The organism is Streptomyces sp. HUAS TT7 (genome assembly GCF_051550175.1).
Lineage (GTDB): Bacteria > Actinomycetota > Actinomycetes > Streptomycetales > Streptomycetaceae > Streptomyces.
The window spans coordinates 5,034,992-5,091,945 of sequence record NZ_CP196175.1; the positions used below are offsets into that span (position 1 = coordinate 5,034,992).

The window sequence follows — 56,954 nt, forward strand, 5'->3', positions numbered from 1 at the left end:
GGAGCCTGTGCTGCTCGGACGCTCCTCACGATCCCCTGCCCCGCGGAAGTCCGCCGGGGCCTGTGGACCGCCGCCCGCCTGTGGACAACTCGCTCACCCGAAAGGGGAGTTCAGGCTCACATCCCGTTCAGCGGCAGACCCGCAGCCCGTTCAGCGGCAGCCCGGGCCCGGCCCGCCCGGCGCCGGGCCGCGTCCGCTTACGGCAGCTCGATCCCCAGGTCCCAGCCGTCATGCGCATGCATGCACAGGCAGTCGCGGTCCTCGGTTGCCGGAAGGGCCGCGACCGCGTCGAAGAGCACCCCGCGCAGGCGCGCCACGTTCTCGCCGAACACCCGCAGGACCTCCGCGTGAGAGACGCCCTCGCCGGTCTCGGCGCCCGCGTCCAGGTCGGTCACCAGGGACAACGAGGTGTAGCAGAGCTCCAGTTCGCGGGCGAGATAGGCCTCGGGGTGTCCGGTCATGCCGACCACCGACCAGCCCATCGACGCATGCCACTTCGATTCGGCGCGGGTCGAGAAGCGGGGGCCCTCGACGACGACCATGGTGCCGCCGTCCACGGCCTGCCAGCCGCGCCCGTCGGCCGCGCCCAGGGCCGCCTTGCGGCCGCTGGGGCAGTACGGGTCGGCGAACGTGGTGTGCACGACGTTTGGAACCGTGCCGTCGGGCAGCGGAAGACCGTCGAAGAAGGTCTGGGTGCGCGCCTTCGTACGGTCCACCAGCTGGTCCGGTACGAGCAGCGTGCCCGGCCCGTACTCCTCGCGCAGGCCGCCCACCGCGCACGGCCCGAGCACCTGGCGTACCCCGAGCGAACGCAGCGCCCACAGGTTGGCGCGGTAGTTGATGCGGTGCGGGGGCAGGTGGTGGCCGCGGCCGTGGCGGGGCAGGAAGGCCACCTTCCGGCCGGCGATCTCGCCGAGGAGGAGGGAGTCGCTGGGGGAGCCGTAGGGAGTGTCCACCTGGACCTCGGTGACGTCCTCCAGGAACGAGTAGAACCCCGAGCCGCCGATGACGCCGATCTCTGCGTTAACCATGCCGGTCACACTAACCGTGGGCGCAAACGACGGAACCCCCGCCGTAGACGGCGGGGGTTCTGTACGAGGCTGGGTCAGGCGGCCGTGCCGGAACTCGACGCGGACGAGCCGGAGCTCGACGTCGACGCGGCCGGCTTGGAGTCCGAGCCGGACGAGCCCGACGACGTCTTCGACGCGGACGCGGGCGAACTGCTCGACGACGCGCCACGGCTGTCGTTGCGGTAGAAGCCGGAGCCCTTGAAGACGATGCCGACCGCCGAGAACACCTTCTTCAGGCGTCCGTCGCAGTTCGGGCACACGGTCAGGGCGTCATCGGTGAACTTCTGCACCGCCTCGAGGCCCTCGCCGCACTCGGTGCACTGGTACTGGTAGGTCGGCACTTGTCTTCCTCCTGGCACTCTCACTCATTGAGTGCTAACGACGGTCCATAGTGACGTATTCCCCGGGATCAGTCCACCGTGACGGGGACACGGTGACCGACGCCACGCGCCACGGTACGTGCCGCCGGGCGCGGGGAGAGCCGGGAGCGGAGCGCGAGCAGCGTGACCAGGGCCAGCGCCGTGCCCCCCATCGGCACCAGGAACCCGGCGGTCGAACCGTGGGCGTCGGTCAGCCGTCCGGCGACCGTGACGGCGGCGGCCTGGCCCAGCGCGACCGCGCCGGTCAGCCAGGTGAACGCCTCGGTGCGCGAGGTCGCCGGGACCAGCGTCTCGACCAGGGTGTAGCCGGTGATCAGGGCCGGCGCGATGCACAGGCCGACGATCAGGCCGAGGCCGCCGAGCAGCAGCGCGGAGTGCGCCGCCCACAGTCCGGAGGCCGCCAGGGTGAGCGCCGCGTAGCCGGCGATCAGCCGGGTGCGGGGCGCGGACTTCCAGGCGATGGCGCCGCAGGCGATGCCCGCCAGCATGTTTCCGGCGGCGAAAATGCCGTAGAGGACGCCGTTGATGCCCGGGTTGCCGATCTCTTCCGCGAATGCGGTCAGCGAAACCTGCATGCCGCCGAAGACCGCGCCGATGCCGAGGAAGGCCATCGCCAGGACGCGTACGCCCGGGATGGACAGCGCGGAGGTGTGCTCGGCCGCCTCGTGCTCGGCGGCGCTGCGTACCGGCGGCTGGGTGCCGCGCCGGGCCGCGAACAGGAGGCCGCCGACGAGGGTCAGCGACGCCTCGGCGATGAGGCCTGCGGCCGGGTGCACGCTGGTGCACAGGGCGGTCGCCAGGACCGGGCCGATGACGAAGGTGAACTCGTCGGTCACCGACTCGAAGGCGGCGGCGGTCGCCATCAGGGGCGAGCCGTCGAGCTTGTTGGCCCAGCGGGCCCGCACCATGGGGCCGACCTGCGGGACCGAGGCGCCGGTGGGCACGGCCGCGATGAACAGCGCCCACAGGGGCGCACCGGCCAGCGCGAGGGCGGTCAGCGCGGACACGGAGGCCGCGTGGACCAGGACGCCGGGCACCAGGACGGCGCGCTGTCCGAAGCGGTCCGCGAGCTTTCCGCTCTGCGGGGCGAACAGCGCCATGGAGACGCCGGTGAAGGCCGCAACCGCGCCCGCGCCCCCGTAGGAGCCGGTGGTGTGCTGGACGAGCAGCAGGATGCCGATGGTGAGCATCGCGAAGGGCTGCCGGGCGGCGAAGCCGGGCAGGAGGAAGGACAGTGCGCCAGGTGTGCGCAGAAGCTGCCCGTAACCGGGCCGCTTGTCAGAAGTGACCGTGGATGCCACGGCCCCTTGCCTTTCTGCCGCCTGGTAGCGCGCCCCATGCACAGATCTGTGGGTGCGGGCGTTGCCGAGAGCTGTCCTCTTGCGCGGAACTGCGGTAGATGCCGGGGGCTACTGCGGGGGCTCCCGACCGCCATACGGTCGCGCCAGCTCTGCGTCAGGCAGAGTTGGTCGATCAGTGGTGTGCCTTCATGATACAGAGCTTTGGCACTCCGTGCCTACGAATCCGCACGGAGTGCCAAGTTTCGGCCTGTGTTTATGCGGCCGACATGCGGCTTAACGGGGCGCCACGCGGCTTAATGAGCCGTTCGCCTGGGCTTCGCCTTCTTGGGAGGCTCGCTCGCTGCGCCTCCGGTGCCCAGCCAGCCGGCGAGCTTGCCGCCCTGGCCGACCGCCCGCAGCCGGTTCTCGGCCGCGTCCCGTACCGGATCGGTGGCGACCACCAGGAGCTCGTCGCCGTGCCGCAGCACGGTGGTCGGCCCCGGCACGAAGCTCTTGCCGTCGCGTACGACCAGGGTGACGGCGGCGCCCGGCGGCAGCCTCAGCTCGTGCACCTCGACGCCGTGCATCTTCGACTTCGGCGGGATCGCCACGGAGAGCAGATGGCCGCGCAGCCGCTCCAGGGGAGCCGACTCCACGCCCAGGTCGGCGGCCTCGTCGGCGTCGGACAGCTGGAGCTTGCGGGCCAGCCACGGCAGCGTCGGACCCTGGATCAGGGTGTAGACGACGACCAGGATGAAGACGATGTTGAAGACCTTCTCGCTGCCGTCGATCCCCGAGACCATGGGGATGGTGGCGAGAATGATGGGCACGGCGCCGCGCAGGCCCGCCCACGACATCAGGGCCTTCTCCTGCCACGGCATCCTGAACGGCAGCAGGCTGAGCAGCACTTCCAGGGGCCGCGCCACCATCGTCAGAACGAGGCCGATGATCACGGCGGGCCAGAAGTCGGCGCCCAGGTTGTGCGGGGTGACCAGCAGGCCGAGCAGGACGAACATGCCGATCTGGGCGATCCAGCCGAGCCCGTCCGCGAAGCCGCGGGTGGCGGGCCAGTGGGGCAGCTTGGCGTTGCCGAGCACCATGGAGGCGAGGTAGACCGCGAGGAAGCCGGAGCCGTGGGCCATGGCGCCGGCCGCGTAGGCGGTCACGGCGATCGCCATCACCGCGATCGGGTAGAGGCCGGAGGCGGGCAGCGCCACATGGCGCAGTCCGTACGATCCGAGCCAGCCCACCGCGAGCCCGATCGAGGCGCCTATCGCGAGCTCCAGGGCTATCTTCCCGACCAGCAGGTACCAGGAGTCGACCGGTCCGGGCGTGGAGAAGGCGACGACCAGGATCACCACGGGGGCGTCGTTGAAGCCGGACTCGGCCTCCAGGACGCCGGTGACGCGCGACGGCAGGGGCACCTTGCGCAGGACCGAGAAGACGGCCGCGGCGTCCGTGGACGACACCACCGCGCCGATGATCAGTGCCTGCCGCCACTCCAGGCCCACCAGGTAGTGCGCACCCGCCGCCGTGACTCCCACGCTCACCGCGACGCCGACGAGCGACAGCACGACGGCCGCCGGCAACGCCGGTCTGATCTCCTTCCACTTGGTGCCCAGACCGCCCTCGGCCAGGATCACCACCAGTGCGGCATAGCCGATCACCTGCGTCAGTTCCGCATCGCTGAACTTGACGTGGAAGATGCCGTCCTGCCCGATCGCGATCCCGATGCCGAGATACAGGAGCAGGCTGGGGAGCCCGCTGCGGGAGGAGATGCGCACCGCAGCGACGGCGATGAGCAGGACGAGCGAGCAGATGAGCAGGAGTTCGTTGAGCTGGTGGACAGTCAGTGGCCGATCCTTCCCCTCAGGCGCCGCCAGGCACCCCATGAAAATCGTGCATCCCCAAGTGACCGGTGCGCATCCGGGGACTCCTGGGGCGCACCTGGTGAAACGTTCCGTCACTCAAGGTACTTCGTTACCTTACCTAATCTTTGACGCTTTCTTTACGCGAGGGCTCCTGTATGTGGCGCCCCGGTGCGTGAACCCAGACACCGCGTCGGGGGCTGTCAGCGGCTGCGCCTATGGTTGCTCCCAGCACTCCTGGACCACCCTGCCCCTCGAAGGACAGCGATGCCCGCCACCACAACCGCCCCTTCCGCCGGTACGACGGCCGGCAAGACGAGCAGGAAGAGGGGACGCCGCCTGAGGCTGTTCGTCCTCGTCCTGGTGCTGGCGCTGGTCGCGGGCGTCGCCTACGGCGCGTACTGGTCGGTGAGTACCGTGCGCGCCTCGTTCCCGCAGACCACCGGCACCATCAAGCTCCCGGGCCTGGCCGGCCAGGTCGAGGTCAAGCGCGACGACTACGGCGTCCCGCAGATCTACGCCGACAGCGACGCCGACCTGTTCATGGCGCAGGGCTACGTCCAGGCGCAGGACCGGTTCTATGAGATGGACGTCCGGCGCCACATGACGTCGGGCCGGCTCTCGGAGATGTTCGGCAGCGGCCAGGTCGACACCGACGCCTTCCTGCGCACCCTGGGCTGGCGCAAGGTCGCGCAGCAGGAGTACGACACCAAGCTGTCGCCCGCCACCAAGCAGTACCTCCAGGCGTACGCGGCCGGGGTGAACGCGTATCTGAAGGGCAAGGACGGCAAGGACATCTCCGTCGAGTACGCGGCCCTCGGCTTCACCAACGACTACACGCCCGAGGCTTGGTCGCCGGTCGACTCGGTGGCCTGGCTCAAGGCGATGGCCTGGGACCTGCGCGGCAACATGCAGGACGAGATCGACCGGTCCCTGATGACCAGCAGGCTCAGCCCGAAGCAGATCAACGACCTGTACCCGGCGTACCCGTCCGCCACCCACCGCCCCATCGTCGACGAGGGCTCGTACAACAAGGCCACCGGGAAGTTCGACCCCCAGCGCCCCGCGACGAGCTCGGACGGGACCTCGGGGACCGCCCAGGACGCGCTCCAGGGCATGCAGAGCCAGCTGTCGTCGCTCTCCGACACCCTGGACAAGATCCCGGCGCTGCTCGGCCCCAACGGCAGCGGCATCGGCTCCAACTCCTGGGTGGTGTCCGGCAAGTACACGACGACCGGCATGCCGCTGCTCGCCAACGACCCGCACCTGGCGCCGATGATGCCCTCGCTCTGGTACCAGATGGGCCTGCACTGCCGGTCCGTCTCCAGCAAGTGCGGCTACGACGTCGCGGGCTACACCTTCTCCGGCATGCCGGGCGTGGTCATCGGCCACAACCAGGACGTCTCCTGGGGCTTCACCAACCTCGGCGCCGATGTGACCGACCTGTACCTGGAGAAGATCAACGGCTCCAGCTACCTCTACGACAACCAGGAGAAGCCGCTCGCCACGCGCGAGGAGGTCATCAAGGTGGCCGGCGGCGCCAGCAAGACCATCACGATCCGCGAGACCAACAACGGCCCCCTGGTCTCCGACCGCGACGACGAGCTGGAGAAGGTCGGCCAGAAGGCGCCCGTCAACTCCGCCGCCCCCGACCGGGGCACCGGCTACGCGGTCTCCCTGAAGTGGACGGCCCTTGAGCCCGGCAAGTCCATGGACGCGGTGTTCGCGCTGAACCGCGCCACCGACTTCAAGTCCTTCCGGGCCGCCGCCAAGGACTTCGAGGTCCCCTCCCAGAACCTGATCTACGCCGACACCAAGGGCCACATCGGCTACCAGGCGCCGGGGAAGATCCCGGTCCGCGCGGCCGGTGTCGACGGCACCGTGCCCGCCGCGGGCTGGGAGTCGAAGACCGCGTGGAAGGGCTACATCCCCTTCGACGCGCTGCCCTACGAGTACGACCCCAAGCGCGGCTTCATCGTCACCGCCAACCAGGCCGTGATCGACGACAAGAAGTACCCGTACCTGATCACCAAGGACTGGGGCTACGGCACCCGCAGCCAGCGGATCAACGACCTCATCGAGTCGAAGACCAAGGGCGGCGGGAAGATCTCCACCGAGGACATGCAGAAGATGCAGATGGACAACAGCAGCGAGATCGCCGCGCTGCTGACGCCCGCCCTGCTGAAGATCAACGTGTCCGACCCGTCCGTCCGCGAGGCGCAGAAGCTCCTCGAAGGCTGGGACTACACCCAGGAGAACGACTCGGCGGCCGCCGCCTACTTCAACTCGGTGTGGCGCAACGTCCTGAAGCTGGCGTTCGGCAACAAGCTGCCCAAGGAGCTGCGCCCCAAGGGCGAGTGCCTGTACGTGACTCCGCCGGCCGGCACCGGTCCGGTCGACGACCCCAACCAGAAGGTCCAGGAGTGCGGCGAGCGCGAGGGCGACTCGACGCAGCCCGACGGCGGCGACCGCTGGTCCGAGGTTGTCCGGAAGATCTTCAACGACCAGAACAACACCTGGTGGCAGTCGCCCGCGACCCGTCTGGACAAAGCCACCACGACCCGCGACCAGCTGCTCGCCCGGGCCATGAAGGACGCCCGCTGGGAGCTGACCGCCAAGCTCGGCAAGGACACCACGACCTGGAGCTGGGGCCGGCTCCACCAGATGATCCTGAAGAACCAGACCCTCGGCAAGGAGGGCCCGGGCTTCCTGCAGTGGGTCCTCAACCGGGGCCCGTGGAACCTGGGCGGCGGCGAGGCCGCGGTCAACGCCACCGGCTGGAACGCGGCGAGCGGCGACTACGGCGTCACCTGGGTCCCCTCGATGCGGATGGTCGTCAACCTCAAGGACTTCGACAAGTCCAAGTGGATCAACCTCACCGGCGCCTCGGGCCACGCCTACAGCGCGCACTACTCGGACCAGACCGAGAAGTGGGCCAAGGGCGAGCTCCTGGACTGGTCGTTCAGCGGCAAGGCGGTCGACGGGTCAACCGTGGACACGCTGAAGCTCACGCCGTAGTACGGGCCTCGCGATACGGGCCTTCAGGCGCTGAAGCGCGTCACCCCGCGAGGGGTGACGACAGCCTGCACGGGGTGGTCGTGCGGTTCCTCCGGGACCCGCGCGACCACCTCGTTCGCGTAGAGGAGCACCACCAGGGCGGGCGCGTGACCGGATGCCTCGATACGGGCGAGGACCCGGTCGTAGGAGCCGCCGCCCCGGCCGAGCCGCATCCCGCGCGCGTCCACGGCGAGGCCGGGCAGCAGCACGGCGTCCGCGGCCGTCACCGCGTTCGGGCCGAGGCGTTCGCCGTCCGGTTCGAGCAGCCCGCGCCCGGCCGGCACGAGGTGCTCGGGCCCGGCGTAGGGCGCCCAGTCCAGGTCGTTGTCCGCGAGCAGCACCGGAAGCAGCACTCGTACGCCGCGGGCGTACAGTGCGTGGACGAGGGCGCGGGTGCCCGGTTCGCGGCCCACCGAGATGTACGCGGCCACCGTGGTGGCCGCCGCGAGTTCGGGCAGGGCCAGGGCCCGGTCGGCCAGCGCCAGGGAGGCGGTGAGCAGTTCGTCGTCGCTCAGCTGCTTCCTGGCATCGAGAAGGCTGCGGCGCAAGAGGGCCTTTTCGGACATGTGATCACTCACGGTGTTTCTGCAATCCCCTCAAATGCGCGGGTAAGAGAGCGAATTCACCGACGGATCATCTTCCGCACATACGCAGCGGATAGGGTGCCCCGCATGACTCAGTCGCCCCCACGGATCACCAAGGCTGTCATCCCCGCGGCCGGGCTCGGTACCCGGTTCCTTCCGGCAACCAAGGCCACCCCGAAGGAAATGCTGCCGGTGGTGGACAAGCCGGCCATTCAGTACGTGGTGGAGGAGGCGGTGGCGGCGGGCCTGTCGGACGTCCTGATGGTGACCGGCCGCAACAAGCGTCCTCTGGAGGACCACTTCGACCGGAACTACGAGCTGGAGTCGGCGCTGACCCGCAAGGGCGACGCGGACCGGCTCGCCAAGGTGCAGGAGTCCAGCGACCTGGCGACCATCCACTACGTACGCCAGGGGGACCCGCGCGGTCTTGGCCACGCGGTGCTGTGCGCGGCCCCGCACGTGGGCAGCCAGCCCTTCGCGGTGCTCCTCGGCGACGACCTGATCGACGCCCGCGACCAGCTGCTTTCGCGGATGGTGGAGATCCAGGAGCACGAGGGCGGCAGCGTGATCGCGCTCATGGAGGTCGATCCCGAACAGATCCACCTCTATGGCTGCGCGGCCGTCGAAACCACCGCCGAGAGCGACGTCGTACGGGTCACCGGGCTCGTCGAGAAGCCCGAGGCGGCCGAGGCGCCGTCCAACCTCGCCGTCATCGGCCGCTACGTCCTGGACCCGGCCGTCTTCGGCGTGCTGCGCCGCACCGGGCCGGGCCGCGGCGGCGAGATCCAGCTCACCGACGCCCTCCAGCAGATGGCCGCCGACGAGTCGATCGGCGGCCCCGTGCACGGCGTCGTCTTCAAGGGCCGTCGCTATGACACCGGCGATCGCGGAGACTATCTGCGAGCCATTGTCAGACTGGCGTGCGAACGTGAAGACCTGGGCCCGGACTTCAAGGCCTGGCTTCGCCGGTACGTCACCGAGGAGATGTAGGCACCCGTGAGCAACACGATCTGGTCGGTGGACGAGCACCTGGACGACATCCTCGCCGCGGTCAGGCCGCTCGAACCGATCGAGCTGCAACTGCCGGACGCCCAGGGCTGCGTCCTGGTCGAGGACGTCACGGTGTCCGTCGCCCTGCCGCCCTTCGACAACAGCTCGATGGACGGGTACGCGGTGCGGGTCGCCGATGTCGAGGGCGCCAGCGAGGAGTTCCCCGCGGTGCTCACCGTCATCGGCGACGTCGCGGCGGGCAGCGGTGAACTGCCCACCGTGGGCCCCGGCCAGGCCGCCCGGATCATGACCGGCGCCCCGCTGCCGCCCGGTGCCGAGGCCGTCGTCCCCGTCGAGTGGACCGACGGCGGCACCGGCCAGGGAGCCGCCACCACCATGCGCCCGGCGGGAGACGCGCCCGAAGGGGCCGGCGGCGAGGTGCGGGTGCACCGGTCGGCCGAGGCCCGCGCCCACGTCCGGGCGCGCGGCAGCGACGTCCAGGTGGGCGACCTCGCCCTGACGGCGGGCACCGTGCTCGGCCCGCCCCAGATCGGCCTGCTCGCCGCCATCGGCCGCGGCACCGTCACCGTACGGCCGCGCCCGCGCGTGGTCGTGCTCTCCACCGGAAGCGAACTGGTCCAGCCCGGCGAGGAGTTGGGTCAGGGCCAGATCTACGACTCCAACAGCTTCGCGCTGGCGGCCGCCGCCCGGGACGCGGGCGCCATCTCCTACCGGGTCGGCGCGGTCACCGACGACGCGGCCGTCCTGCGCGACACCATCGAGGACCAGCTGATCCGCGCCGACCTCCTGGTCACCACCGGCGGGGTCAGCGTCGGCGCGTACGACGTCGTCAAGGAGGCGCTGTCCCCCGTGGGAGACGAGGACGAGCCCGGCAGCGGCATCGACTTCCGCAAGCTGAAGATGCAGCCCGGCAAGCCCCAGGGCTTCGGCTCCATCGGCCCCGACCACACCCCGCTGCTCGCCCTGCCCGGCAACCCGGTGTCGTCGTACGTGTCCTTCGAGCTGTTCGTGCGCCCCGCGATCCGCACCCTGATGGGCCTCGACGACGTGCACCGGCCGACCGCGCGCGCCGTCCTGAAGGCCGACAAGGCGCTGTCCTCGCCCGCGGACCGGCGCCAGTTCCTGCGCGGCGCCTACGACGCCGACGCGGGCACCGTCCGCCCGGTCGGCGGCTCCGGATCGCATCTGATCGCGGCGCTCGCGCAGGCCGACTGCCTGATCGTGCTGCCCGAGGACACCACGTCGGCGGAGCCCGGCAGCGAGGTGGAAGTGGTCCTGCTCGGCTGAGTGCCGGTCGGTGGGGGTACGGTGTCTGCCCACAGAAGCCGTACCGGGAGCGCCACCGAATGAGTACGACGCAAGGCAGGCTCACGCACATCGACGAGGCGGGGGCGGCCCGCATGGTCGACGTCTCGGAGAAGGACGTCACCGCACGCACCGCCCGCGCGAGCGGCCGCGTGCTCGTCTCGCCGCGTGTCGTGGAGCTCCTGCGCGGCGAGGGCGTCCCCAAGGGCGACGCCCTGGCCACCGCCCGCATCGCCGGGATCATGGGCGCCAAGCGCACCCCCGACCTCATCCCGCTGTGCCACCCCCTCGCGGTCTCGGGCGTGAAGCTCGACCTGTCGGTGGCCGACGACGCGGTGGAGATCCTCGCGACGGTGAAGACCACCGACCGCACCGGCGTCGAGATGGAGGCGCTGACCGCCGTGTCGGTGGCAGCCCTCACCGTCGTCGACATGGTCAAGGCGGTCGACAAGGCCGCCGTCATCACCGACATCCGGGTCGAGGAGAAGACCGGCGGCAAGTCCGGCGACTGGAACCGGCCCGGGGCGGCCGGAGCATGACGCCCCCTCAGCCCGCCGCGAGACCCGGCCCGCAGGCCGCGGTGCCCTTCCCCCCGGGCGGCGAAGAGCTCGGGGAGGCGCTTCGGGCTCCGTACGCAGCGCTCGTCGTCACCGCCTCCAACCGGGCGGCCGCCGGGGTGTACGCGGACACCGGCGGCCCGCTGCTCGCCGAGGGCTTGGCCGCGATCGGCTTCGCGGTGGACGGCCCGCTGGTGGTGCCCGACGGCGACCCGGTCGAGCAGGCGCTGCGCGCGGGCGCGGCCGCCGGGTACGACGTGATCGTCACGACCGGCGGCACCGGCGTCTCGCCCACCGACCGCACCCCCGACGCCACCCGCAGGGTCATCGACTACGACGTGCCCGGCATCCCTGAGGCCATCCGCGCCGAGGGCCTGGCCAAGGTCCCCACCGCCGCCCTCTCGCGGGGCCTGGCCGGAGTGGCCGGCGGCCGCACCCTGATCGTCAACCTGCCGGGCTCCACCGGCGGCGTACGCGACGGGCTCGCCGTCCTGGAGCGGATCCTGCGGCACGCCGTGGACCAGATCCGCGGCGGCGACCACCAGAGACCCGCGGGGAGCCCGAGCTGAACGTTCCTTCCTGGCCGGTCGAGCTCGCGGAGGGCGATGTGGTCCTCCGCCCCATAAAGCTGCGCGACCAACGGGCCTGGCGCGAGGTCAACCGGCGCAACCGCGACTGGCTGCGGCCCTGGGAGGCGACGATCCCGCCGCCCGCGGCCGGCGCGCCCTTCGCCCAGCGCCCCACCTACCGTCAGATGGTCCGCCATCTGCGCGCCGAGGCCAACGCGGGCCGCATGCTGCCGTTCGTCATCGAGTACCAGGGCCGCCTGGTGGGCCAGCTGACGGTCGCCGGGATCACCTGGGGCTCGATGTGCTCGGGCCACGTCGGGTACTGGGTGGACCGCGAGGTGGCGGGCCGGGGCGTGATGCCGACAGCCGTCGCCCTCGCCACCGACCACTGCTTCCGCACGGTCGGGCTGCACCGCATGGAGGTGTGCATCCGGCCCGAGAACGCGCCGAGCCGCCGGGTGGTGGAAAAGCTCGGTTTCCGCGAGGAAGGGCTGCGCCCGCGCTATCTCCACATCGACGGCGCATGGCGCGACCACCTGGTGTACGCGCTCACCGCGGAGGAGGTCCCCGACGGGCTCCTCGCCCGGTGGCGGCGGGCCCGCCAGTCGCATCACGGGAACACGGGAAACACCGGGAAATGAAATAAACGTTCGAATTTGATCGCGATCCGATCCCTCTCCCCCGTCGATCGATCCGAGAAATCACAAAAAAAGCCGGTGATATCAGCCAGATCGTGCGACACACCGGCTCAATTGGCGTATCCCCGCGCGCCCGCCCCTCTACGGTGTGGTGTGTGAGCAGCAGCGGCCTCATTTACGCAGTCATCGTCGGGGCCTGGGCCGCCTACTTGGTGCCGATGTGGCTCCGCAGGCAGGACGAGCTCAACGAGGCCCGTCCGACGGAACGCTTCAGCACCGCCATCCGGCTGCTGTCCGGACGGTCGGCCATGGAGCGCCGGTACGCCAAGGGGCTGAGCCAGCGGGCCACCGAGGAGGCAGCGCCCGAGGCGACACCCGGGACCCCTCCGGACGCCCCGACGGAACTCCTCGCCAGCCCGGGGGAGTCCACCGGCGCCCGGGAATTCGCCGTGCCCCCGGCCCGTGCGGCCCACCCCGCGCGGCAGGAGCGGCACGAGCGGCCGGAATCCCCGGAGCCGCGGCGCGAGCGCCCCGCGAACCTCGCCTCGGCGGAGCGGGCCCGGCGCGCCCAGCGCAGCGCGGTGCTCGCCCGGCGTCGTCGTACCACCGTCGTCCTCTTCCTCGCCTTCACGCTGGGCGCGGTCGTCGCGGGTGTCGGCGGACTCGAATTCCTGTGGGCGCCGGCCGTCCCGGCCGCCCTGCTGAGCGCGTACATCGTGCATCTGCGGATCCAGGAGCGGCGGCGCTTCGCCTTCACCATGGACCGGCGCCGCGCCGAGGCCGCGGCCCAGCGGCTGCGCGAGAGCCGGCCGCGCGCCCGGGCCACGGCGCCGGGCACCGAGGCCGACGACGAAGCGGAGTCCCACCACCCGGCCCCCGTGCCCGAGCCCGTGCCCGCCCCGGCCCTCTCCCCGCAGGAGGCCGGCCGGCGCGCCCTGGTCGAGCAGACCGACCACCAGGAGTGGGTCGACCAGCAGCGCGAGCGCGGCCCCGAACGCGGCGCCAGCTGGGAGCCGGTGCCGGTCCCGCTGCCCACGTACGTCACCGCGCCGGTCGCCCCGCGTGCCACCGGCAGCATCGACCTGGGCGCCCCCGACACGTGGTCCTCGGCCCGCTCCTCGACCGCCGACCCCACCCCGGCCCCGCCCGCCGCCGACCCGCCCCCGAGGCAGCGCACCGGCCCAAGTCGCCGCCGCACCCCGCTGTTCGACCAGTACGCGGACGAGGACCGCCCCCGCGCCGCCAACGAATGACCCCGCTCTCGCTGACCAGCGAGGACCGGATTTCCAAGCACTCCCATCCGGGTGCTAAGGTTTCACTCGTTGCAAGGGCCTGTGGCGCAGTCCGGTAGCGCACCTCGTTCGCATCGAGGGGGTCAGGGGTTCGAATCCCCTCAGGTCCACAACACGACTGTTCTTGAGTCCTCTCAAGGATTGTCACGAGATCCCGTTCAGCCGAAAGGCTGGGCGGGATCTCGGCGTTTGTGGGGTGTGTTCGAGGTGATGTCCGAATGCGGTCGGGGCCTCGATCGGCTGTCTGGCGGAGGATCGGCCTGGGTTTCGGGGTGGTTCGGGTGCGTGAGGGGTGCCAGGGCTGCTGTTGGACGTGCCTGAGCCCGGTGTGTGGTGCTGGGGTGTCACCTGCTCGTGTCGGCCGTTACTGGCGGTTGGGGCGGGGGCAGCCCGTTCGCGGTGGTAGAGGCCGGAGCAGTTCCCTCAAGCTCCGTGATCGCGTCGACGATGCCACTGTTGGCCGTGGTGCCGGTGGTCTGGGTCCAGCTGAAGAGCATCTGCAGGTTGGCGCTGCAGATCATCAAGGCGAGAAGCACGGTCTGCGCGACGCGCCCGTGAGCGAGCCGCTTGCTCGGGTCGGCGATGTTGATGCCGTGGCTCTTGAGCCTCCCGTTCGCGCCTTCGATATTCGCTCGTTCGGGCTGGTAGGCGTCCTGCCAGGTGGGGTGGAGGTAGTGCCGGTCCTGGCGGAACTTGTCGAGCTTGCCGAGGTCGCCCGGGCGGACGGTGATCGTGGGTTTCTGGCAGATCCGCGGCAGTTCCTTCGTGGGCAGGGGCCGCAAGCGTTCGACTTGGGGGATCGGGATGGTGGGTTTGGCCGCGGTGTGTGCGGTGGTGGCCCGCCGGTTGGTGAGGTCGACGACGGCCGGCCGTGGTGCGGGGATCTGGTGGACCTGGTTGAAGCGGGGGCAGGCCACGCTGGGCGAGGGTCCGCTGGCGGGGCACTGGAGCCGGATCGCACCCCGTTTGTCCGCGGATTCTTTGAGGCGGAGGAAGTACGGCTCGCGGGCGGCGATCTGTTCGCGGAGCCGGGTGTTGTCGTCGATACCGCGTACGGCTTCGTCATCGAGGCCGAGGGTGGCCTGGGCCAGGGCAGTGGGCATGGCGGGGCAGGCGAGGGAACCATCGACGAGCAGGGCACCTTGGTGGGTGCCCTGGACGCCTCGGTGCACTTTCTTGTAGTCGAGGACGAGTTGGTAGCCCAGGCGGCGGGCGGGCTGGGCGAAGTGCTCGGAGACCTGGTCGGTGTAGGCCCGGTCGGAGGCAAGGATCCCGGCGGGGAACCCGAGAGGGACCAGCTTGGTGAGAGCGTGGACCGTGTTCGGCCCGATCCGTTTGCCGGGGGTGTCCAGGACCAGGCCGAGGACGAGCTGCGGGTGCCGGCTCACGCGCTTCCCGGCCTGGGAGTGGCCGCTTGGGTGCCTGCGGCTCGCGGCAACGAGGAGAGTGGCCGAGTGTCCGAAGACCCCTTCGCTGGAGCCTGCGCAGTAGTGCCAGCCAGCCGTGATCTCGACGGAGGCGAGACCGCGCTGTTTGCAGGGCTCGTGGTGCCAGGCGGGAACCGGGGTGGTGTCGACGCCGATGTCGCCCCGCCAGCCCTTGAACAGGCCACGCCGGTGGGCGAGGTGCACCGTGGTCAGGACCAGGCGGTCGCTGATCTCTTGGAGCACGGCCCGGCGGCGCATGCGTTCGGCATCAGTGTCCTCCCAGGCCGCAACAGCGAGCGCTGCCTCATCGGCGGGCAGCCGACGGCGCCGGTCACAGCGGAACGGGTCCAGGGCAGTGGTCAGCCGGTCGAAGGACCTGTAGATGCGCCGGGTGAACGCGTGCCGTCCGTGATCGTCGAGCGAGCCGGGGTCCGGAACCCCCAGCCAGCCCCGGGCAGGGGCCCGCAGCTCGTCCAGGAGAACGCGGCAGACGTCCGCGAGGCTCGCGCTGCGGTGGTAGTGCAGAGACAGCAGCAGCCCCACCAGCACCGTCCGCACCGGCAGCCCGTCAGGACCGGGGCGGCCCGCCAACTCGGTGTCGATCAGCTCCAGCGCTCCAGAGCCGTGCAGGAGAGCGTCGAGCTGGCCGACCTTCGAGTCCGGGATCTCGAACGGTGCATCCGTGACCGGCCGCGGCCGGCACTTCCTGATCTTCTCCGGACTCCGCCAGGCCCGGGGCCGGCTCACCTGTCCGGTCCGCGCAGGAGTCGTGCGGCAGTGGCGTCATCGATGGGAGGGACCAGGTGTTGCCAGCGGGCCAGGGACGCGGCGGAGGCGAGCCCGGCCGCTTGGGCGATCAGGTGGTGATCGATGTGGGCCCGCATCAGCTCGACGATCCACGTCGCCCGCAGGCGGCCCACCGACAACTCCGGCAGGCCCTGGGGCGGCCGGTGGATCAGGGACCAGGAGCCGATCAGGTTCTTGGAGTACTCGACGGTTCGCCTGGGCCGAAACATGTAGCCGTCACCCGCCAGGTCGGCCAGCTCGCCCAGTACCGCGTCCCAGGCCGCACGGGCCACGAGCGGGACCAGGCGGTCGACCCCTTGGTGCAGCAGCGGCCCGTCCGCGCTCGGGCGCCGCAGATCCGGGCCCCGGCTGGCTGCCACCTCCTTCGGTGTCAGCCCCAGACCGGCGCCCAGACCCAGCAGCGCGAGCGCGTCGGTCTTCTGCTGCCCGGGCAGATGAGTGGCCCAGTGCCGCAGGCCCTCCAACTCGCCTTCGGTATAGGGCTGGTGGGGACTGGCGTCGGCATGCATCCGCGCCGGGGCCGCCTCACCGCGTTCGCTCCAGGCCAGAGCGTCCCGCACCCGCAGCAGCCACGTCCGGTACGTCCGTACCGACGACGCTTCGATGTCCCCGGCCCGCGAGAGAACAAACGCGTCGATCACCTCGTTGCGCAACCACGCGTCCACGGACCGCTCGCTTCCCGCCGCCTCGGCCCACAACGCCAGCCGGCCGGTGACGTGCAACAGCCTCTCCACGTCATAGGGAACCGCTATCACGGTCGCGGCGACCACCGACCTGACCAGCGGCGCGACCTCCTCCCAGGCCGGCTGCGCGGCCCGCGGCCGATACCGGGTGATCTTCGCGGACGTAACGGGATCAAGGACCACAGTCCATGCATACCGGCTGGACAAGCAGCCATTCCACAGCTGATCAACCTCAACAGACAAGGTGGTGCGCGCATGGTCGGCGGACACACCCGCGCACGCTCCCCCAGGGAGCACACCGACGATCCGGAAACCTGGCCCGAACAGCCGAGCCCCGATGTGGCCGCCGAAGCGGTCCGCCATATCGCGCAGACCCTCGCCCAGGCCCTGGCTGACCAGAACCTGAGCTTGCGTGCTGCTGCCGGCTCCGGAGTGAACCGGCAGGCCATTGCCGACCTGCTCGCAGGACGGTCCTGGCCGGACGTGGCCACCGTCGCCCGACTCGCCCGCTTCACCGGCATCAACCTGTGGCCGGACAACACCAACATCGATCGGAAGAGAACGCATTGAGCCTCGATCCCCGCCCGAAGACGCCAAACAGCGACCGGGCATGACGAAGTTCGTGGCTCCACGCGTCGAGCGGAGAAAGTCTCTACTACGCTCGAAAACGCGCGGAGCCACCTGTCAGATGGCGCTCACGCACCGGCACCGCCGAGTCGATTGGTAGTCCCTCGGCGGTGCCGCCTGGAATGCCGCGCTCTCGCGGCCCCGGTTCACTCCCGGGAGTCCTCCTGCCGTTGTTCACCGGCATTGACCGGAACGATCGTGAACCAGGCCGTCGGGCCCTCCGCTACCGAGCCCTCCTTCACCAAGCGCTTCAGCCGGGACCGAGTGGTCTCCACTCGCCGCCCCCTCGACGTATCCGAGACGTCCTCCCCGATCGCGGCGGTGATGTCCTGCACCTTCATCGCCCGCCCGGCCCCCGCCAGCAGCACCAGCATTCGCTCTCGCGCCACTTCCCACTCCAACGGGCCAGCAGACGCGGGCTCGTTGGGAGGTACTTCTGCACCGGAGGGCCCGGAACCGGGGGGAGGGCCGTTCGGAGTCGACTTGTCTGCAGTCTCCTCTGGCGGCTGTTGCACGGCGTCACCCTGCTTGAGGTACCCCTCGCCACCCAGAGACAACAGCGTCTCCCGCGTGATCGTCAGGTGAGCCAGCCGTTCCTCGGCCGCCGTGGTCTTCTCACGCAGTGCGGCCAACTCGCCACGAACGACCGCCTCTTCCTGATCCAGTCGCTCGAACAGTGGCGTCATACGGGCCCCGCCTCCACTTGCCGATCACCGGAGCCCGATGGCACTCAAAGCCCCAGCCAAACGTAGGGCCAGCCACAGCAAGATCGCAGACGGTGAACGCAGATGCCCCCAACCGACCGCATGCGATCGCCTCGCGCCCGCTGCCCTCCGCAGAAAGACCACACGAGTTCGCGACTTAGGGGAGGGGCATCCCAACCGACAGCGTGATCTCCGTGAAGTCAGAGCGTTGCCTGGTCCTGGACGGTATAGCCGAGTGCGCGGGCTTGCCCGGCCACGGTCGCGAAGTCCGCTGCCGGCGACAGGGAACTCACCATCTCTCGGCTCAGCGGTGCTTGAGCCAGAACCGCTGCCACTGCGTCACGGTCGATCCTCCGCTCAAGGTAGTCCTCGGTGAAGCTGACGTATGCATCCGCGCTGCCGTCGGCGAGAAGCTCGAACAGCCAGTCAGCCCCGTCCGACTCGTCAGCGGCGAACTCGACCGGACCACACCCCCAGGCCTCTGCATCCCTTTCCCGCCACACGCACACTGTCGCGTCGAAGAACCCGTCGAATTCGAACTCCGGCGCCGCCGCGTAGTGCGCGAGCGACGAAGGCAGGCCCTCAAGGAGTCCAGGCCAGTGCGCTCGGGGCGACTCGCGCCATGGAGTGGCGGAACTTTCGTGATCGAACCCGTAGAGGAACACCCCAGCTGGATCGAACACAACGGCGTACTGGTCTCCAGAGCCGTTTTCCATGCAGGCCAGGTGCACGCCTCCACGCCAGTTGGGGAAGAACGTGTGCGTGGGAGCTTCTGCGTCAAGGACGGAGTCGAGCAACGCCAACGCCTGGCATCGGGCAAGCAGAACATCAGGAGCGGGAAGCAACGGCAACAGCGCATGGACAGTCATGGCCCTCATTCAACTGCCAGCCACTGACATCAGCCCGCCTTCAGATCCGGGAAACGATCATCCACTGCACGGGAAGCGATCTCCATCATCCCGCTACGTCGCAGGTCAACAGCGCTCGTGAACACCCCACAACAACAACGAGATCCCGTCCGATCATCACGATCGGGCGGGATCTCGCCGTTTCCGGGGGTGGTTGAGCGGGGCGGTTGAACGGAGCCCCGGGTCGGGTTCAGGAATCCGTGAGCGACTTCGCGAAGCAGCGGCTCGTGTCGTACGTGCGGTAGTGGCCGAACTTCTCGCAGGGTTCGTAGCCCGTCGAGGCGTACAGGGTGATCGCCTCGGGTTGCTTTATGCCGGTCTCCAGGACCATGCGGGTGCGGCCGGCCGTGCGGGCGTCGGACTCCAGGGCGGCGAGTATGCGGCGGGCGAGGCCCAGGCCCCGGGCCTCGGGAACGACGTACATGCGCTTCAGCTCGGCGTCGCCGTCGCGGTAGTTCTCCTCGTTGGCGTCCTGGCTGCGCCAGCCGCCGGTGGCCACCGGGCGCCCCTCGGCGTCGTACGCGATCAGGTACAGGCCGCGCGGGGGCAGGAACATCGCGGCGTCCAGGGGTGTGATGTCGCCCTCGTCCCCGTACCGCTCGGCGTATTCGAGCTGGACCTGGTCGTTGAGCTTCACGGCGTCGGGGTGGTCGTAGCCGAGCTGGCGGATATTCATGCGTTTAAGCGTACTTCTATGCGATGGGTGGACGGTGCCGGGTCGGTAGGGTGCCGGGATGCTCACTGTTACCTCTGTGAATGTAAACGGGCTGCGGGCCGCCGCCAAGAAGGGCTTCGTGGAGTGGCTCGGGGGGACCGGGGCCGACGTCATCTGCCTGCAGGAAGTGCGGGCCGAGCCCCACCAGCTGCCCGCCGAGGCCGGCGCGCCCGAGGGCTGGTTCGCCGTGCACGCCCCGGCCGCCGCTAAGGGCCGCGCCGGTGTGTCCCTGCTCACCCGGCGCGAGCCGGACCGGGTGCGGATCGGGTTCGGGAGCGCGGAGTTCGACGGCAGCGGGCGCTACATCGAGGCGGACCTGCCCGGCGTGACCGTCGCCTCGCTCTACCTGCCCTCCGGCGAGGTCGGCACCGAGCGGCAGGACGAGAAGATCCGCTTCATGGCGGAGTTCCTGGAGTACCTGGGGGGTCTGAAGGCGCGGGCCGCTGCTGAGGGGCGCGAGGTCGTGGTCTGCGGCGACTGGAACATCGCCCACCAGGAGGCCGACCTCAAGAACTGGAAGGGCAACAAGAAGAACTCCGGCTTCCTGCCCGAGGAGCGGGAGTGGATGACGCGGGTCTTCGACGCGGCGGACGGCGGCTACGTCGACGTGGTGCGCGCCCTGCACCCGGACGTCGAGGGCCCGTACTCGTGGTGGTCCTACCGCGGCCGCGCCTTCGACAACGACACGGGCTGGCGGATCGACTACCAGGTCACGACCCCCGGCCTCGCCGAGCGCGCCGTGAAGGCCTTCGTCGAGCGGGCCGCTACGCACGGCGAGCGGTGGAGCGACCATGCGCCGGTGACGGTGGTGTACGACCTGTAGGGCCGGGTGTCCGGGAGGGTGGGGAGGCCCGGCCCCGTCAGGGTTCCTGCGACAGTCGCCGGTCCAGCGCCAGGGACAGTTCCGCGTCCACCACCGCCTTGGCCAGGGGGCGCAGGCGGTCGGTGTCTTCCGGGGACGCGTGGGTGTGCAGGAGGCCGGTGAACAGGGCGGCCAGGGCGTCGGCGTGTTCGCGGACCTCGCGGCCTGCCGCCAGGACCGCCGCCAGCGGGACGCCCTCGCGGACCAGGGAGGCCGACACGTCCAGGAGGCGGCGGCTGATGTGGACGATCTCCTCGCCCGAGACGGCCAGATAGCCCAGGTCGAGGGCGGCCGCCAGGTTCTCCGGGGTGACCTCGCCCGCGAAGTGGTCGGCCAGTGCCTCCGGGGTCAGGCGCACCGGGGTCTCCTCGGTCGGCTCCACCAGGCCCAGCGCCTCGCCCGCGTCCCGGCCCGACTCGAAGGCCGAGGTCAGGTCCGCGATGCCGGACAGGGTGTGGCCCCGCTCCAGGAGTGCGGAGATCGTGCGCAGGCGGGCCAGGTGGTGGTCGTCGTACCAGGCGATACGGCCCTCGCGGCGCGGCGGCGGGATCAGGCCGCGCTCGCGGTAGAAGCGCAGGGTGCGTTCGGTGATGCCGGCCTTCTGGGCCAGCTCCGCCATGCGGTACTCGCGGATGCCTTCGGTCCGGGTCGGCTTCGGCTGCTTCGGGGCGGGGTTCTTCTCGCGGATGCCTCCGCCCGGCTGCGGCGTGCCGCTGTCGCCCCCCTCGCGCGCCCCCGCCCCGCGGGCCCCGCCGCCACCCTTACTTGCCTGGTCTTCTGCCACCACGTCAGCCTATGCGGTGGCCGGAGCCCCGCACCGGCGAGTTGTACCGGCGGTAACTTTCCCCGCCCGTGCCCCTACCGCTCGGTATGCGACTGCTCTACCCTCCCAACAGTGCCAGTGATTACTGGCGGAATTGGAGGCGGTGGCATGGGCCAGCACGAGCGCGAGCATGTGCGGGTGGCGGTGATCGGGTCGGGGTTCGGCGGGCTCGGGGCGGCGGTTCGGCTGCGGCGCGAGGGGATCACCGACTTCGTCGTCCTGGAGCGGGCCGGCTCGGTCGGCGGCACCTGGCGCGACAACAGCTACCCGGGGTGCGCCTGCGACGTACCCTCGCACCTCTACTCCTTCTCCTTCGCGCCCAACCCCGACTGGCCCCGCACCTTCTCCGGGCAGGAGCACATCCGCGCCTATCTGGAGCATGTCGCCGACGTGTTCCGGCTGCGGCCCCACATCCGGCTCGATCACGAAGTGACCATGATGCGGTGGGACCCGGATGAGCTGTGGTGGGAGATCGAGGTGGCCAACGGGGTCACCCTCACCGCCGACGTCGTCGTCTCCGCCACCGGGCCGCTGTCCGATCCCAAGATGCCCGAGATTCCGGGGCTCGCCGGCTTCCCCGGCAAGGTGTTCCACTCCGCCCGCTGGGATCACGACTACGACCTGCGCGGCAAGCGGGTCGCCATGGTCGGCACGGGGGCCTCGGCGATTCAGATCGTGCCGTCCGTCCAGCCCGACGTCGCCCGGCTCACGCTCTTCCAGCGGACGCCGCCCTGGGTCATGCCGCGCATGGACCGTGAGATCACGGGAGTCGAGCGCTGGCTGCACCGACAGCTGCCGTTCACCGGGGCCGCCCGGCGCGGACTCCTGTGGGGCATACGGGAGTTGCAGGTCAGCGCGTTCACCAAGCGGCCGAACGAGCTCGGGCTCATCGAGTCGCTCGCCAAGTCCAACATGGCCCGTGCCATCAAGGACCCTGTCCTGCGGGCCAAGCTGACCCCCGACTACCGCATCGGCTGCAAGCGGATCCTGCTGTCCAGCGCGTACTATCCGGCGCTCGCCGAGCCCAATGTCGACGTCGTCGCCTCCGGGCTCGCCGAGGTGCGCGGGTCCACCGTCGTCGCGGCCGACGGCACCGAGGCCGAGGTCGACGCGATCATCTTCGGCACCGGGTTCCACGTCACCGACATGCCCATCGCCGACCGTGTCGTCGGCGCCGAGGGGCACACGCTCGCCGACGCGTGGAAGGACGGCATGCAGTCGCTGCGCGGCGCGACCGCCGCCGGGTTCCCCAACTGGATGACCATCATCGGGCCCAACACCGGCCTCGGGAACTCCTCCATGATTTTGATGATCGAGTCCCAGCTCAACTACATGGCCGACTATCTGCGGCAGCTGAACGTGCTCGGCGGCCGGGCCGCGCTCGCCGCCCGGCCCTCCGCCGTCGGCGCCTGGAACCGCCGGGTGCAGGAACGCATGAAGCGGACCGTGTGGAACACCGGCGGCTGCACCAGCTGGTACCTCGACGCGAACGGCCGCAACACCACCGTCTGGCCGGGCACCACCAGCGAGTTCCGCCGCGCGACCCGCGAGGTGGACCTGGGGGAGTACGAGGTCGTACGCGCCCCGGTGCGCGAGCCCGTCGACGTCCCGGCGGTGTCCGCATGAGGCGGCTCGGGGTGTATGCGCCTCCCGTCGCCGAGCGAGAGCTCACCGCCCGCTCCGCCGACGGCAGCCCGCTGCACGTCGAGGTGCACGGGCCCGCGGACGCGCCCGCCGTCGTCCTGGCGCACGGCTGGACCTGCTCGACCGCGTTCTGGGCCGCGCAGATCCGGGCGCTGTCCGACGAGTGCCGGGTCATCGCGTACGACCAGCGCGGTCACGGGCGTACGCCCGCCGGGTCCGGCTACTCCACCGAGGCGCTCGCCGACGATCTCGAAGCGGTGCTGGCCGCCACGCTCGCGCCGGGCGAACGGGCCGTGCTCGCCGGGCACTCCATGGGCGGCATGACCCTCATGGCGGCCGCCGGACGGGCCGGCCTTCGCGAACACGCGGCGGCGGTCCTGCTGTGCAGCACCGGCGCATCGCGCCTGGTGGCCGAGTCGCGGGTGGTGCCGATGCGGGCCGGGCGGCTGCGGACCGGGCTCACCCGGCGCATCCTGGGATCCGGGGCGCCGCTCGGTCCCGTCACTCCGCTCGCCCAGAAGATCCTGCGGTACGCGACGATGGGGCCCGGGGCCGCGCCCGGCAAGGTCGAGGCGTGCGCCCGCATCGTGCACGCCTGCCCGCGCGAGGTGCGCCAGGACTGGTCCCATGTGCTGGACGGGCTCGAACTCGGCCTGCTCGTGCGGGAGTTGAGGGTGCCCACCGCCGTGGTGGTCGGCGGCGTGGACCGGCTCACGCCGCCCGTGCACGCGGAGCGGATCGCAGCCGGGCTGCCCGACTGCCGCTCGCTCGACGTCCTCACCGGCGTCGGGCACATGACGCCCATCGAGGCGCCCGAATTCATCACCGAGAAGATCCGCGCGCTGGTGGCCACGCATCTGGTGGCCCCCGCCGTCGACGCCGAGGAGCGTGCCGTATGAGCAGGGTCAGTCTGGAGGGGCAGGTCGCGGTCGTCACCGGTGCGGCCCGGGGCGTCGGCGAACTCCTCGCGCGCAAGCTGTCCGCACGCGGCGCCAGGGTCGCGCTCGTCGGGCTCGAACCCGACGAGCTGAAGCGGGTCGCGGCGCGGCTGCACACCGAGGCCGAGTCCTGGTACGCGGACGTCACCGACCACGCGGCGATGGCGCGGGTCGCGGGCGAGGTCAAGGAGCGGTTCGGGAAGGTCGACATCGTCGTCGCCAACGCGGGGGTCGCCTCCGGGGGGCCGTTCGTCGACTCCGACCCGGACGCGTGGCGCCGCGTCATCGAGGTCAACCTCATCGGCGGGGCCGTGACGGCCCGGGCCTTCCTGCCCGTACTGATGGAGTCGCGCGGCTACTTCCTCCAGATCGCCTCCCTCGCGGCGATCACCCCGGCGCCCATGATGACGGCGTACTGCGCGTCGAAGTCGGGGGTCGAGGCGTTCGCACACAGCCTGCGGGCGGAGGTGGGCTACAAGGGGGTGCGGGTCGGGGTCGGGTATCTGTCGTGGACGGATACGGACATGGTGCGGGGTGCCGACCAGGACGAGGTGATGCGTGAGCTGCGCTCTCGGCTGCCGTGGCCGTCCAACCGGACGTATCCGCTGGGGCCGGCGGTGGATCGCATCGTCGCCGGGATCGAGCGGCGGGCCTCGCATGTGTACGCGCAGTGGTGGTTGCGGGGGATGCAGTCCGTGCGGGGGTATCTGCCGGGGGTGATCGGGGTGGTGGGGGCTCGGGAGATGCGGCGGTTCGAGCCGCGGCTCTCCGGGGTTGGGCGGGGGTTGGTCGGGGCGGGCGGGGCGGCGGACGAGGCCCGGCGGTCTTCCCCCACCCCGCCCCTTCCCTAGACCCTCCGGGGGTGAATGGTTCCGCTGAGGCCCGGTGGTCGTTCCCTGGGGCTCTGCCCCAGACCCCGTTCGCGCCTTAAGGGCGCTCGTCCTCAAACTCCCCCAAGGCCTTAAGGGCCAGGGGGGACCCCCATGACAGGCTGAAGATGCCGGCGTTGGTCAGCGTCAACCCCGCCAGGGGCGCGGGGAACTGCGCGACCGGCCACGCACGGTCTGCAGTCGGCATCGGACCTATTAAGGGGCGCGGGGAACTGCGCAAACCCGCACCCCGGTCCGCGGGTCGGAAACGCTGATGGGGTTGGGGGGACCCCAAGGCGCCTTACCCCCCCACCCCCCTCGGCGGCAGCTTGGGCCGCTGGCGGTTTGGGGTCGTCGTGTAGCCCGGCGGGACCGAGGCCGGGTGGAGGGTCAGGAGGTCCAGGGCCAGGCGGACCGCGTCGTCCAGTTGGGCGTGGCGCCCCTCCGCCCAGTCCAGCGGCGTGCGCAGGATCTCCAGGTCCGGTTCCACCCCGTGGTTCTCCACGGACCACCCGTACTCGTCGAACCACGCCGCGTTCATCGGCACCGTGATGACCGTTCCGTCGCCCAGCGTGTGACGGCCCGTCATGCCCACCACCCCGCCCCAGGTGCGCTGGCCCACCACCGGGCCCAGTTTGAGCAGGCGGAACGCTGCCGTGATCATGTCGCCGTCCGAGGACGTCGCCTCGTCCGCCAGCGCCACCACCGGGCCCCTCGGCGCGTTCGACGCGTACGACACCGCCTGGGCGTTTCTCGTCAGGTCCCAGCCCAGGATTCGGCGGGTCAGTTTCTCCACCACCAGTTCGCTGATGTGGCCGCCCGCGTTGCCCCTGACGTCCACGATCAGCGCCGGGCGGCTCACTTCCAGGCGCAGGTCCCGGTTGAACTGGGCCCAGCCCGAGCCACCCATGTCCGGGATGTGCAGATACCCGCACTTGCCGCCGCTCAGCTCCCGTACCACCTCGCGGCGTTTGGCCACCCAGTCCTGGTAGCGCAGGGGGCGTTCGTCGACCAGGGGGACCACGGCCACCCTGCGCGATCTGCCCTCGCCCTCCGCCGGCTGGAAGGTCAGCTCCACCGTCGTGCCGCCCGCGCCCGCCAGCAGGGGGTAGGGGCCCGCGACCGGGTCGACCGGGCGGCCGTCCACATGGGTCAGGACCGCGCCCTCGCGGATGCCCGCGCCCGCGAGGGGGGAGCGCGCCTTGGAGTCGGAGGAGTCGCCCGGCAGAATGCGTCTGATCTGCCAACTCCCGTCCCGGCAGACCAAGTTGGCACCCAGCAGGCCTTGTGCGCGCTGGTAGTGCGGCGGGCCCTCGTTGCGGCGGGCGGCGGTGACGTACGCGTGTGAGGTGCCCAGTTCGCCCAGGACTTCGCGCAGCAGGTCCGCGAACTCGTCGGGGGAGGCGACCCGTTCCACCAGCGGGCGGTACTGGTCCAGGATCGCCGACCAGTCGATGCCGCACATCTGCGGTTCCCAGAAGTAGGAGCGGATGATGCGGCCCGCCTCGCCGTAGGCCTGGCGCCACTCCAGGGCCGGGTCGACGTCGTGCAGGATGCGGCGCAGGTCCAGGTAGACCGTCGAGTCGTTGTCGCCCGGCTCGGTGGCCGGGACCGCTCGCAGTTCGCCCTCGTCCACCACGACGAGTCGGCTGGCGTCGCCGCTGACCGCGAAGTAGTCGAGGTGGTCGACCAGTTCGGTCTTGCGGGCCTTGGAGATGTTGAAGTGCTCCAGGGTGGGGCGGCCCGAGGTGTCGGCCGGGTTGGCGAAGGTCTCGCCGAGCGCGCCCGAGATGGGCCAGCGCAGCCACACCAGGCCGCCGCCCGAGACCGGGTGGAGGGCCGAGTACTTGGACGCGGAGACGGGAAAGGGGGTGACCCGGTTTTCCAGGCCCTCCACCTCCACCGTCACCGTGCCGTCGGCCGAGTCGTCCAGGGGGTCCAGACCGCCCGCCGCCGGCCGGCCGTCCGGCGAGAGCGCGAACGGCGAGGGCGTCGCCGAGGACAGCGGCACCAGGTAGGGGCGGCAGCCCAGCGGGAAGGACAGGTCTCCGGTGTGCACGTCGTACACCGGGTCGAAGCCGCGCCAGGACAGGAACGCCAGATAGCGGCCGTCGCTGGTGAACACCGGGTTCTCGTCCTCGAAGCGGCCGTTGGTGACGTCCACGACGGTGCGGGCGCCGGGCCCCGAGATGCGGGCCATCTTGATCTGGCGCAGCGAGCGGCCGATGCCCGGGTGCGACCAGGTCACCCAGGCCCCGTCGGGAGAGAAGGCGAGGTCGCGGACCGGGCCGTTGATGGAGCGGATGAGCTCGGTGACCTCCCCGTTGGACTCCTCCGTGACGTCGATGAGCAGGAGGCGGCCGTCGTTCGCGGCGATCGCCAGGCGCTCGCCGTCCGGGTCGGACACCATCTCCTGCACCCGGCCGAGCTCGCCCGCCGCGAGGCGCCTGGGCTCGCGTTCGCCGCTCGCGCGCGGCAGGAAGGCGATCTCGACGGCGTCCTCGCCGTCCGCGTCGGTGATGTAGGCGACCTGGCCGCCGCTGCCCAGCATCTCGGGCAGCCGGACCCGTACGCCCGGGGTGTCGGCGATGGTGCGGGCCGGGCCGTCGCGGTGGGTCAGCCAGTACAGGCTGCCGCGCACCACGACGGCGCTGGCCCGGCCGGTCGTGTCGACGGACAGCGCGTCCACGTGGTTGGCGGCCGGGACCTGGTAGCTGCGCCGCCCGGCGCGGGGCCCGCCGAGCCGTACCTCCAGCTTGCGCGGCACCGAGTCGGGGGTGAGGTCGTCCACGATCCACAGGTCGCCCGCGCACTGGTAGACGACCCGGCGGCCGTCGCTGGAGGCGTGCCGGGCGTAGAAGGCGTCGTGGTCGGTGTGCCGGGTCAGGTCGCTGCCGTCGGGCAGGCACGAGTACAGGTTGCCGACGCCCTCGTGGTCGGAGAGGAAGGCGATGCGGCCCTCGACGAACATCGGTGAGTCGAGGTGGCCGCCGATGTCGGGGAGCAGCCGTCTGCCGTGCAGCCACAGGCGGCCGGTGGCGCCGCCGCGGTAGCGCTTCCAGGCGGCCGGCTCGTGCGGCGGCTTTCCGGTGAGCAGCAGGGTGCGGCGCTCGCCGTCCACATCGGTGACGGCGATGTCGGAGACCGGGCCCCAGGGGAGCTTTCCGCCGGGGGAGCCGTCGGTGGGCACGCTGTAGGCCCAGGAGAAGTACGAGAACGGCTGGCCGTGCGAGGACACCGCGAGGATGTGGCCGTCGGGCGTCCAGCCGCACACCCGGGCGTCGGACGACCCCCAGTACCCGATCCGGCGGGCCGGGCCGCCGGTCACCGGGGCCAGATGGATCTCCGGGTCGAGGCTGCGCCAGGTCGTGTACGCGATCTGGCGGCCGTCGGGAGAGAAGCGGGGGTGGCCGACCTTGGTGCGGTCGACCGTGACCCGCCAGGCGCGGGACGGGCTGTGCCCGGCCGGCACGAGGGGGGCGACCCACAGGTCGTCCTCGGCGGCGAAGCACAGCAAGTCGTCGTGCAGATGCGGGAACCGGAGGTACGCGGCGTCGTCACTCACCCCCCAATGCTTTCCGCGGGAGATGCCCCCGGCAACTCGTGGGAGCGCTTTATTCCGTTCCGACACCTGTGGTCGACGACACAAGCGAAACGGCTTCGTTTCGCTTCGGGGCAGGGTTACCTTCGTACGGTACGAAGAGTTCGGTACGCGCGATTCGTACGCACACGTCGCACGCGCGAGGAGAGGAGGTCGATCATGGCGGGCAGGCTCACCCCGGAACGCGAGGCAGAGCTCTACGAGGCCGTGCTCGACCTGCTGCGCGAGGTCGGTTACGACGCCCTCACCATGGACGCCGTCGCCACCCGCACCCGCTCCAGCAAGGCCACCCTCTACCGCCAGTGGGGGAGCAAGCCGAAGCTGGTCGCGCGCGCCCTGCGGCACGACAAGCCGGTCACTCTCGCCGAGATCGACACGGGCTCGCTGCGCGGCGACTTCCGTGAGCTGGTCTACCGCGAGGACGACTGCAAGATGGAGAAGGACTCCGCGCTGATGCGGGGTCTGATGCGGGCCGTGCACGACAACCCCGATCTCCACCAGGCACTGCGGGAGCTGCTCATCGAGCCGGAGATCACCGGTCTCGACGCGGTGCTGCGACGCGCCGTGGACCGCGGTGAGGTCCGCGGGGACAACCCCGCGTTGTCCTATGTTGTACACATGTTGGTCGGCGCGTTCGTCGCCCGGCAGCTCATCGAGGACCGCCCGGTCGACCGGGCCTTCCTCGGCCATTACATCGACGCCGTGGTCCTCCCCGCCCTCGGCGACCCCTGCTAGACACCCCCTCCCCACGCACCACCCGCCCCACCTGACGCACGCCGCTCTCGTCGTCGGGCTGGTTCCCCATGCCCTGCTGGTTCCATACGACTTGACCGGGAGTACGCCCTCGTGGCCACGTTCCTCTATCGCCTAGGCAGGTTCGCCTTCCGGCGCCGCCGCTACGTCGCCCTGGTGTGGGTGGCGCTGCTCGCCCTCGCCGGGTTCGGCGCCGCCTCCGCCGCCACCGCCACCTCCTCCTCCTTCTCGATCCCGGGCACCGAGGCTCAGCGCGCGTTCGACCTGCTCAAGGAGCGGAACCCGAACGCGAGCGCCGACGGCGCCACCGCCCGGATCGTCTTCAAGGCGCCCGCGGGCCAGAAGATGGCCGACCAGGCCAACAAGGCCGCGGTCGAGAAGACGGTCGCGGGCCTGAAGGCCGGCTCGGACCAGGTCGCCGCGGTGACCGACCCGTTCAAGGCCAACGCCGTCTCCGACAACGGCAAGGGTCCGATCGCGTACGTCCAGGTGTCGTACAAGACCAACGCGATGGAGCTGACCGACGACACCCGCGACGCGCTCAAGAAGAGCGGCGACGAGGCGAAGAAGGCCGGGCTCACCGTCGAGATCGGCGGTGACGCGCTGCAGGCCATGCCGGAGCAGGGGGCCGGCGAGATCATCGGCGTGATCATCGCGGGCGTCGTCCTGGTGATCACCTTCGGGTCGCTGGTGGCGGCCGGGCTCCCGCTGCTCACCGCGCTCATCGGCGTCGGCATCGGTATCTCCACGATCACCGCACTCGCCAACGTGCTCGACCTCGGCACCACCACCGGCACCCTCGCGATGATGATCGGGCTCGCGGTCGGCATCGACTACGCGCTGTTCATCGTCTCCCGCTACCGGGCCGAGCTGGCCGAGGGCAGGGAGCGCGAGGAAGCCGCCGGACGGGCCGTCGGAACGGCGGGCTCCGCCGTGGTGTTCGCCGGTCTGACGGTGGTCATCGCGCTGGTCGGCCTCGCCGTCGTGAACATTCCGATGCTCACCAAGATGGGCGCGGCCGCGGCCGGCACGGTCGTCATCGCCGTCCTCATCGCGCTCACCCTGATCCCCGCGCTGCTCGGCTTCGCCGGCAAGCGCGTGCTCGGCCGCAAGGCCCGCAAGGCGTACGAGCAGGGCGGCAAGGCCGCCGAGGGCAAGCCCAACATGGGCACCCGCTGGGCGAGCTTCGTGCTGCGCAAGCCGGTGTGGGTGCTGCTCGTCGGCGTGCTCGGCCTCGGCGCGATAGCGCTGCCGGCGAGCTCGCTCCAGATGGGCCTGCCGGACGACGGCTCGCAGCCGACCTCCACCACGCAACGCCGCGCCTACGACACCCTCTCCGAGGGCTTCGGGCCCGGCTTCAACGGGCCGCTCATGGTCGTCGTCGACGGCAAGGACAGCCCGAACCCGCGGGCCGCCGCCGACAAGACGGCCGACGCGATCAAGAAGCTGCCGGACGTGGGCCCGGTGCTCCCGCCGCTGTTCAACAAGGACAACGGCAACAACACGGCGACCATCACGGTCATACCGAAGTCCAAGCCGTCCTCCACCCAGACCGAGGACCTGGTCCACTCGATCCGGGACACCAACGAGTCGATCAAGGCCGAGACCGGTGCGAAGCTCCTGGTCACCGGCTCGACCGCGATGAACATCGACTTCTCGCAGAAGATGAACGACGCCCTGCTGCCCTACCTGGCACTCGTCGTCGGGCTCGCCTTCCTGCTCCTGATGGTGGTCTTCCGCTCGGTCCTGGTCCCGCTCAAGGCGGCCCTCGGCTTCCTGCTCTCGGTGGTCGCGGCCCTCGGCGCGGTCGTCGCGGTCTTCCAGTGGGGCTGGCTCGGCGCGCTGTTCGGCGTGCAGCAGACCGGCCCGATCATGTCGATGATGCCGATCTTCATGGTGGGCGTGGTCTTCGGTCTCGCGATGGACTACGAGGTCTTCCTGGTCACGCGGATGCGCGAGGCGTACGTCCACGGCGAGCGGCCGGGTCAGGCGATCGTCACCGGGTTCAAGCACGGCGCCCGGGTGGTGACGGCCGCCGCCGTGATCATGATCGCGGTGTTCTCCGGCTTCATCGGCTCCAGCGAGCAGATGATCAAGATGATCGGCTTCGGCCTCGCGATCGCGGTCTTCTTCGACGCGTTCATCGTCCGCATGGCGATCGTGCCCGCGGTGCTCGCGCTGCTCGGCGCGAAGGCCTGGTGGCTGCCGCGCTGGCTGGACCGGGTGCTGCCGAACGTCGACGTCGAGGGCGAGGGCCTGCGCACGCAGGAGGCCGAGCTCGACGGCGACGGCGACCCCGACGGGCGTCGCGAACTGGCGCGGGTCTGACCCCGCCTCCCTGAACGCCGGGACCCCGCGAACCGAGCGGCCGTGGGTCCCGGCCGACGTCGGCGGCCTGTGGGGACGGGACCGCCGGCGCCCCTCGGCCCCTCGTGCGTACCGCGCACGGGGGGCCTCCGCATGTCCGGGGACTTCAGCGGTGGCGGCCCGCCGGGGACGGGGCCGTCCGCGTGTCGGTGGCGTAGGTGTGGCTCAGGAAGCGGACCAGGGGCGTGTTGTCGAACTGGACCACCGCGACGCCCTCCGGCGAGTGGAATTCGAGGACCGTCTGGGCGCGGCCGCACGGCCACACCTCCACGTCGCCCCGGCGGGCGGGCGCGCGCAGCCCCGATTCGAGGAGGTCGCGCGGGAAGACCCATTCGTTCCCGCCCGGGAAGGCGAAGCACACCGTGCCGGGGGAGTCGCCGGGGTCGTAGCGCAGCTTCACCGGGACGGGATTGGTGAGCGGGGCGTCCGTGACGATGCGGGCCCGGGCGTGATCCTCGACGGAGCGGGTTTCGGCGTGTTCCTCGGCGTGGTCCTCGACTGCGGGGGACATCGGTCGCTCCTCACGCTGGGTGCTGCTTGAAATCCGGTTCGTGCTATTCGGTATCAAATGTCCCATATTTTTCGGGTAAACCCCCAGCGAGTCGGCTTGGCACTTGGTACTGGGCCGCTCTTGCGAAGGGTTCGCAACAGGGCACTATCATCAAACGGTTCTGCGCATGCCGCGCAGGGAAGAGGGCGCCACGGGAAATCGGAGTCCCCCTATGCACGTACCCGATGGATTCATCAACGCACCTGTATCGGCGGTCACAGGTGCGGTCGCCGCCGGAGCCGTCGCCGTCAGCCTGCGCGGGGCGCGCCGAGAGCTTGGGGGTACCTCCCACGCATTGAGCAGTGGGGGAGAGAAGACGGCGCCGCTGGCCGGTCTCGTCGCCGCGTTCATCTTCGCCGTGCAGATGCTCAACTTCCCCGTCGCGGCCGGCACCAGCGGCCATCTGCTCGGCGGCGCGCTCGCCGCGATCCTCGTCGGGCCCTACACCGGTGTCCTGTGCGTGTCCGTGGTCCTGCTCATGCAGGGCATCCTGTTCGCCGACGGCGGCCTCACCGCGCTCGGCGTGAACATCACCGACATGGCGATCACCACCACCGTCGTCGCCTACGCCCTCTTCCGCGGCGTGGTGAAGGTGCTGCCCCGCACCCGCCGCTCGATCACCGTCGCCTCGTTCGTGGCCGCGCTGCTCTCCGTCCCGGCCGCCGCACTCGTCTTCACTGCGATCTACGCGCTCGGCGGCACCACCGACGTGCCGATCACCAAGGTGCTCACCGCGATGGTCGGCGTGCACGTCCTGATCGGCGTCGGCGAAGCCGTGATCACCGCGCTGACCGTGGGCGCCGTCATCGCCGTACGCCCCGACCTCGTGCACGGCGCCCGCGGCCTGACCGCGCCGCTCAAGCTGCGCGTCGGCGGCGAGCTGGTCGACGCGCCGGCCGCCGCCCCCGCCGCGGCCCGCACCCGCTCCACGAAGAAGGTGTGGGGCATCGGCATCGTCACCGCGCTCGTCCTCGCCGGGTTCGTCTCCTTCTACGCCTCGGCCAGCCCCGACGGCCTGGAGAAGGTCGCCCACGACAAGGGCATCGACGCCAAGACCAAGCCGCACGCCACCTCCGACTCGCCGCTCGCCGACTACTCCGTCAAGGACATCGGCGACGCCCGCCTGGCCGGCGGCCTCGCCGGAGTGATCGGCGTCGGCGTCACCGTCGCGGTGGGCAGCGGCGTGTTCTGGGTCGTACGCCGCCGCCGTACGGAGCCCGCCCCCGAGCGCACCCCGGAAGCGGTCTGACGTGGGAGCGGGCCACTCCCACCGGCTCTACCGGCACGGCCACTCGCCCGTCCACGACCTGCCCCCGCACTGCAAGCTCGCCGCGGTGTTCCTGTTCGTGGTCGTCGTGGTGTCCACACCGCGCGAGTCGATGTGGGCCTTCGCGCTGTACGCCGTGCTGCTCGCCTGCGTGGCGGGCGCGGCCCGCATCCCGGCCGGGTACCTGCTCAAGCGGCTGCTGATCGAGATCCCGTTCGTGGCGTTCGCGGTGCTCATGCCGTTCGTCGTGCCCGGCGAGCAGGTCCACGTACTCGGCCTCTCGCTCAGCGAGAACGGGCTGTGGGGCGCCTGGAACGTACTCGCCAAGGGCACCCTCGGCGTCGCCGCCTCCGTGATCCTCGCCTCCACCACCGAACTGCGCGCCCTGCTGCTCGGCCTGCAGCGCCTCAAACTGCCGCCGCTCCTCGTCCAGATCGCGTCCTTCATGATCCGGTACGGGGATGTGATCACCGACGAGATGCGGCGGATGTCCATCGCCCGCCGCTCGCGCGGCTTCGAGGCACGCGGGGTGCGCTCCTGGGGCGTCCTCGCCAAGTCGGCCGGCGCGCTCTTCATCCGCTCCTACGAACGCGGCGAACGCGTCCATCTCGCGATGGTCAGCCGCGGCTATGCCGGGGCCATGCCGGTGATCGACGAGGTGACGGCGACCCGCGCCCAGTGGACGCGGGCCGCGGCCCTCCCGGCGACGGCACTGGCCGTCTGCCTGCTGGGCTGGACGCTGTGAGAGGCACTCCTATGACTGAGGCAACTGTGAACGTCCCCTCCCTCGAAGTGTCGGGGCTGGCCTTCGCCTACCCCGACGGCCATCAGGCGCTGTTCGGCGTCGACCTGACGGTGGCGCGGGGCGAGCGGGTCGCGCTGCTCGGCCCCAACGGCGCGGGCAAGACCACCCTCGTCCTCCATCTCAACGGCATCCTGGAGGGCGGCGCGGGCTCGGTGACCGTGGCCGGGCTGCCCGTCGCCAAGAAGAACCTCGCCGAGATCCGGCGCCGGGTCGGCATCGTCTTCCAGGACCCCGACGACCAGCTCTTCATGCCGACCGTCCGCGAGGACGTCGCCTTCGGCCCGGCGGCGTCCGGGGTGCGCGGGGCGGAGCTGGAGGAGCGGGTTCTCGGCGCGCTCGCCCAGGTGGGGATGGCCGAGTACGCGGACCGGCCGCCGCACCACCTGTCCTTCGGGCAGCGTCGCCGGGTCGCCGTCGCGACGGTCCTCGCCATGTCCCCGGAGATCCTCGTCCTGGACGAGCCGTCGTCCAACCTGGACCCGGCGTCGCGGCGCGAACTGGCCGACATCCTGCGGGGGTTGGACGTGACGGTCCTCATGGTGACCCATGATCTGCCGTACGCGCTGGAGCTGTGCGAGAGGTCTGTGATCCTGAGCGAGGGGGTCATCGCGGCGGACGGCCCCACGGGGGAGGTCCTCTCCGACGCGTCCCTGATGCGGGCGCATCGCCTTGAGCTCCCGTTCGGCTTCGACCCGTCGTCGACGGCGGCGCTCCGCTAGGGGGGCGGGCTATTTCGGCGCGGGCCCGCCGCGTCCCTTTGCGCAGTTCCCCGCGCCCCTAACCCGCTTTCGTCCTCGCGCCGTGGGTGGTTGCTCGCGCAGTTCCCCGCGCCCCTGGCAGGGTGCGGTCCGGCTTCCCATGGCTGCGCCCCGGACCCCGGCGCTCGTCAGCCTGCGGACCGTGCGTGGCTGGTCGCGCAGTTCCCCGCGCCCCTGGCTGCGTCGGTGCTGGCCCGCATCAGGGCATTTCAGCCCGTCCGGCGTTTGAGGACGAGCGCCCTTGAGGCGCGATACGGGGTCTGGGGCGGAGCCCCAGGAAACCCGGCTTCACCTCTTCCAACCCCCGGAGGGTTTAGGGAAGGGGCGGGGTGGGGGGCATCCCGGGGTCTGGGGCGGAGCCCCGGCGCACCCCACCCGCCCGTCGGGCACCATGGGTAGGGGCACCACCGCGGCGCCCAGCAGGATGGGGAGCGATCGTGGTCGACGTACAGGGCGCCGTAGCACCGGGCTACGAGCCCGTGAAGGACGCCTTCGTGCGGAACTTCGCGCAGCGAGGCGAGCGCGGCGCGGCAGTCGCCGTGTACCGGCACGGCCGCAAGGTCGTCGACCTGTGGGCCGGCACCAAGGACGTGGACGGCACCGCCCCCTGGGCGCTGGACACCGCCCAGATAGTCCGCTCGGCCACCAAGGGCGTGGCCGCCGCCGTCCCCCTCCTCCTGCACCAGCGCGGCCGACTGGACCTGGACGCCCCGGTGTCGACGTACTGGCCCGAGTTCAAGGCGGCCGGCAAGGAGCGCACCCTCGTACGGCACCTGCTCTCGCACCGCGCCGGGGTGCCTGCCCTGGACCACCCGCTCACCCCCGCCGAGGCCGGCGACGGCGAGAGCGGGCCGGCCGCCGTGGCCGCGCAGCCCCCGTTCTGGGAGCCCGGCACCGCGCACGGCTACCACGCGCAGACCTACAGCTGGCTGCTCGGCGAGCTGGTCCGGCGGGTCACCGGGCGCACCATCGGCCGCTGGGCGGCCGAGGAGGTGGCCGGGCCGCTCGGCCTGGACTTCTGGATGGGCGTGCCGGACGCCGAGGCGCACCGGGTGGGTCGGGTCGGTCCCGTCGAGGCGCCCGAGGCGGGCGACGGCGGGCTGCGCCTGAGGCCGAAGCGCAGCGTTGCCGAGGCCTACCAGGACCCGCACTCGCTGACCCGGCGCGCGTTCGGCGCGATCGACCCGCTGCCGGACGAGAACGACCCCGCCTACCGCGCCGCCGAACTCCCCGCCTCCGCGGGCATCTCCACCGCCCGCGCACTGGCCCGCTTCTACGCCGCCACCTTCGGTGAAGTGGACGGCGGGGAGCGGCTGTTCGCGCCCGCCACGCTCACCCTGGCCCGCACCGAGGAGAGTGCGGGACCGGACAGGGTCCTGGTCGTGAACACCCGCTTCGGGCTCGGCTACATGCTGCACGGCCCGGCTTCCCCGCTCCTTGGCCCCGGGTCCTTCGGACACCCCGGGCGGGGCGGCTCGCTGGGCTTCGCCGACCCCGAGTCGGGGACCGCGTTCGGCTATGTGACCAACGGCCTGCAGAAGGGCGTCACCGCCGACCCCCGTGCCCAGGCCCTGGTGCGGGCACTACGTTCGACCGTATGACGCATCCTCAGAAGGCCATCCAGGCAACACGCTTCGAAGGACACGCGGTACTGATCACCGGCGCGGGGCGCGGCATCGGCGCCGCCACCGCGCGCAGACTCGCCGCCGAGGGCGCCCAAGTCCTCGTCACCGACGTCGAGTCGGCGCGGGCCGAGGCCGTGGCCGCCGAACTCAAGGGTGCCGTCGCCCGGCACTGCGACGTGTCCGACCGGGCTTCGGTGGAGGCCGCGGTCGCCTGCCCCGTCGAGGAGTTCGGCCGGCTCGACGTCCTGGTCAACAACGCCTATTCCTGCAGCCCGGACGCAGCCCGCTTCGAGGACCAGGACGACGAGAGCTGGGCCCGCGACCTCGACATCAGCCTCACCGGCGCCTTCCGCTGCGCCCGCGCCGCACTGCCGCACCTCGCCGCGTCCGGCCGGGGCGCGATCGTCAACGTCGGCTCGGTCAACGGCGAGCAGGACTTCGGCAACCACGCCTACAGCGCCGCCAAGGCGGGTCTCGCCTCGCTGACCCGTACGCTCGCCGGGGACGCCGCGCCGCGCGGGGTGCGGGTCAACCTCGTGCAGCCCGGCACCGTCCACACCCCCACCTGGGACGGCCGCGAGGCCCAGCTGGAGCGGATGGCGAGGATGTACCCGCTGGGCCGGGTCGGCGAGCCCGAGGACATCGCGGCGGCCGTCGCCTTCCTCGCCTCGGCCGACGCGTCCTGGATCACCGGCACCACCCTGCGCGTCGACGGCGGCCTCCTCGCCGTCAACACGGGCCTCCAGCGGGCGGCCCGCGGGGAGTGACGTCCCCGGCTGCGGGCGCCGGTGCGGCTCACCCCGCCCGCAGCATCAGGCCGATGCCCACCACCAGGAGGCCCGCCGCGGCGATGCGGGGTGCGCCGAAGCGCTCCTTGAAGAAGACCGCGCCGATCGCCGCGCCCACGATGATCGACGATTCGCGCAGCGCCGCGATCGGGGCGAGCGGCGCCCTGGTCTGCGCCCACAGGACGAGCCCGTACGCGGTGACCGACAGGGCCGCGCCGAGAAGCCCGCGGACCGCGAACGGGCGCAGGTCCACGGCCAGTTGGGACCTTCGGCGGTACAGGGCGTAGGCGGGGATGGCCAGGCCCTCCAGGATCATCAGCCAGGCGATGTAGCCGAACGAGGTCCCGGAGGCGCGCACCCCCATGCCGTCGACGACCGTGTACCCGGCGATCGTGAGGCCGGTGGCGAGGGCCGCGAGGATGGCCGGCCAGTCGGGCCGCGAGCCGCGCAGGCCCCACAGGGCGACCCCGACCAGACCCGCGCAGGCCACCGCCACGCCCGCCATCTGCCAGGCACCCGGCATCTCGTGCACGAACACGGCGGCGAGCACGGTCACCACCAGCGGGGCCGTGCCGCGCGCGATCGGATACATCTGCCCGAAGTCGCCCAGCGTGAACGACCGCATGAGCAGCACCATGTACGCGACGTGCAGCGCCGCCGAGACCAGCAGATACGGCCAGGCCCCGCCGTCCGGCAGCGCCGCGATCGGCAGCGCGAGCAGCCCTATCAGCGCGCCGCCGCCGGATATCAGGGTGAAGGAGAGCAGCTGGTCCTTGAGGTGGTGGGCCAGCGCGTTCCAGCTGGCGTGCGTGAGGGCCGCGAGCAGCACCGCGCACGTGACGGTCAGCGTCACTTCTGCTCGGACACGTCGACGAGGGTGCCGCCCGCGTGCGCGATCAGCGTCTTCGGGTCGAGCGGGAAGACGGTGTGCGGGGTGCCCGCCGCCGCCCACACCACGGGGTGGTCGAGCAGCCCCCGGTCGGCGAGCACCCGGGTGCGGGTGAGGTGCCCGAACGGCGGGACCCCGCCGATCGCGTACCCGGTGGTCTCCCGGACGAGATCCGCGTTCGCCCGCTTGACCTCCGCCGCCCCCAACTCCCGGCGCACCAGCTCCACATCGACCCGCGAGGAGCCGTCCACGAGGACGAGCACGGGCACCCCGTCCGCCTCGAAGACCAGCGACTTCACGATCTCGCCGACATCGCAGCCGATGGCGGCGGCCGCCTCGGCGGCGGTCCTCGTGGCGTCCGGGAAGCGGCGCACGTCGACGTCGAGGCCGAGGGTGCGCAGCGCCTCGGCGAACCGGGGGTGGGCGAGGGATTCCTTTGAGCTCATGGCCCGCACGCTACTGGTGGGTGTACGGGCCATGCGAGGGGGTTTCAGGGAGGCGGCGGTGGGCCCTCAGCCCGCGCGCAGAACTTGCGCCACGATGGGCCCGGCCGCGTCCCCGCCGTGCCCGCCGGACTGCACCAGGGCGGCGGCCGCGAGGTCGTCGCTGTATCCGGTGAACCAGCTGTCCGACTTGTTCTGGCCGTCCTTCTCCGCCGAGCCGGTCTTGGCGCCCTTGTCGCCGCCGACGCCCGCCATGGCCTCGGTCGCCGTCCCGTAGGAGGCGGTCGCGGTGATGTGCATCATCGCGCGGAGCTGGCCGGCGATGCCCGAGGGCAGCGGGTCGGCCTGGGCCAGCACGCGGCCGTCCAGGGACTGCGGCACGATCACCGGCTGGCGGAACCGGCCCGACTGCGCGGTCGCCGCGATGGACGCCATGTCGAGCGGGCTCATCTGCACCTTGCCCTGACCGATGTACGCCGCCGCCGTCTCGGCACCCGCGGAGGCGGGCACACTGCCGTCGAAGGAGGGCACGCCGACCTTCCAGTCCTGGCCGATGCCGAAGTAGTTGGCCGCCACCCGCCCCAGCGCCCCGTCGTCGTTCACGTCGTCGACGAGCTTGATGAAGGCGGTGTTGCAGGACCGGGCGAAGCTCTTGGAGAAGGGCTGGCCGTCCATCGAGAAGTTGTTGAGGTTGTGGAAGGTGACCCCCTGCCACATCGCGTCCGCCGGACATTCGGCCGGCTTGTCCGGGGACGCCTTGCCCTTCTCGATCAGCATCGCCGCGGTGACGATCTTCATCGTCGAGCCGGGCGCGACCCGGCCCTGGAGCGACGCCGGGAACTTGTCGTTGCGGTTGTCCGCGACCGCCCGGATCTCACCGGTGCTGGGCTTGACGGCCACCACCGACGACTCCCCGAACCGCTTCACGGCCTTTTCGGCGGCCGCCTGCGCATCCGCGTCGAGCGTCGTCTTCAGCTTGCCCGGCGTGCCCTTCTGCAGGGTGATCAGCGTGCGCGCCGGGGTGCCGTTGCCCTGGATCTGGAGCTCGATGCCCGGCGTACCGTTCACCTTGGCGCCGTACTTCTCGCGCAGCCCGTCCAGGATCGCCCCCAGCGACGGGTACTGCTCCTTGGTCAGCGGGCGGTCCTTGTAGTCGACGGCCTGGATCTCGGGGCTCTGCGCCTTGTCCGTCACCAGCCGCTCGCCCGTCTTCAGCTGCGGGTGCAGCACGGCGGGCTGCCAGTCGACCAGCGCCTTGTGCGTGGACTGGCCGCGTACGACGGTGAGTTGGGAGGCGTAGGACAGCGGGGACGTCCTGCCCTCGAAGGAGATGTCGGCCTTGACCGTGTACGGGACGACCGCCCCGTTCGGCGCGCCGGGGGTGACCACCACGTTCGTGAGGTGCGCCTGGTCGCGGAAGCCGGTCAGTGCCGCCGAGGCGCCCTGCTGGTTGTTGGTCAGGGCGGCGGCCCCCGCCGCGTCGCCCTTCGCCCAGGCCTGGAAGAACCCGGTGGAGGTCTCCTTGATCTCGTCCGCGCCCGGCGGCCCGGTGCGCGCGGGCGCGCCCTGCGTGTGCGTCCCGCCGGAGCCCTTGTCGTCACCCCCGCCCACCAGCGTGTAGGCCCCGTACGCCACACCACCGGCGGCCACCACGAACACCCCGCCCACGATGGCGACCTTCGCTCCACTGCGCATTCCGCAGTTCCCCTCCCCAGGAGTCCCCCGAACCTCTTGAACGTGTTCAAGGGGTTGCTTGAGGGCGACTCTACGGGACGGCAGTGACAGTGGTGCTCTGAGTTGTCGAACGGTTACCGGAACGCGACCGGCATCACACCCAGCTGTCCAGCCACATCCGGCTGCGCCAGGAGTCGAGGGGGATGGCCGTGCCGGTGTAGATCGGCCAGAAGTACACGAAGTTCCAGACGATGAGCAGGACGAGCACGCCCGCCCCGATCGCCCCCACCGCGCGTCGCCGTTCGTCCGAGCCGGGGGGCCCGATGATCGCGCCGATCATCATCGCCACCGCCAGACACAGGAACGGCACGAACACGACCGCGTAGAAGAAGAAGATCGTGCGCTCCTGGTACATGAACCAGGGCAGGTACCCGGCCGCGATGCCGCACGCGATCGCGCCGGCCCGCCAGTCGCGCCGGAAGATCCAGCGCCACAGGACGTACAGGAGCGCGAAGCAGGCGGCCCACCACAGCAGCGGGGTGCCGAGCGCGAGGACCTCGGCGGCGCACTTGCCGCTCGTGCTGGTGGGGCAGCCCTGCGTGCCGGGGGCGGGGCTCTCGTAGTAGTACGAGACGGGCCGGCCGAGGACCAGCCAGCTCCACGGGTTCGACTGGTAGGTGTGGCCCTCGGTGAGGCCGACGTGGAAGCTGTAGACCTCGGTCTCGTAGTGCCAGAAGCTGCGCAGCGAGGCCGGCACCCAGCTCAGGTCGAACTGCGGCAGGTGGTTGACGGTGCCGATGACCGGCAGCTTGATGTGGTCGGGGGACAGGCCCGCGCGGCCGTCTGCCCAGTGGCGGCCGTACCCCTTGTCGGTGACGAACCATCCCGTCCACGACGCCATGTACGTGGCGATCGCCACCGGCACCGTGGAAACGAACGCCCAGAACGCGTCCCGGCGCAGGACCGCCCGGTAGGGGGTGACCGCCCCCGCCGTGCGCCGGGCGCCCGCGTCCCACAGGACGGCCATGACGCAGAAGAAGACCAGGATGTAGAGGCCGTTCCACTTGGTGCCGCAGGCCAGGCCCAGCATGATCCCGGCGGCGATCCGCCAAGGCCGCCAGCCGAACCTCAGGGTCGCCGCGATCTCCGCGTCCGGGCGCAGCTGCCCGTCCTCGCCCTCGGGCAGCGCGGCCGCGAGTTTCGCCCTCGTACGGTCGCGGTCGACGAGGAGGCAGCCGAAGGCGGCCACGACGAAGAACATCAGGACCGTGTCGAGCAGCGCGGTACGGCTCATCACGAAGTGCAGCCCGTCGACCGCGAGCAGCGTGCCCGCCAGGCACCCCAGGAACGTCGAGCGGAAGAGCCGCCGCCCGATCCGGCAGATCAGCAGCACCGACAGGGTGCCGAGCACGGCGACCATGAAGCGCCAGCCGAACGGCGTGAAGCCGAACATCTTCTCGCCGATGCCGATCAGGTACTTGCCGACCGGCGGGTGCACCACATAGCCCGGCGCGGTCGGCACCGCGATCAGATCGGGGTTGGCGAGGATCGACTTGTCGATGTCTTTCGGCCAGTCGCCCTCGTAGCCGTGGTTGATGAGCGCCCAGGCGTCCTTGGCGTAGTACGTCTCGTCGAATATCACCGCGTGCGGGGCGCCCAGGTGCCAGAACCGCATGAGCCCCGCGACCAGTGTGACCAGGAGCGGCCCCGCCCACGCCGACCAGCGCACGATGCGCGCCGCCCACAGCGGGGAGATGCCGAGCACCGTCCACAGCTGCCCCGAGGGCCCGCTGAACGGAGGCACCAGTCGCTCGCGCAGCCCGGTTCTCGGCCGCACGACATGGCCGAACCGGCGCATGCGGTGCGGCCAGGAGGGCGGCTCGTCCCCGGCTTCGTGGCCCGGCAGGGTCTGTGGCGCAGTACTGGTCACCGCGCCATCGTAGGGAACCCGGCTGTGTTGGGGGTGTGCGGTGGATCAGGGTCGGGTAGGTCGTGGCGTCTGGTGCGGTGCATCGCAAGGCGCCGGAGCGTCTTGAATGGGGGTCCCCCCTGGCCCTCAAGGCCTTGGGGGAGGAGCTATCGGGGCGCTTCGGTAACGCGGCGAGGTGCCGTGCCAGGCGTCGCGGCCCCGGCCCTGATCCACCGCACACCCCCAGGTCCCGTGGCCGGGCCCGGCGGCTCGGGCGTCGCCGGGCTGCGAGGATGGTTCGCGTGACCGGAACTCTCGTACTCGCAGGCACCCCCATCGGCGACACCGCGGACGCCCCGCCCCGGCTCGCCGCCGAACTGGAGCGGGCCGACGTCGTCGCCGCCGAGGACACCCGGCGCCTGCGCCGGCTGACCCAGGCGCTCGGCGTGCACACCCAGGGCCGGGTCCTCTCCTACTTCGAGGGCAACGAGTCGGCGCGCACCCCCGAGCTGGTCGAGGCCCTCGAAGGCGGCGCCCGGGTGCTGCTCGTCACCGACGCGGGCATGCCGTCGGTCTCCGACCCCGGGTACCGCCTGGTCGCGGCCTGCGTCGAGAAGGACATCAAGGTCACGGCGGTGCCGGGCCCCTCGGCGGTGCTCACCGCGCTCGCCCTGTCCGGGCTTCCCGTGGACCGCTTCTGCTTCGAGGGGTTCCTGCCGCGCAAGGCCGGCGAGCGCCTGGGCCGGCTGCGCGAGGTCGCCGACGAGCGGCGCACGCTGGTCTACTTCGAGGCCCCGCACCGGCTCGACGACACCCTGGCCGCGATGGCCGAGGTGTTCGGCGCCTCCCGGCGCGCGGCGGTGTGCCGGGAGCTGACCAAGACGTACGAGGAGGTCAAGCGCGGCCCGCTGAAGGACCTGGCCCAGTGGGCGGCCGAGGGTGTGCGCGGTGAGATCACCGTCGTGGTCGAGGGCGCGCCTCAGACGGGCCCGGCCGATCTGGACGAAGCCGAGCTGGTCAGGCGCGTGCAGGTCCGGGAAGAGGCGGGGGAGCGGCGCAAGGAGGCCATCGCGGCCGTCGCTGTCGAGACGGGTCTACCCAAGCGCGAGGTCTTCGACGCGGTGGTGGCGGCAAAGAATGCGGCACGTCAGGGCCCCGCGGCAGGTAAAGGACTATCGTAAAAAGTAAAACGCAGGCCGCGCACCGGGGCAGGGAAATGCGCGCAGCCCTAGGAAAGGCCAAGACCACACCAACTCTCGACAGCCCCTGATGCGTTTTGGCAGCGAAAGGCGTCTCCTGGATCGGGGACGCTTTCGCCCCCGCTCGCAAGAGCGCTCGCAAGAGCTTGTCCAGCGGACAAGAGGAGCCGGCACATGAGTGAGATCGCTGAGACCACGGCACACGAGGCATATGCCTTCGCGTGTATGAGGTGCGGATACGGCTGGGAACAGGCGTACGAAATAGAGCACCACACTGACGCCACCGGCCAGGCATTCGTCATATACAAGGCCAACGGCGAACGGGTGCCGTCCCCGCTGTCCGCCCCCACCTGCCTCAACTGCGGCGGGCACGTGGTGCGCATCATGCGCGCCGGGCGGGTGTCGTCCGCACAGCAGTGGCTCAAGGACCACGAACCGAGGCCGACCAAGTCCGAGCTGGAAGACGCGGCCGAGACGGACGTGAAGCCGGAGCACCACTGGCACCTGTCGGACCTCCTGCACCCCTTCCACCGGAGGTAAGTGCCTGCACGTACGTGACCGGCCGCGACGGGGGCGCGCCCCTTTCGTAGGATCGCCCGTATGAGTGCCGCCAAGGATGCCCCGCCGCCGCTGCCGGAACCGCTCGGAGTGGCGGTGGCCGATTCGCACACCCACCTGGACATGCAGGACGGCACGGTCGAACAGGCCCTGGAGAAGGCCGCGGCCGTGGGCGTCACCACCGTGGTCCAGGTGGGCTGCGACGTGAAGGGGTCCCGGTGGGCGGCGGAGACCGCCGAGGCGTACGCGAACATCCACGCCGCCGTCGCGCTGCACCCCAACGAAGCCCCCCGGATCGTCCACGGGGACCCCGACGGCTGGTCGCGCCAGGGCGCGCGCGGCCCCGGCGGCGACGGTGCGCTGGACGAGGCCCTCGCCGAGATCGAGCGGCTCGCCGCCCTGCCGTGGGTCAAGGGCGTCGGCGAGACCGGTCTCGACTACTACCGCACCGGACCCGAGGGCAAGGCCGCCCAGGAGCGGTCCTTCCGGGCGCACATCGAGATCGCCAAGCGGCAGGGCAAGGCGCTCGTCATTCACGATCGCGAGGCGCACGCCGATGTGCTGCGTATTCTGCGCGAGGAAGGCGCCCCCGAACGCACCGTCTTCCACTGTTATTCCGGCGACGCGGAAATGGCCGAACTCTGCGCCGAATCCGGGTACTTCATGTCCTTCGCGGGAAACATGACCTTCAAAAACGCCCAGCCGCTGCGCGACGCTCTCGCGGTCGCCCCGCTGGAACTTGTTCTTGTGGAGACCGACGCGCCGTTCCTCACCCCGGCGCCGTACCGCGGACGGCCCAATGCGCCGTATCTCATTCCGGTCACGGTGCGGGCCATGGCGGCCGTGAAGGGCATCGGTGAAGACGCGCTGGCCGCGGCGATCGCGGACAACACTGCGCGTGCGTTTGATTACTGACCGATAACAGCATCCGCCCGCCGTCGGGCGGCGTACAGGGTAGTGCCACGACACTGCGTAGTCGAGTTGCTTTGGAGAGTGACCGCTGCTCCGCTAGTGTCCCGGGCCGCACCATCGGACCGGACCCTGGAGCGTCGTGAGCAATTCGCAGGGCAGTCACCGTGCCGCACGCGGCGGGCACCGCGCCGGGACCGCCACGGCAACGCCTCCGTACGGCATCGCCACGGGTGCCGCCGAGGCTTCCGCGCCCCCCTTCGGCGCCCGTGTGCCCCGGTACGACGGCTTCACGCCCTCCTACGCCGGCCACGAGACCCAGATCGGCCCGGTGCCCATCCCCGAGCCGCGCGAACCCGCGCCGCCCCGCCGAGAACGCCAGGACGGGGAGCCCGGAGGGCGGGCCGGGGCGCGCCGGGCGGCCCGGCGCCGCAAGTCCTCCGGCGGGCCCGACGCGCTGCGCCGGCTCCTCCCACAGGCCCTCGTCGTCGCGTTCCTGGCGGGTGGCACCTCCGCGTTCGTCGTCAGCGACAAGGCCGTCAGGCTCACCGTCGACGGGGTGCCGCGCACCATGCACACCTTCGCCGACAGCGTCGATGAACTCCTCGCCGACGAGCACGTGCCGGTCGGGACGCACGACCTCGTGGCGCCCGGCCCCGCCGCCGGCCTCGCCGGCGGCGACGAGGTCGTGGTGCGCTACGGCCGCCCGGTCCAGCTCACCCTGGACGGGCAGCGCCGCCAGGTGTGGACGACCGCCCGCACCGTCGACGGGGCCCTGCGCCAGCTCGGCGTGCGCGCCGAGGGCGCCTATCTGTCGGCGTCCCGCTCCGCGGAGATCGGCCGCGCGGGCCTCGCCCTGGAGGTACGCACCGAACGCTCGGTGACCTTCCTCGCGGACGGCCGCGAAAACACCCTGCGCACCAACGCGGCCACGGTCGCCGAAGCCCTGGGGGAAGCGGGCATCTCGCTGCAGGGCCAGGACACGACCTCCGTCGCCCCGCTCTCCTTCCCGCACGACGGCCAGACGGTCACGGTCATGCGGATCAGCGGCACGAAGGAGGTGCGCGAGGAGCCGATCCCCTTCAAGGTCGAGAAGACCAAGGACGACACGCTGTTCGCGGGGACGCAGGTCGTGGTCCGCCAGGGCGAGCAGGGCGCCCGCAAGGTCACGTACGCGCTGCGTACGGTCAACGGGGTGAAGCAGAGGCCGAAGAAGGTCGACACGGAGACCGTGCGCGAGCCGGTGACCCAGCAGGTCAAGGTCGGCACCAAGGCACTGCCCACGTCGGTGGGCGGCGCCGACCACCTCAACTGGAGCGGCCTGGCCCACTGCGAGTCGGGCGGCCGCCCCGGCGCGCTCGACCCGTCGGGCACCTACGGCGGGCTCTACCAGTTCGACGCGGGCACCTGGCACGCGCTCGGCGGCAGCGGGCGGCCCGAGCAGGCACCGGCCGGCGAGCAGACGTTCCGCGCGAAGAAGCTCTTCGTGACCCGGGGAGCGAGCCCGTGGCCGCACTGCGGCCGTAGGCTGTATCGGTGAGCACCACTGAGCCCGACGCACTCCTTACCCCCGCCGACATCCGCGAACTGGCCGCAGCGCTTGGCGTACGCCCCACCAAGCAGCGCGGCCAGAACTTCGTCATCGACGCCAACACGGTCCGCCGCATCGTGCGGACCGCCGAGGTCCGCCCCGACGACGTGGTGGTGGAGGTCGGCCCGGGCCTGGGCTCGCTGACCCTGGCGCTGCTCGAAGCGGCGGACCGGGTGGTGGCGGTGGAGATCGACGACGTACTGGCATCGGCGCTCCCGTCGACGATCGCGGCCCGCATGCCGGCCCGAGCGGACCGTTTCTCTCTCGTCCACTCGGACGCGATGCTGGTCCAGGACCTGCCGGGCCCGCCCCCCACGGCACTGGTGGCGAACCTCCCGTACAACGTGGCGGTCCCGGTCCTCCTCCACATGCTGGACCGCTTCCCGAGCATCGAGCGCACGCTGGTGATGGTCCAGGCGGAGGTGGCGGACCGCCTCGCGGCGAAGCCGGGCAACAAGGTGTACGGGGTGCCTTCGGTGAAGGCGAACTGGTACGCGGACGTGAAGCGGGCGGGCTCGATCGGCCGCAACGTGTTCTGGCCGGCGCCGAACGTGGACTCGGGGCTGGTGTCGCTGGTGCGGCGTACGTCCCCGGTGGCGACGACGGCCTCGAAGTCGGAGGTCTTCGCGGTCGTGGACGCGGCGTTCGCCCAGCGCCGCAAAACCCTGCGGGCGGCGTTGTCGGGCTGGGCGGGCTCGCCCGCGGCGGCGGAAGCGGCCCTGGTCGCGGCGGGGGTTTCTCCGCAGGCGCGGGGCGAGGCGCTGACGGTGGAGGAATTCGCGAGGATCGCGGAGCACCGGGCGGGCTGATTTCCCCACCCCGCCCCTTCCCGAAACCTGCCGGGGGATGGCGTTCGACTGCGGACCGTGCGTGGCTGGTCGCGCAGTTCCCCGCGCCCCTAGCAGGATGCGGCACGGGCATTCCCAGCCTGTCCGGCGTTTGAGGACGAGCGCCCTTAAGGCGCGAACGGGGTCTGGGGCGGAGCCCCAGGGCGGGGTGGGGGAAAATGAACCGCCCGCACCCGAAGGAGCCCGCCCCGTGACCCGCACCGTCACCGTCCGCGTCCCCGCCAAGGTCAACGCCCAGCTGGCCGTGGGCCCCGCCCGCCCCGACGGGTTCCACGACCTCGCCAACGTCTTCCTCGCCGTCGCCCTCTACGACACCGTCACGGTGACCCCCGCCGACGAGCTCCGCATCACCTGCACCGGCCCGGACGCGGAACAGGTCCCCCTCGACCGCACCAACCTGGCCGCCCGCGCGGCGGAACTCCTCGCGGCCCGCCACGGCATCGAGCCCAACGTCCACATCCACATCGACAAGGACATCCCCGTCGCGGGCGGCATGGCAGGCGGCAGTGCGGACGGCGCGGGCGCGCTCCTCGCCTGCGACGCCCTCTGGGGCACGGGCACCGAACAGTCCCAACTCCTCGACATCTGCGCCGAGTTGGGCAGCGACGTGCCCTTCAGTCTGGTCGGCGGAGCAGCCCTCGGTACGGGACGCGGCGAGAAGCTCACCCCCCTGGAAGTCGGCGGCACCTTCCACTGGGTGTTCGCGGTGGCGGACGGCGGCCTCTCCACCCCGGCGGTGTACCGCGAGTTCGACCGCCTCACCCCGGACGCGCCCGACCCCGTAGCCTCCCCGGCCCTCCTGGACGCCCTGCGCACCGGCGACCCGAAGGCCCTCGCGGCCGCCCTCACCAACGACCTACAGGCCGCCGCCCTCTCCCTGCGCCCCTCCCTGGCGGACACCCTGGAGACGGGCAGGCAGGCGGGCGCCCTGGCCACCCTGGTCTCGGGCTCGGGCCCGACGACGGCCTTCCTGTGCGCCGACCCGGAGTCGGCGGGCGAGGTCGCGGCGGCGCTGATCGCTTCTGGCACCTGTCGCACCGCGAGGGTGGCCGAATCACCCGCCCGGGGCGCGACGATCCTGCCCGCCTGAGCTCAGAGCTCGTCCACGCCGGTGAGATCGATCTCGATGGCATAGGGCTTGCCCACCTTGAGCTGCTCACGCTGCATGCCCATGTGCACGTACGCCTTGGTGAGCGGGTCGAGCTCGTAGACGTGGACGACCGGTCGGCTGTCGCCCGTTCCGCCCCGCTCCACCCGCCAGTAGTTCTGGATACCGGCGGCGGCGTACTTCTGCGGCTTCGTCGTACGGTCCCGGGACTCGGAATCCGGGGACACGACCTCGACGGCAAGGAGCACGTCCTCCGCGCGAAAGCTCATCTGGTCCGGCCCGGTGATCGCGGAAGCGTGCAGCACGCTGACGTCGGGGGCGAGGCCATTGCGGCTGTCCAGGACGACGGTCATGTTCCGGGTGACCTTGAACTCGGCGGGCAGATCACGACGTACGCCGTTGACCAACAGGTCGACCACGACCGAGTGGAACATGCGCTGCGGGCTCGCAAAGACCAGGCTCCCGTCGATCAGCTCGGTGCGCGACGGGAGCTCGGGCAGCGTGAACAGGTCGTCCACGGTGTAACCGTCCTGAGGCGGTCGGGGCCACTGGTACTCGACGGGCTCGTCAGCGTTCATGGTTTCTTCCATGGACGGGATCCTTCGGCCCGCCCGTCCACGGTGGCCGCCGCTTTCCGATCACGTCACTACGTAGGGTGACACGGCCGTGTCCTGTTCGACCCAGGCCGGTCGTCAGCCCCGGTGCCCGGCGACGAACGCGGTCCACGCCCGCGCCGAGACGGCGAACTGCGGACCCTGCTTGTCTTTGGAGTCGCGTACGTGGACGGTGGCCGGGCAGACCGCGACCTCTACGCAGTTGTCGCCCTGCGTACCGCTATAGCTCGACTTGTGCCAGTCGAGGGCGACTTCTACGCAGCTGTCGCCTTCGGTGCCGCTGTAACTGGACTTGAACCAGGCGAGTTCGGTGCTCATAGGGCTCCTCGGATTCGCTCCAACAGGTCCCGTGATTCAGCTGGGCTGAGGGCCTGCGAGCGCAGTGTTTCATACCGCCGGTGGAGGGGAGCCACCTCTTTCAGGTCGCTGATCAGGCGTCCGTTCTTCTGACCCTCCGAGTAGGCGTATCGCCGTCCGTCCGGCCCTTCCAACAACTGCAGCGGCCCGTCGAGACACGCGTGGAACTCGCAACCCAACGGCATGATTTGGAGCGTTACGTTGCGGGGTTTCGTGCTCTCCAGCACGTGATCCAGCATGTCCCGTGTTACCTCCACGCCGCCCAGCCGCTCCCGGAACACCGCCTCCGAAACGATGAAGCTGAACGGCACGTTCGGTCGCTCCCGCAGCAGTTGTTGGCGCTCCAGCCGCGCGGTGATCTGCTCCTCCACTTGCTCATCCGTAAGCGGGGGTACGGAGTTCTCGAACAGCGTGCGCGCATACGCCTCCGACTGCAACAGCCCTGGCACCACCCGGCATTCGTACGTACACAGGCTCACACCGCCGTCCGCTCCCGTCGGGCCCACTCTCGGAACCACGCCGCCAACCCCGGATGCCGGGTCAGATGGCGGTACGCCTTCTTCAGCGCACCCGTCCCGCCCAGGGCAGGCTCCGCCCGTTCCACGAAGTCGCGGTCCGGCATGCGGCGGCCCAACTCGATTGATTCCACGGTGTGCTTGGAGAAGCGGACCAGCGCTGCGAGCTCTTCGCGAGTGAGCCCGGCGTGTTCGCGCAGGCCTTGCACGAACGCCCCGAACGTCTTCAGGCTGTCGGACGAGACGGGCTCGCCCGCGCCGTACTCCCAGTCGTCGGTCATGTGCCGCCACCTTCCGGTGAGTTGATCTCCCCGCTCAACTCGCCCAGGGTGACCGCTCGCGACCGTACCGTCCACCCTCCGTGTCCGTACGCTCGCTCAGCGTACGGATCGGGGCCCTATGGCGTCGCCTTCATGCTGGTCTTCGCCCGCTCGTACGCCGGGAGCATCTGCTCGTGTTCCTCGCTGTCCCAGCCGCCCAGGTGCAGGACGAGCGTGCCCTTCGGGGTGACGACCGCCAGGGCGGTCTCGCGCTTCGACCTGTCCAGCAGCTTGCTGTACGTCTCGTAGGTGACCTCGGCGGCGGGAAGCGTGCCCGCCTTGATCTCCTTGTACGTCGCCTTGCTCGCCGTCTTGTCGGCGCCCACGTACGCCTCAAGGGCGGCGCGGGGCGTGCCGGACGTGGCGTTCTCGGTCCAGGCGCGCAGGAAGCCGATGTTTCCCGCGGGCTTCGCGTCGATCTCGCAGGCCATCGTGAACGGGCCCTGCTTGGCGAGCCCGGCCACGGGCGAGTCCGCCTCGACGTGGACCGGCTTCGGCTTCCACTGGGGCGCCAGGTCGAAGGACGCGGGCAGGGTGCAGGCCGAACCCGGCGTCCCCACCGTGCCGTCCTTCGCCGTCGAGCCCCCGCTCTGAGACGGCGTCGCCTTCGCCGTCGGGCCCCCGCTCTGGGAAGGGGACGGCTTCGCCGAGGCGGACGGGCTCTGCGCCGCCGCCGACTCCTTCTCCTCCCCGCAGCCCGTCAGTACCGCCACCGCCACCGCCACCGCCAGCGCCGCCGCGACCGCGCTCCGCCCCGCATTCCGCATCGTGAGCCCCCGCCCCTTTTAACCGTCGTAAAGGTCGTAACCGTCGTAAACCTCGTAAATCGAGGATTTGACCATCGTATTACCTCCCGTACGAGCCTTTGATCGCCACCGATCGCTGCCCGACCCCCCGCGGCGACTACCCTGGACGACGATCCATCCCCCTGCTCAGGAGTGAAATGGCCGTCAACCTGGTCAATGTCGAGGCAGTCAGCAAGGTGTACGGGACCCGTGCCCTGCTCGACGGCGTCTCTCTCGGCGTCTCCGAAGGGGACCGGATCGGTGTCGTCGGGCGCAACGGCGACGGCAAGACCACCCTCATCCGGATGCTCGCCCAGCTGGAGGAGCCGGACACCGGGCGCGTCACGCACGTGGGCGGGCTGCGCCTCGGCGTGCTCACCCAGCACGACTCGCTCGACCCCCAGGCCACCATCCGCCACGAGGTCATCGGCGACCTCGCCGACCACGAGTGGGCCGGCAACGCCAAGATCCGCGACGTGCTGACGGGCCTGTTCGGCGGGCTCGACCTGCCCGGCTTCGCGCAGGGCCTCGACACCGTCATCGCGCCGCTGTCCGGCGGCGAGCGGCGCCGCATCGCGCTCGCCAAGCTGCTCATCGGTGAGCCGGACCTGATCGTGCTCGACGAGCCGACCAACCATCTGGATGTCGAGGGCATCTCGTGGCTCGCCCGGCACCTTCAGGCCCGGCGGTCCGCGCTCGTCTGCGTCACCCACGACCGCTGGTTCCTCGACCAGGTCTGCACCCGCATGTGGGACGTCCAGCGCGGATCCGTCTTCGAGTACGAGGGCGGGTACTCCGACTACGTCTTCGCCCGCGCCGAGCGCGAGCGCATCGCCGCCACCGAAGAGGCCAAGCGGCAGAACCTCATGCGCAAGGAGCTCGCCTGGCTGCGCCGCGGCGCCCCGGCCCGTACCTCCAAGCCGCGCTACCGCATCGAGGCCGCCAACGAGCTCATCGCCGACGTGCCGCCGCCGCGCGACACCAGCGAGCTGATGAAGTTCGCCAACGCCCGGCTCGGCAAGACCGTCTTCGACCTGGAGGACGTGACCGTCCAGGCGGGCGAGAAGCTGCTGCTCAAGCACCTCACCTGGCAGCTCGGCCCCGGCGACCGCATCGGCCTGGTCGGCGTGAACGGCGCGGGCAAGACCTCGCTGCTCCGCGCCCTCGCCGAGGCCTGGCGCACCGCGGGCGAGGCGCAGCCCGCCGCGGGCAAGGTCGTCGTCGGCAAGACCGTGAAGCTCGCCTACCTCTCCCAGGACGTCGCCGAACTCCCGCCCGCCCTGCGGGTGTTGGAGGCCGTCCAGCAGATCCGCGACCGCGTCGACCTCGGCAAGGGCCGCGAGATGACCGCCGGCCAGCTCTGCGAGCAGTTCGGATTCTCCAAGGAGAAGCAGTGGACGCCCGTCGGCGACCTCTCCGGTGGTGAGCGGCGGCGGCTCCAGCTGCTCCGGCTCCTCATGGACGAGCCCAACGTGCTCTTCCTCGACGAGCCCACCAACGACCTCGACATCGAGACGCTGACCCAGCTGGAGGACCTCCTCGACGGCTGGCCCGGCTCCATGGTCGTCATCTCCCACGACCGGTTCTTCATCGAGCGCACCACCGACCACGTGTGGGCGCTGCTCGGCGACGCCACGCTGCGGATGCTGCCGCGCGGCATCGACGAGTACCTGGAGCGCAGGCAGCGGATGATCGAGTCCGCGCCGGCCCCGGTCGCGGCCCCCGCCGCCAAGCCCGCGAGCGGGGTGTCGGCCCAGGACGCCCGTGCCGCGAAGAAGGAACTCCAGAAGGTCGAGCGGCAGCTCAACAAGATCTCCGACCGCGAGACCCATCTGCATGCGCAAATCGCCGATAACGCCACAGACTTCGGGAAGGTGGCGAAACTGGATGCCGAGCTGCGCGAACTGATCGCCGAGCGCGACGAGTTGGAGATGCGCTGGCTCGAACTGGCCGAAGAGGCCTGAGGCAGACGCGTACGAACGTCTTGCGGCGCTCGCGTAGAGACCGCGTACAGAGTCAGTAACGGCGGCATTACGGGCCGGTTCTCCCTTGGGAACAGGGGTGACCGGCCCGTGGCGTGTACCGCTCAGAGTGATAGAAAGTAGCTCCGTTCGACTGACGTAAAGACGCAAAGACGCAAATTCGGGGGTATCTCGCTGTGACTCAGCCGCCCAGTTCGCAGCCACCGCAGGGGGGCTTCGGAGCACCGCAGGACAAGCCTCAGGGACCGCCTGCCCAGCCTCAGGGGCCGCCGCCCCAGCCGCCGCAGATGCCGGCCGCGCCACCCACTCCCCCCGCGCAGCCGCCGCAGATGCCGCCTGCTCCGCCGGCCGGAGCGCCCGGCTACGGCTACCCGCAGGCGGCCCCGCAGCAGCCGGGGCAGCCGGGTTACGGCTATCCGCAAACCCCTGGGCAGCAGCCCGGTTACGGCTACCCGGGCCAGCCCTCGACGGGCCCCAACCCGTATTCCGGTGCAAGCACCGGCTCCACTGGAGCGGCTGGCGCCGCGCCCTTTACTGCCCAGCAGGGCGGCTACGGCTACCCCGGTCAGCCGCAGTACCCGGGCGCCCCGGTGCCGCCGCAGGGCGGTGGCAAGAACCCGTTCAAGGGCAAGCCCGGGGCGATCGTGGCCGCGGCGGTCGCGGGCCTGCTGGTCATCGGCGGCGGCGCGTACTTCATGTTCAGCGGCAGCGGTGACGACGACAAGAAGCCCGTCGCCGACAAGAGCCACGGCGCACTGCCCTCCGGCTCGCCCTCCGTCGACAAGGGTGACGGCAAGGGCAACGGCGGCAGCGACTCCAACGACATCAACGCCGGGATCAAGGACGGCGAGGCGCGGGTCTGGCTGCACGAGAACGAGACCCCGCTGACCCAGAACGGCGCCGAGCAGCACGGCCCCTGGCGGCTGGGCGACGTCGTCGTCAAGGCCATGTACAAGGAGGTCGTCGGCTACGCCGTGGCGGACGGCAAGGAGAAGTGGAAGGTGTCCCTGGACACCCCCATCTGCAGCGCCCCGCACGACACCACCGCGGACGGAAAGATCGTCTTCGGCGTCCAGGAGAACAACACCAAGGACGCCAAGTGCAATCAGCTCCAGATGGTCGACCTGGCGGCCGGCAAGGCGGGCTGGAAGGCTCCGGTGCCGTCGGAGGGCCTCTTCGACATCATGGTCGGCGGCGACATGGCGATCAGCGGCAACACCGTGGTGCTTGCCCGCATGGGCGGCGCGAGCGGCTTCTCCATCGCCGACGGCAAGAAGCTGTACGGCACTCCGAAGACCGGTAACTGCCGCTCCGACGCGTTCGCGGGTGGCCCCAAGCTGATCTCCGTGGGCACCTGCACCGACCCGAACAACACCAGCATGGACGCCCCGCAGTCGGAGCTCCTCCAGGAGCTGGACCCGGCCACCGGCGCGTCCAAGTGGAACTACCAGTACGACAAGGGCTGGTCGATCCGGCGCGTCTACTCGATGGACCCGCTGGTCGTCTACGCCACCAACAAGGACAAGAAGACGTGGAACATCTCCACCTTCACCCCTGACGGCAAGGTCCGCTCGCAGGTCGACTCCAAGTCCCAACTGACCGCGAACTGCAGCGGATTCGGCATCGTCGACCGCCAGCTCCAGGACTGCTCGGGCACGGCCGCCGACGCCAACACCCTCTACATCTCCACCGAGGGCAAGGACGCCGGCGAACTCGGGGTCGGCCGCAGCAACGACGTGGTCGCCATCGACCTCGGCACCGGCAAGGAGAAGTGGCACGCGGCCGCGCCCAAGGGCCGCATGATGCAGCCGCTGGCCGTCGAGGGCGGCAACGTCGTGCTCTACATCGAACCCGGCATCGACGACCAGGGGGCCGCGATCGCGACCCTGCCCCCGACCGGCGGCACCCCGACGATCACCCTGCAGAGCCCGTCGGCGGCCGCCAGTACAGAGCGGAACTTCTTCGGCCCGCGCATGGCATGGGCGGGCGGGCGGTTCTTCATGCTGAACGGGCGGGTGAAGAGCCCCAAGGGCGACCAGAGGGACAACTCGCTCCTGTCCTTCGGCAAGTGACGCTCCAACTCCCCGTCCCCGCCTTCCAGTCAGAGGTCCCCCCGGCATGAGTCAGCCACCCCAGCCACCCCAGCCCCCGCAGCAGCCCTCGCAGCCCGAGGGCGCGCCCAAGGGATTCGGCGCCCCGCAGCAGCCCCCGGCCCCCGGGTTCGGCGCGCCCCAGGAGCCGGCCGCGCCCGGGTTCGGCGCGCCCACCCCGCCGCCGCCCGCCGGCCCGCCGAGCACCCCGCCGCCCGCGGCCCCGCCCGGCTACGGCTACCCCCAGACGCCCGGCACCCCGCCGCCCGCGGCGCCCCCGGCGTACGGCTACCCGCAGACCCCGCCTCCGCAGCAGCCGGGCTACGGATACCCTGGCCAGCCGCAGCAGCCCGGCCAGCCCGGTTACGGCTACCCGACGCCGCAGCCCGCCACCCAGCCGATGCAGCCCCAGTACGGAACGCCGGGCGCGCCCGTCCCCGGCGGCCAGGGCAGCGGCGGCAAGAAGCTCAACACCCAGATGGTGATCATCATCGCGGCGGTCGTCGCGGTGGCCCTGATCGTCGGCGGCGGCATCTGGTACGTCGGCAAGGACGACGGCAAGACCGACGCCAAGCAGGGCGACACCGGCGGCGCCAAGGGCGACGGCGGCAGCGCGACGGGCGGCGGTGGCAAGGAGAAGGCCCCCGCCAACACCGGCGCCAAGGTGCTCTTCCAGACCCCCCAGCCCAAGGTCACCGACCTCACAGCGGTGCACGGCTCATGGCTCACCGACAAGGTGTACGTCAAGTCCGGCGTCAAGGAGATCGTCGGCTACGACCCGGCCAAGGGCACCCAGCTCTGGAAGCTCCCGCTGACCGGCAACGTCTGCCAGTCGACCACGCACGTCTCGGCCGACGGCAAGACCGCGTTCGCCTTCGAGACCCAGGAGAACGGCGCCAAGTACGCCTCCTGCACCGAGGTCGCCGGCCTCGACCTCAACACCGGCAAGCTCCTGTGGCAGGCCGACGTCAAGGGTGCCAGCGGCGACCGCAAGACCCGCTTCGACGAGGTCACCCTGGGCGCGGGCACCGTCGCCGCGGGCGGCCTCGACGGCGGCGCCGCCTGGGACCTGAACACCGGCAAGGAACTCTGGAAGCCGACCACCACCGCCGACCAGTGCAAGGACGTCGGCTACGGCGGCGGTGACGCACTCGTGGCGGTCCGCAAGTGCGGCAACTACGACAAGCCCACCATCAACATCCAGACCCTCGACCCCAAGTCGGGCCAGCCGACGTCGACGTACAAGATGCTGCCCGGCATCCAGTACGCCCACATCGTCTCCACCACCCCGCTGGTGCTCGCCGCCGACGTCGGCGACAGCGCGGGCGACGGCAGCGGCATCTCGGACTTCTTCTCCGTCGACGCCAAGACCGGCAAGCTGCTCGCCCGCATCCCGGCCCCCGGCGACAAGTACGCGGCCAGCTGCGACGGCACCTCCGTCGAGAAGTGCAAGATGGTCGCGGCCGGAAACGGCAGGCTGTACGTTCCGACCGAGCAGCACGAGAACGCCGCCGCCGGGTCCTCCGGCTCGCTCGGCCGCACCAACGAGATCGTCGCCTTCGACCTCACCACCGGCCAGCCCGTGCCCGGCAAGGTGGACGCGGGCGACGGCTACACGCTGTACCCGATGCGCATGGACGGCAACAACGTCATCGCGTACAAGGACGCCCCGTACGACAAGGGCACGCAGGTCGTCAGCGTCGACGGCGGCAGCCTCAAGTCGACGCTGCTGCTGGAGAACCCGGCCGACCGCGCGGTCCGCGACGCGATCACGTCGTTCTCGCCGAAGTACTCCGAGATGCTCTACGGCAACGGCCGCCTGTACCTGGGCGCGGTGCTCCTGAGCAAGCCGTACTCGGCGAGCGACGCCGACAAGAAGTTCCTGTTCATGGCGACCGGCACGAGCTGAGGCGCGGAACCGGGGAAGGCCCCGGCCGCGGAGTTCGTACTCCGCGGCCGGGGCCTTTCGCCTTTTCCCGCACCGCCTTTTCGGCCACCTGTTTCCTCGCAGGTCGAGGGGGGCGCGGGACG

The 56,954-nt window shown here is 71.1% G+C and carries 48 protein-coding genes, 1 tRNA gene and 1 pseudogene; 29 read left to right on the top strand and 21 right to left on the bottom strand.

Annotated elements, in window-relative coordinates; translation table 11 throughout:
- Positions 1–197: 197 nt before the first annotated feature.
- The 4 genes from ACSHXC_RS22830 to ACSHXC_RS22845 all read right to left on the bottom strand — a co-directional run bounded on the left by ACSHXC_RS22830 (position 198) and on the right by ACSHXC_RS22845 (position 4,622).
- A complete protein-coding gene (locus tag ACSHXC_RS22830; protein ID WP_438293373.1) occupies positions 198–1,031 on the bottom strand; it encodes an S-methyl-5'-thioadenosine phosphorylase in 834 nt (277 codons plus the stop codon).
- Positions 1,032–1,105: 74 nt separating this feature from the next.
- Positions 1,106–1,411, bottom strand: coding sequence for an FmdB family zinc ribbon protein (locus ACSHXC_RS22835; protein ID WP_438293374.1), 306 nt, complete (start codon positions 1,409–1,411; stop codon positions 1,106–1,108).
- 68 nt (positions 1,412–1,479) lie between these two features.
- Positions 1,480–2,751 carry an MFS transporter gene (locus tag ACSHXC_RS22840; RefSeq protein WP_438293375.1) on the bottom strand — a complete coding sequence of 424 codons (1,272 nt, stop codon included), beginning with the start codon at positions 2,749–2,751 and terminating at the stop codon, positions 1,480–1,482.
- 293 nt (positions 2,752–3,044) lie between these two features.
- Entirely contained in the window at positions 3,045–4,622 is a 1,578-nt protein-coding gene (locus tag ACSHXC_RS22845; protein WP_438293376.1) for a potassium/proton antiporter, read from the bottom strand.
- Between the two features lie 243 nt (positions 4,623–4,865).
- Between ACSHXC_RS22845 and ACSHXC_RS22850 the strand changes: the two genes are divergently transcribed.
- Positions 4,866–7,616: a penicillin acylase family protein gene (locus ACSHXC_RS22850; protein WP_438293377.1), complete on the top strand. Its 2,751-nt coding sequence runs from the start codon at positions 4,866–4,868 to the stop codon at positions 7,614–7,616.
- Between the two features lie 23 nt (positions 7,617–7,639).
- On the opposite strand, the gene ACSHXC_RS22855 is transcribed toward ACSHXC_RS22850, so the two are convergent.
- Positions 7,640–8,221: a 5-formyltetrahydrofolate cyclo-ligase gene (locus ACSHXC_RS22855; protein ID WP_438293378.1), complete on the bottom strand. Its 582-nt coding sequence runs from the start codon at positions 8,219–8,221 to the stop codon at positions 7,640–7,642.
- A gap of 105 nt (positions 8,222–8,326) precedes the next feature.
- Here ACSHXC_RS22855 and galU point away from each other — a divergent pair, with 105 nt between their 5' ends.
- The 7 genes from galU to ACSHXC_RS22890 all read left to right on the top strand — a co-directional run bounded on the left by galU (position 8,327) and on the right by ACSHXC_RS22890 (position 13,721).
- Entirely contained in the window at positions 8,327–9,229 is a 903-nt protein-coding gene (gene galU, locus ACSHXC_RS22860; RefSeq protein ID WP_438293379.1) for a UTP--glucose-1-phosphate uridylyltransferase GalU, read from the top strand.
- 6 nt (positions 9,230–9,235) lie between these two features.
- On the top strand, positions 9,236–10,537 hold the full coding sequence (gene glp / locus ACSHXC_RS22865; RefSeq protein ID WP_438293380.1) for a molybdotransferase-like divisome protein Glp: 1,302 nt from the start codon (positions 9,236–9,238) through the stop codon (positions 10,535–10,537).
- Positions 10,538–10,596: 59 nt separating this feature from the next.
- On the top strand, positions 10,597–11,094 hold the full coding sequence (moaC, locus tag ACSHXC_RS22870; RefSeq protein WP_386110961.1) for a cyclic pyranopterin monophosphate synthase MoaC: 498 nt from the start codon (positions 10,597–10,599) through the stop codon (positions 11,092–11,094).
- On the top strand, positions 11,091–11,681 hold the full coding sequence (locus ACSHXC_RS22875) for a MogA/MoaB family molybdenum cofactor biosynthesis protein (protein ID WP_438293381.1): 591 nt from the start codon (positions 11,091–11,093) through the stop codon (positions 11,679–11,681). Before moaC ends, ACSHXC_RS22875 begins: the two co-directional genes overlap by 4 nt.
- Positions 11,678–12,322 (top strand): GNAT family N-acetyltransferase, encoded by a 645-nt coding sequence (locus ACSHXC_RS22880; protein ID WP_189961882.1) that lies wholly within the window; start codon positions 11,678–11,680, stop codon positions 12,320–12,322. Before ACSHXC_RS22875 ends, ACSHXC_RS22880 begins: the two co-directional genes overlap by 4 nt.
- Before the next feature lie 152 nt (positions 12,323–12,474).
- Positions 12,475–13,572: a divisome protein SepX/GlpR gene (gene sepX / locus ACSHXC_RS22885; RefSeq protein WP_438293382.1), complete on the top strand. Its 1,098-nt coding sequence runs from the start codon at positions 12,475–12,477 to the stop codon at positions 13,570–13,572.
- A 75-nt stretch (positions 13,573–13,647) separates the two neighbouring features.
- Positions 13,648–13,721 (top strand) — tRNA-Ala (locus ACSHXC_RS22890).
- 234 nt (positions 13,722–13,955) lie between these two features.
- Here the strand turns inward: ACSHXC_RS22890 and ACSHXC_RS22895 are convergent.
- On the bottom strand, positions 13,956–15,785 hold the full coding sequence (locus tag ACSHXC_RS22895; RefSeq protein ID WP_438293383.1) for a hypothetical protein: 1,830 nt from the start codon (positions 15,783–15,785) through the stop codon (positions 13,956–13,958).
- Entirely contained in the window at positions 15,782–16,711 is a 930-nt protein-coding gene (locus ACSHXC_RS22900) for a hypothetical protein (protein WP_438293384.1), read from the bottom strand. Before ACSHXC_RS22900 ends, ACSHXC_RS22895 begins: the two co-directional genes overlap by 4 nt.
- Before the next feature lie 72 nt (positions 16,712–16,783).
- On the opposite strand from ACSHXC_RS22900, the gene ACSHXC_RS22905 reads away from it, so the two are divergent.
- Positions 16,784–17,098 carry a helix-turn-helix domain-containing protein gene (locus ACSHXC_RS22905; protein ID WP_438293385.1) on the top strand — a complete coding sequence of 105 codons (315 nt, stop codon included), beginning with the start codon at positions 16,784–16,786 and terminating at the stop codon, positions 17,096–17,098.
- A gap of 203 nt (positions 17,099–17,301) precedes the next feature.
- On the opposite strand, the gene ACSHXC_RS22910 is transcribed toward ACSHXC_RS22905, so the two are convergent.
- The 3 genes from ACSHXC_RS22910 to ACSHXC_RS22920 all read right to left on the bottom strand — a co-directional run bounded on the left by ACSHXC_RS22910 (position 17,302) and on the right by ACSHXC_RS22920 (position 19,443).
- The gene (locus ACSHXC_RS22910) at positions 17,302–17,841 is read right to left on the bottom strand and encodes a hypothetical protein (protein WP_438293386.1); all 540 of its coding nucleotides are present in this window, start codon (positions 17,839–17,841) and stop codon (positions 17,302–17,304) included.
- Between the two features lie 218 nt (positions 17,842–18,059).
- The gene (locus tag ACSHXC_RS22915; RefSeq protein WP_438293387.1) at positions 18,060–18,728 is read right to left on the bottom strand and encodes a hypothetical protein; all 669 of its coding nucleotides are present in this window, start codon (positions 18,726–18,728) and stop codon (positions 18,060–18,062) included.
- A gap of 229 nt (positions 18,729–18,957) precedes the next feature.
- Positions 18,958–19,443 carry a GNAT family N-acetyltransferase gene (locus tag ACSHXC_RS22920; RefSeq protein WP_438293388.1) on the bottom strand — a complete coding sequence of 162 codons (486 nt, stop codon included), beginning with the start codon at positions 19,441–19,443 and terminating at the stop codon, positions 18,958–18,960.
- Between the two features lie 58 nt (positions 19,444–19,501).
- On the opposite strand from ACSHXC_RS22920, the gene ACSHXC_RS22925 reads away from it, so the two are divergent.
- Entirely contained in the window at positions 19,502–20,305 is an 804-nt protein-coding gene (locus tag ACSHXC_RS22925; RefSeq protein WP_438293389.1) for an exodeoxyribonuclease III, read from the top strand.
- A 37-nt stretch (positions 20,306–20,342) separates the two neighbouring features.
- On the opposite strand, the gene ACSHXC_RS22930 is transcribed toward ACSHXC_RS22925, so the two are convergent.
- Complete coding sequence (locus tag ACSHXC_RS22930) at positions 20,343–20,963, bottom strand: MerR family transcriptional regulator (protein ID WP_438296761.1); 621 nt, start codon at positions 20,961–20,963, stop codon at positions 20,343–20,345.
- 312 nt (positions 20,964–21,275) lie between these two features.
- On the opposite strand from ACSHXC_RS22930, the gene ACSHXC_RS22935 reads away from it, so the two are divergent.
- From ACSHXC_RS22935 to ACSHXC_RS22945, 3 genes are read left to right on the top strand one after another with little or no spacing between them, the layout of a single operon-like run.
- The gene (locus ACSHXC_RS22935; protein ID WP_438293390.1) at positions 21,276–22,793 is read left to right on the top strand and encodes a flavin-containing monooxygenase; all 1,518 of its coding nucleotides are present in this window, start codon (positions 21,276–21,278) and stop codon (positions 22,791–22,793) included.
- Positions 22,790–23,710: an alpha/beta fold hydrolase gene (locus ACSHXC_RS22940; protein ID WP_438293391.1), complete on the top strand. Its 921-nt coding sequence runs from the start codon at positions 22,790–22,792 to the stop codon at positions 23,708–23,710. Before ACSHXC_RS22935 ends, ACSHXC_RS22940 begins: the two co-directional genes overlap by 4 nt.
- Positions 23,707–24,600, top strand: coding sequence for an SDR family oxidoreductase (locus ACSHXC_RS22945; RefSeq protein WP_438293392.1), 894 nt, complete (start codon positions 23,707–23,709; stop codon positions 24,598–24,600). Before ACSHXC_RS22940 ends, ACSHXC_RS22945 begins: the two co-directional genes overlap by 4 nt.
- Before the next feature lie 319 nt (positions 24,601–24,919).
- Here the strand turns inward: ACSHXC_RS22945 and ACSHXC_RS22950 are convergent, their stop codons facing one another.
- Complete coding sequence (locus ACSHXC_RS22950) at positions 24,920–28,183, bottom strand: S41 family peptidase (RefSeq protein WP_438293393.1); 3,264 nt, start codon at positions 28,181–28,183, stop codon at positions 24,920–24,922.
- 195 nt (positions 28,184–28,378) lie between these two features.
- On the opposite strand from ACSHXC_RS22950, the gene ACSHXC_RS22955 reads away from it, so the two are divergent.
- Both ACSHXC_RS22955 and ACSHXC_RS22960 read left to right on the top strand, forming a co-directional pair.
- Positions 28,379–28,954, top strand: a complete 576-nt coding sequence (locus ACSHXC_RS22955; RefSeq protein WP_438293394.1) for a TetR/AcrR family transcriptional regulator — start codon at positions 28,379–28,381, stop codon at positions 28,952–28,954.
- A gap of 111 nt (positions 28,955–29,065) precedes the next feature.
- Complete coding sequence (locus ACSHXC_RS22960) at positions 29,066–31,300, top strand: MMPL family transporter (protein WP_438293395.1); 2,235 nt, start codon at positions 29,066–29,068, stop codon at positions 31,298–31,300.
- Positions 31,301–31,445: 145 nt separating this feature from the next.
- Here the strand turns inward: ACSHXC_RS22960 and ACSHXC_RS22965 are convergent, their stop codons facing one another.
- Entirely contained in the window at positions 31,446–31,850 is a 405-nt protein-coding gene (locus ACSHXC_RS22965; RefSeq protein WP_438293396.1) for an SsgA family sporulation/cell division regulator, read from the bottom strand.
- A gap of 211 nt (positions 31,851–32,061) precedes the next feature.
- Here ACSHXC_RS22965 and ACSHXC_RS22970 point away from each other — a divergent pair, with 211 nt between their 5' ends.
- The 5 genes from ACSHXC_RS22970 (at position 32,062) to ACSHXC_RS22990 (ending at position 37,111) form a co-directional block, all read left to right on the top strand.
- The gene (locus tag ACSHXC_RS22970) at positions 32,062–33,138 is read left to right on the top strand and encodes an energy-coupling factor ABC transporter permease (RefSeq protein ID WP_438293397.1); all 1,077 of its coding nucleotides are present in this window, start codon (positions 32,062–32,064) and stop codon (positions 33,136–33,138) included.
- A gap of 1 nt (position 33,139) precedes the next feature.
- Complete coding sequence (cbiQ, locus tag ACSHXC_RS22975; protein ID WP_438293398.1) at positions 33,140–33,901, top strand: cobalt ECF transporter T component CbiQ; 762 nt, start codon at positions 33,140–33,142, stop codon at positions 33,899–33,901.
- Positions 33,902–33,912: 11 nt separating this feature from the next.
- Complete coding sequence (locus ACSHXC_RS22980) at positions 33,913–34,680, top strand: energy-coupling factor ABC transporter ATP-binding protein (protein WP_438293399.1); 768 nt, start codon at positions 33,913–33,915, stop codon at positions 34,678–34,680.
- 473 nt (positions 34,681–35,153) lie between these two features.
- Complete coding sequence (locus tag ACSHXC_RS22985) at positions 35,154–36,320, top strand: serine hydrolase domain-containing protein (RefSeq protein ID WP_438296763.1); 1,167 nt, start codon at positions 35,154–35,156, stop codon at positions 36,318–36,320.
- Positions 36,317–37,111 (top strand): SDR family NAD(P)-dependent oxidoreductase, encoded by a 795-nt coding sequence (locus ACSHXC_RS22990; RefSeq protein ID WP_438293400.1) that lies wholly within the window; start codon positions 36,317–36,319, stop codon positions 37,109–37,111. The genes ACSHXC_RS22985 and ACSHXC_RS22990 overlap by 4 nt, the downstream gene beginning before the upstream one ends.
- A gap of 28 nt (positions 37,112–37,139) precedes the next feature.
- Here the strand turns inward: ACSHXC_RS22990 and ACSHXC_RS22995 are convergent, their stop codons facing one another.
- From ACSHXC_RS22995 to ACSHXC_RS23010, 4 genes are all read right to left on the bottom strand, one after another.
- Complete coding sequence (locus tag ACSHXC_RS22995; RefSeq protein WP_438293401.1) at positions 37,140–37,985, bottom strand: EamA family transporter; 846 nt, start codon at positions 37,983–37,985, stop codon at positions 37,140–37,142.
- Positions 37,982–38,500 carry a YbaK/EbsC family protein gene (locus tag ACSHXC_RS23000; protein WP_438293402.1) on the bottom strand — a complete coding sequence of 173 codons (519 nt, stop codon included), beginning with the start codon at positions 38,498–38,500 and terminating at the stop codon, positions 37,982–37,984. Before ACSHXC_RS23000 ends, ACSHXC_RS22995 begins: the two co-directional genes overlap by 4 nt.
- Before the next feature lie 33 nt (positions 38,501–38,533).
- Complete coding sequence (locus ACSHXC_RS23005) at positions 38,534–40,159, bottom strand: penicillin-binding transpeptidase domain-containing protein (protein ID WP_438293403.1); 1,626 nt, start codon at positions 40,157–40,159, stop codon at positions 38,534–38,536.
- A 133-nt stretch (positions 40,160–40,292) separates the two neighbouring features.
- Positions 40,293–42,068 carry a dolichyl-phosphate-mannose--protein mannosyltransferase gene (locus ACSHXC_RS23010; RefSeq protein WP_438293404.1) on the bottom strand — a complete coding sequence of 592 codons (1,776 nt, stop codon included), beginning with the start codon at positions 42,066–42,068 and terminating at the stop codon, positions 40,293–40,295.
- A gap of 272 nt (positions 42,069–42,340) precedes the next feature.
- Between ACSHXC_RS23010 and rsmI the strand changes: the two genes are divergently transcribed.
- The 6 genes from rsmI (at position 42,341) to ACSHXC_RS23040 (ending at position 48,242) form a co-directional block, all read left to right on the top strand.
- A complete protein-coding gene (gene rsmI / locus ACSHXC_RS23015; RefSeq protein WP_438293406.1) occupies positions 42,341–43,228 on the top strand; it encodes a 16S rRNA (cytidine(1402)-2'-O)-methyltransferase in 888 nt (295 codons plus the stop codon).
- Positions 43,229–43,420: 192 nt separating this feature from the next.
- Positions 43,421–43,786 (top strand): hypothetical protein, encoded by a 366-nt coding sequence (locus tag ACSHXC_RS23020; protein ID WP_438293408.1) that lies wholly within the window; start codon positions 43,421–43,423, stop codon positions 43,784–43,786.
- 60 nt (positions 43,787–43,846) lie between these two features.
- Positions 43,847–44,719 carry a TatD family hydrolase gene (locus ACSHXC_RS23025; RefSeq protein ID WP_438293409.1) on the top strand — a complete coding sequence of 291 codons (873 nt, stop codon included), beginning with the start codon at positions 43,847–43,849 and terminating at the stop codon, positions 44,717–44,719.
- Between the two features lie 136 nt (positions 44,720–44,855).
- Positions 44,856–46,253: a ubiquitin-like domain-containing protein gene (locus ACSHXC_RS23030; protein ID WP_438293410.1), complete on the top strand. Its 1,398-nt coding sequence runs from the start codon at positions 44,856–44,858 to the stop codon at positions 46,251–46,253.
- Positions 46,250–47,113, top strand: coding sequence for a 16S rRNA (adenine(1518)-N(6)/adenine(1519)-N(6))-dimethyltransferase RsmA (gene rsmA, locus ACSHXC_RS23035; protein ID WP_438293412.1), 864 nt, complete (start codon positions 46,250–46,252; stop codon positions 47,111–47,113). Before ACSHXC_RS23030 ends, rsmA begins: the two co-directional genes overlap by 4 nt.
- Positions 47,114–47,342: 229 nt before the next feature.
- Positions 47,343–48,242: a 4-(cytidine 5'-diphospho)-2-C-methyl-D-erythritol kinase gene (locus tag ACSHXC_RS23040; RefSeq protein WP_438293414.1), complete on the top strand. Its 900-nt coding sequence runs from the start codon at positions 47,343–47,345 to the stop codon at positions 48,240–48,242.
- A gap of 2 nt (positions 48,243–48,244) precedes the next feature.
- Here ACSHXC_RS23040 and ACSHXC_RS23045 read toward each other — a convergent pair whose 3' ends face one another.
- From ACSHXC_RS23045 to ACSHXC_RS23060, 4 genes and pseudogenes are all read right to left on the bottom strand, one after another.
- Positions 48,245–48,838, bottom strand: a complete 594-nt coding sequence (locus ACSHXC_RS23045; RefSeq protein ID WP_438293415.1) for a Uma2 family endonuclease — start codon at positions 48,836–48,838, stop codon at positions 48,245–48,247.
- A 114-nt stretch (positions 48,839–48,952) separates the two neighbouring features.
- Positions 48,953–49,192 (bottom strand): DUF397 domain-containing protein, encoded by a 240-nt coding sequence (locus ACSHXC_RS23050; RefSeq protein WP_438293417.1) that lies wholly within the window; start codon positions 49,190–49,192, stop codon positions 48,953–48,955.
- A pseudogene (locus tag ACSHXC_RS23055) lies at positions 49,189–50,027 on the bottom strand (helix-turn-helix domain-containing protein). The gene ACSHXC_RS23050 and the pseudogene ACSHXC_RS23055 overlap by 4 nt, the downstream one beginning before the upstream one ends.
- A 116-nt stretch (positions 50,028–50,143) precedes the next feature.
- Positions 50,144–50,833, bottom strand: a complete 690-nt coding sequence (locus ACSHXC_RS23060) for a lipoprotein (protein WP_438293419.1) — start codon at positions 50,831–50,833, stop codon at positions 50,144–50,146.
- Positions 50,834–51,009: 176 nt separating this feature from the next.
- Between ACSHXC_RS23060 and ACSHXC_RS23065 the strand changes: the two genes are divergently transcribed.
- From ACSHXC_RS23065 to ACSHXC_RS23075, 3 genes are all read left to right on the top strand, one after another.
- The gene (locus tag ACSHXC_RS23065) at positions 51,010–52,815 is read left to right on the top strand and encodes an ABC-F family ATP-binding cassette domain-containing protein (protein WP_438293420.1); all 1,806 of its coding nucleotides are present in this window, start codon (positions 51,010–51,012) and stop codon (positions 52,813–52,815) included.
- A 347-nt stretch (positions 52,816–53,162) separates the two neighbouring features.
- Positions 53,163–54,905, top strand: a complete 1,743-nt coding sequence (locus tag ACSHXC_RS23070) for an outer membrane protein assembly factor BamB family protein (protein WP_438293421.1) — start codon at positions 53,163–53,165, stop codon at positions 54,903–54,905.
- Between the two features lie 46 nt (positions 54,906–54,951).
- A complete protein-coding gene (locus ACSHXC_RS23075) occupies positions 54,952–56,832 on the top strand; it encodes an outer membrane protein assembly factor BamB family protein (RefSeq protein ID WP_438293422.1) in 1,881 nt (626 codons plus the stop codon).
- Positions 56,833–56,954: the final 122 nt, after the last annotated feature.

Bases quoted from the DNA above. Each gene is read 5' to 3' on its own strand.
- ACSHXC_RS22910 (WP_438293386.1), bottom strand. From the start codon at position 17,841: ATGACGCCACTGTTCGAGCGACTGGATCAGGAAGAGGCGGTCGTTCGT.
- ACSHXC_RS22855 (WP_438293378.1), bottom strand. From the start codon at position 8,221: ATGTCCGAAAAGGCCCTCTTGCGCCGCAGCCTTCTCGATGCCAGGAAG.
- ACSHXC_RS22930 (WP_438296761.1), bottom strand. From the start codon at position 20,963: ATGGCGGAGCTGGCCCAGAAGGCCGGCATCACCGAACGCACCCTGCGC.
- ACSHXC_RS22965 (WP_438293396.1), bottom strand. From the start codon at position 31,850: ATGTCCCCCGCAGTCGAGGACCACGCCGAGGAACACGCCGAAACCCGC.
- ACSHXC_RS22940 (WP_438293391.1), top strand. From the start codon at position 22,790: ATGAGGCGGCTCGGGGTGTATGCGCCTCCCGTCGCCGAGCGAGAGCTC.
- ACSHXC_RS22990 (WP_438293400.1), top strand. From the start codon at position 36,317: ATGACGCATCCTCAGAAGGCCATCCAGGCAACACGCTTCGAAGGACAC.
- ACSHXC_RS23045 (WP_438293415.1), bottom strand. From the start codon at position 48,838: ATGAACGCTGACGAGCCCGTCGAGTACCAGTGGCCCCGACCGCCTCAG.
- ACSHXC_RS22935 (WP_438293390.1), top strand. From the start codon at position 21,276: ATGGGCCAGCACGAGCGCGAGCATGTGCGGGTGGCGGTGATCGGGTCG.
- ACSHXC_RS23025 (WP_438293409.1), top strand. From the start codon at position 43,847: ATGAGTGCCGCCAAGGATGCCCCGCCGCCGCTGCCGGAACCGCTCGGA.
- ACSHXC_RS22875 (WP_438293381.1), top strand. From the start codon at position 11,091: ATGACGCCCCCTCAGCCCGCCGCGAGACCCGGCCCGCAGGCCGCGGTG.
- ACSHXC_RS22980 (WP_438293399.1), top strand. From the start codon at position 33,913: ATGACTGAGGCAACTGTGAACGTCCCCTCCCTCGAAGTGTCGGGGCTG.
- ACSHXC_RS23075 (WP_438293422.1), top strand. From the start codon at position 54,952: ATGAGTCAGCCACCCCAGCCACCCCAGCCCCCGCAGCAGCCCTCGCAG.
- rsmI (WP_438293406.1), top strand. From the start codon at position 42,341: ATGGTTCGCGTGACCGGAACTCTCGTACTCGCAGGCACCCCCATCGGC.
- ACSHXC_RS22850 (WP_438293377.1), top strand. From the start codon at position 4,866: ATGCCCGCCACCACAACCGCCCCTTCCGCCGGTACGACGGCCGGCAAG.
- ACSHXC_RS22905 (WP_438293385.1), top strand. From the start codon at position 16,784: ATGGTCGGCGGACACACCCGCGCACGCTCCCCCAGGGAGCACACCGAC.
- moaC (WP_386110961.1), top strand. From the start codon at position 10,597: ATGAGTACGACGCAAGGCAGGCTCACGCACATCGACGAGGCGGGGGCG.
- ACSHXC_RS23065 (WP_438293420.1), top strand. From the start codon at position 51,010: ATGGCCGTCAACCTGGTCAATGTCGAGGCAGTCAGCAAGGTGTACGGG.
- ACSHXC_RS23020 (WP_438293408.1), top strand. From the start codon at position 43,421: ATGAGTGAGATCGCTGAGACCACGGCACACGAGGCATATGCCTTCGCG.
- ACSHXC_RS22970 (WP_438293397.1), top strand. From the start codon at position 32,062: ATGCACGTACCCGATGGATTCATCAACGCACCTGTATCGGCGGTCACA.
- ACSHXC_RS23000 (WP_438293402.1), bottom strand. From the start codon at position 38,500: ATGGCCCGTACACCCACCAGTAGCGTGCGGGCCATGAGCTCAAAGGAA.
- ACSHXC_RS22845 (WP_438293376.1), bottom strand. From the start codon at position 4,622: ATGGGGTGCCTGGCGGCGCCTGAGGGGAAGGATCGGCCACTGACTGTC.
- ACSHXC_RS22830 (WP_438293373.1), bottom strand. From the start codon at position 1,031: ATGGTTAACGCAGAGATCGGCGTCATCGGCGGCTCGGGGTTCTACTCG.
- galU (WP_438293379.1), top strand. From the start codon at position 8,327: ATGACTCAGTCGCCCCCACGGATCACCAAGGCTGTCATCCCCGCGGCC.
- ACSHXC_RS23050 (WP_438293417.1), bottom strand. From the start codon at position 49,192: ATGAGCACCGAACTCGCCTGGTTCAAGTCCAGTTACAGCGGCACCGAA.
- ACSHXC_RS22945 (WP_438293392.1), top strand. From the start codon at position 23,707: ATGAGCAGGGTCAGTCTGGAGGGGCAGGTCGCGGTCGTCACCGGTGCG.
- ACSHXC_RS22915 (WP_438293387.1), bottom strand. From the start codon at position 18,728: ATGACTGTCCATGCGCTGTTGCCGTTGCTTCCCGCTCCTGATGTTCTG.
- ACSHXC_RS23005 (WP_438293403.1), bottom strand. From the start codon at position 40,159: ATGCGCAGTGGAGCGAAGGTCGCCATCGTGGGCGGGGTGTTCGTGGTG.
- ACSHXC_RS23060 (WP_438293419.1), bottom strand. From the start codon at position 50,833: ATGCGGAATGCGGGGCGGAGCGCGGTCGCGGCGGCGCTGGCGGTGGCG.
- ACSHXC_RS22920 (WP_438293388.1), bottom strand. From the start codon at position 19,443: ATGAATATCCGCCAGCTCGGCTACGACCACCCCGACGCCGTGAAGCTC.
- ACSHXC_RS23070 (WP_438293421.1), top strand. From the start codon at position 53,163: ATGCCGCCTGCTCCGCCGGCCGGAGCGCCCGGCTACGGCTACCCGCAG.
- ACSHXC_RS22955 (WP_438293394.1), top strand. From the start codon at position 28,379: ATGGCGGGCAGGCTCACCCCGGAACGCGAGGCAGAGCTCTACGAGGCC.
- ACSHXC_RS22925 (WP_438293389.1), top strand. From the start codon at position 19,502: ATGCTCACTGTTACCTCTGTGAATGTAAACGGGCTGCGGGCCGCCGCC.